A 40,596-nucleotide genomic window follows, 5' to 3' on the forward strand; every position below is an offset into this window, starting at 1 on the left:
TCGGCGGCTTCCTCCGCGGCGGCCACCCGCGGGCCGGCGGCGATCCGTTGCTGGGAGAGGTCGGCGACCTGCTGGGTCAACACGGCGTGGCGGGCCACCCGCTCGTCGACCTCGGCGACCGCGGCCGCGCACTCGGCGACCGTGGCCTCGGCGTCGGCCAGCCGGACGATCGCGGCGGCCCACTCGCCCGTGGGACGTCCGGTCGGGGTGAAGTAACGCCCGTATTCGGCATCGATGCGTTCGATGAGCAACGGCTCGGTGCCGCACAGCCCTCCGCTGTCGCCGGCGGCGACATCGAGCGCGCGGGACAGTGCGTCACACCCGGACAGATCCACCGCGGCGGTCGACGCCGCCTGCAGCACCCGCTGGGCGTGCCACAGGTCGCTGTCCACCGTCTCGGCCAGCATCGCCCGGACCCGCTCGTGGGCTTCGTCACCGGTGAGCTGTTCGCGGCACGGCCGGATGACCGTCAGCTCGGTCTCGCACTTCTTGTGAAAACGCTTGCGGTAGACGAAACGGTAAGGGCCGCAGCTGATTTCGGCGGACACCTCGGAGCCCACATCGCTGTGGGTGGGCTTGACCTGTTTGACTTCCTTCTTCGTCGAGCGGTCCCGGGCCTCCAACAGCAGGTCCAGGGCTTCGATCATCGACGACTTGCCGATCTCGTTGGCGCCACACACCACCACGACGCCGTGATCGGGGAATTCGATGTCCCGGTGCGAAATCCCCCGGTAGTTGGTCAGGATCAGCCGGTGCAGCTTCACGCCGCGCCCCGATCGGTGAGGCGCAGCAGCAGCGCCAGGGCCGCCTGCGCGTCCGCGGCGGTGGCGGAGTCCTCCTCGCGCGCCGTCGCCACCAGCTCTTCGACCGCTGCGGCGGCGAAACCTCCGATGCCCAGATCGCTGAACTCGCCGTCGGCCGGGATCACGGCAAGGTGGGTGTGGCTGTCCCACGTGCGCAGGTGGGCGAATAGCCGTGCGTATTTGTCCAGGCAGGCGTCCAGCGCGGCGCGGTCGGTGACCGTCAGCGAACCGGTCAGCGCCAGGCGCACCACGGTCCGGTCCTTCTCGGTCATCAGGTCCAGGTTCATGTCGAGATCGGCGATGTCACGGCTGGAGTCGACCTGTCGGCGCAAGGTGACGAACCGCCAGCTTCCGACGTGCCGCGGCGCCACGGACACCGTCCGCTTCGGGTCGGCCTCGTCGACGTCGACGATCAGGACATGGCCTGGGTCGGCTTCCACGTCGTCGAAGTTGGTGACCTCCGGGGAGCCGGAATACCAGACCCGGCCGCTGTCGCCGACCCGGGTGAGCGAGTGCTTGTCCCCCAGCGCCACGTAATGCACCGCGCCGCGCGACAGCGCCTCGTCAACCTCGGCGAGCCGGATCAGCGAGGGCTTGTCCCGATCGGGATCCAGGACGTCCACCCCGCCGTGCGCCACCAGGATCCGGGTGCCCGCGGCAGCGGGCAGGTCGTCGAGGACGTCGGCGACCAGGTCGGTGGTCGGGACCTTCGACCGCCACGGCGCGGCGACGATTTCCAGCCCGGGACGCACCTGGTGCACGCCGGCCCGGTCAAGCACCACCACGTTGTCGGGCCGCTCGGCGGTGAACAGCGCGCTGGTGTACACCGACGAGGCGTCGAGGGGATCGTGGTTGCCGGGCAGCAGGTAAACCGGAATCCCGATGGCGCGCATGGCTTCCAGGGACTGTCCGATCACCTTCGGGGGAAGCTGATTGTGTTCGAAGACGTCGCCCGACACCACGACGAACTCGGCACCCACCTCGGCCGCCAGGGCGCCCAGACCGGAAACCGCGTCGCGGCGGGCGGCCGAATAGCGCGGCTGGGCGTCACCGGCGAGGAAGTGCCGGGTCATGCCCAACTGCCAGTCGGCGGTGTGCAGGAATCGCATGCCGGCGACCCCCTTTCGAAGTGCGTGTTTACCTGGGCATCGAGAGTTTAGGTCTGCGCACCGACAAGACGCGGGACCTCGATCGGCAGGTCTTGGTCCGAGAAATCCGGCGAGATCGTCTGGGCCTGTGCTGCGCGTCGAGCCGGAGCGGTCGCAAATTCTAAATTAATTGCGCGAGTGTGAATCTATGGCGATTTCTCGGCCGATTTGTGTCGGTGGGCCTCGCTAGTTTGGCGGTGTGACTGATCAGCAGGATGTCGAGGCGGTGTTCGACGCGCTCGATGCGGCCTGGGATCGGGTGTGCGCGCTGAACGTCGACGCGCTGCACCCGCGGCAACAGCTGGCGGTGTTGGCGCGCTGCGAAAAGCAGCGCCGGCGCATCCCGGCCGTCGAGCATCCCGTGATCAATTCCCTGGCCCGCCAAGCCCCCTCGCCCGAACTCGGCGGCACGGTGGTCCACGCCATCGCCGAGGCGGCCCTGATCAGCCGCGCCGAAGCCGCCCGCCCCCTCAAGGAGGCACGCGACCTGGGACCGCGCCACGGCCTGACCGGCGAACCCATCCCACCCGCCCTGGCGGCCACCGCCGCCGCCCAACGCGACGGCACCCTGGGTGCGGGTCAGGTGGCGGTGATCCGCACGTTCTACCACCAGCTGCCCGGCTGGATCGACATGCCCACCCGCGAGCGGGCCGAAGCGCGGTTGGTCACAGAAGGCAGCCGGTTTCGCCCCGAACAACTCGCCGGGCTGGCACACACCCTGGCCGACTGCCTCAACCCCGACGGCACCTACACCGACGAGGACCGGGCGCGGGCACGCGGCCTGACCCTGGGCAACCAGCAACCCGATGGCATGTCGGCGCTGCGCGGCTGGCTGACCCCCGAAGCCCGCGCCACCCTGGAAGCCGTGCTGGCCAAACTCGCCGCCCCCGGCATGTGCAACCCCGACGACGACACCCCGTGTGTGGACGGTAGTCCCACCCAACAGGCCATCGAACGCGATCCGCGCAGCACCGCCCAACGCAACCACGACGGACTCAACGCCGCACTGCGCGCCGTGTTGGCCTCCGGGAACCTGGGTCAGCACAACGGATTACCGGCCTCCATCATCGTCACCACCACACTGGCCGACCTCGAAGCCGCCGCCGGGCGCGGCCTGACCGGCGGCGGCACCCTCCTCCCGATGTCGGATGTCATCCGCCTGGCCCGCCACGCCCACCACTACCTCGCGATCTTCGACAAAGCCAAGGCCCTGGCGCTCTATCACACCAAACGACTCGCCTCACCAGCTCAGCGAATCGTGTTATACGCCAAAGACCGCGGCTGCAGCGCCCCCGGCTGCACCGTGGGCGGCTACTACTGCGAAGTCCACCACGTCACCGACTACAGCACCTGCCACACCACCGACGGCAACGACCTCACCTTCGCCTGCGGCCCGCACCACCGCCTGCTACGCCCCGGCGGCTGGATGACCCGCAAAAACACCAGAGGCGACACCCAATGGATCCCACCCCCACACCTCGACACCGGCCAACCCCGCACCAACACCTTCCACCACCCCGAAAAGCTGCTGGGTGATGACGAGGATGTGCCGCCGCACTGATTAATCTGAGTGCTCGTGACTGACCAGCACACCCTGCTGTTGATGCGGCACGCGAAGTCCGATTACCCGCCGGGCGTCGACGACCACGACCGGCCGCTGGCGCCCCGCGGCATCCGCCAAGCCGGGCTGGCCGGCGACTGGCTGCGCGCAAACGCACCCGCCATCGACGGCGTGCTGTGCTCCACGGCGACGCGCACCCGCGAGACGCTGCTCAACACCGGCATCGATGCGCCGGTGCGATTCAGCGAGCGCCTCTACGCGAGCACTCCCGGCGCGCTGATCGACGAGATCAACACGGTGGACGACGTCGTCGGCACGCTACTGGTCATCGGGCACGAGCCGACGATGTCGGCCCTGGCGCTGGGACTCGGCGGCGCCGGACGTACGAATACCGCTGCCGCCGAACGGATTTCGGCCAAGTTTCCGACGTCGGCGATCGCGGTGCTCACCGTGCCGGGCGCGTGGAACGAGGTCGAACTCGGCGTGGCAACGCTGATCGACTTCGAAGTGCCGCGCTGAGGCTCGATTGCCCGGCTCCTCCGCACCCGGCTGCGCCGGCCGCATCGTCGCCGCGCTGAGGCTTGATTGCCCGGCTCCTCTGCACCCGGCTGCGCCGCCCGCATCGTCGCCGCGCTGAGGTTCGATCAGGAGTTGGTGGCCAGCGTCAGCTCCATCAGCTTGATGGCCTGACCGCACGCATCGATGCCCGGCGCCTGCGGGTTGACCCACCATCCGACCACACCGGCGGCGTCGCTGGCCACGCCGCACGCGCCGTTCGCGTCGTCGGGCCGCATCACGATCGAGTCGATCCCGGCGATCGACCGCGTCTCGATCTTGTACTTCAAGAATTCCGCGACCTTGCGCTCGTTGGACAGGCTGCCCTGCTCGAACCAGAACCGGGTGATGTCGATCAGCCCGGCCGGATTGGCCGCCTGCCAGCGGCAGATCGCACCGACGAAGGTGCTCTGAATGTCGAGCGGGTCGGCGCCCACCGTCTTGGCCAGGATGTCGCTGGTCAAGACCTCACATTCCTTGAGCAGGTTCGGATACTGCTGCTGAGAGTTGTTGTTGCGGGGCACATTGCCGCCCGCCTTGACCGCGTTGCCCCCGATCGAGCGGGAACACCCCGTCAACACCAACAGCGCGGCGATCACCACGATCGCGGCGGCAACCGCGGTCCTGCCGGCCCGGGAACGCGTCGAGGCCATCATTTCGAATTCGCAATCGATTGACGAGCGAGTTCCTTCGCTATATCGCACGGCGGCGGAAACGGCTTCTGACTGAAACTGATTGACCACTCGATGAAGTCGTCCTGAAACTGAATGCCCACCTCGCACAGCGAGTCACCCAGGTTGGGCTCGTTGCCGATGGCGATGAAACCGCCATGTCCGTTGATGTTGATGTCATCGACACTGGCCCGCGAGAGCTCCTCGGTCTTGCGTTCGCGACCGATGGGGCTGCCGCGATACCAGGAGAAGGAGAAGTGCGGCCCCAGGATGCCGCCACCGGCGAGCCACTGGCACCCCACTGAATTGCGGGCGGTGTTGATCAGCCCGGTGACCTTGGTGAGCTCCGCTACGGTCTGGTCGCTGATGCCGCCGCACTGCGGGAACATCGCACCGTGGTTGCCCTGGCCGTTCTGCGGCGTCGACGACACGGTGGCGCCCGGTTTGTTGCCGCCGGAATCGGAGCAGCCCGCAGCCGCGGGGATCAGGATCGTCACTGCTGACGCCACGAGAGCCAGCGCCCTCGTGCTACGCCGCACCGCTACCCTGCTTCCGCTCCGCCCGCTGCTGGTCCACACGATGCACTGTAGCGGCAGCCCAGCGGGTCAACCACCGACGCGCCTGAGCAGGTATTTCGGGGCCGCAAACAAGTGGGTGCGGACCTGGACCGTCCGGCGGTTGGCGGGGACGGCCGCGCAGACGGTGTGCGACAGTTACCCCATGCTCCTGGCACTGCTGCGCCAGTACATCCAGCCGTACCGGCGGCTGGTGGCGGTGCTGATGGTGCTGCAGCTGATCGGCAACCTCGCGTCGCTGTACCTGCCGACCGTCAACGCCGCCATCATCGACGAGGGCGTGGCCAAGGGCCATACCACCACGATCGTCCGGCTCGGCGTAGTGATGCTGGGTGTCACCGCGGTGCAGGTGCTGTGCTCGGTCGGGGCGATCTATGTCGGCTCGCGCACCGGGATGGGCTTCGGCCGCGATCTGCGCGCCGCGATGTTCGAGCACGTCACCACCTTCTCCGAGCGCGAGACCGCCCGATTCGGGGCGCCGACGCTGCTGACCCGCAGCACCAACGACGTGCGGCAAATCCAGTACCTGGTCCAGATAAGCGGCACCGTGCTGGTGACCGCCCCGATCATGTGCCTCGGCGGAATCTTCATGGCCATCCGCCAGGAGGCCGCGCTGACGTGGCTGCTGCTGGTCAGCGTGCCGATCATGGCGGTGGCCAACTACTGGGTGATGTCGCACATGCTGCCCCTGTTCCGCCGGATGCAGGGCCTGATCGACGGCATCAACCGGGTGCTGCGCGACCAGCTGGCCGGCGTCCGGGTGGTCCGCGCGTTCGCGCGAGAAGGTTTCGAACGTGACCGCTTCGCCCGCGCCAACACCGCGTTGTCGAACACTGCACTGACCGCCGGCAACTGGCAAGCGTTGATGCTGCCGGTGACCACGCTGACCATCAACGTGTCCAGCGTCGCGCTGATCTGGTTCGGCGGGTTGCGCATCGACCGCGGCCAGATGCAGGTCGGTTCGCTGACCGCCTTCCTGGCCTACTTCACCCAGATTCTGATGGCGGTGTTGATGGCGACCATGACGCTGGTGGTGTTGCCGCGCGCCTCGGTGTGCGCCGAGCGGATCACCGAGGTGCTCGCCACCCGGCCGGCGGTGACCGACCCGGTGAACCCGCGATCCCCGCGCGGCGCCATCACCGGGGTCGTGCACCTGCACGGCGCGACCTTCACCTATCCGGGCGCCGATCGCCCTGTGTTGCAAGATGTTTCGCTGACCGCGTTGCCCGGAACCACCACCGCCATCGTCGGCAGCACCGGTTCGGGCAAGTCGACGCTGGTCTCGCTGATCTGCCGGCTCTACGACGTGACCGGCGGCGGCGTCTCGGTCGACGGCATCGATGTCCGCGAATACCAGACCGAGCGGCTGTGGTCGGCGATCGGGCTGGTTCCCCAGCGCGGCTACCTGTTTACCGGGACGGTTGCGGACAACCTGCGCTACGGCGCCGCCCCGCATCAGGCCCCTACCGAAGACCAGATGTGGGAGGCGTTGCGGGTGGCCGCCGCCGACGATTTCGTGCGGGCCCACGATGACGGGCTGCAGATGCGGGTGGCCCAGGGCGGCATCAACTTCTCCGGCGGACAACGGCAGCGACTCGCCATCGCCCGGGCGGTCATCCGCCGCCCGGCCATCTTTTTGTTCGACGACTCCTTCGCCGCGCTCGATGCGCGCACCGACGCGCGGGTCCGCGCCTCGCTACGAGAGGCCTCCGGTGACGCGACCGTCATCGTTGTCACACAACGCATTTCGATCGCGTCCACGGCCGACCAGGTGATCGTGATCGACAACGGGAATCTGGTGGGCGCGGGCACCCACGAATCGCTGCTCGCCGATTGCGCCACCTACGCCGAATTCGCCGACTCGCAGTCGGTCGGCGCCGTGCGATCCGGACGATCCGGGGGCACACGGTGACCGCCGCGGCCACCCGGGCCGCCAACCGGACGATCCCCGCAACCCGGTCGCGCGACTTCTGGGGTTCGGCCGCCCGCCTAGTGAAACGGCTTGCGCCGCAACGACGGCTGTGCATCGCGGTGATCACCTTGGGTATCACCGGCACGGCGATCGGGGTGATCGTCCCGCGAATCCTGGGGCACGCCACCGACTTGCTGTTCAACGGCGTCATCGGGCGCCAGCTGCCCGCCGGGATGACCAAGGCCCAGGCCGTCGCCGCCGCACGCGGCCGAGGCGCCGACACCTTTGCCGACTTGCTGTCCGGGATGAACGTGGTCCCGGGTCACGGCGTCGACTTCGGCGCGGTCGCACGAACGCTGACGCTGGCATTGGCCCTCTATCTCGTTTCGGCGCTGCTGATTTGGATGCAGGCGCGGCTGCTCAACGTCACCGTGCAGCGCACCATGGTGGGTTTACGTTCCGATGTCGAGGACAAAATCCACCGGCTGCCGTTGTCCTACTTCGACGGACGTCAGCGCGGCGAGTTGCTGAGCCGGGTCACCAACGACGTCGACAACATCCAATCGTCGCTGGCGATGACGATCAGCCAGCTGTTGACATCGGTCCTGACCGTGGTGGCGGTGCTGGCGATGATGCTTTCCATCTCGCCGCTGTTGGTGGTGATCACCGTGCTGACGGTGCCGCTGTCGCTGTTGGCGACGCGGGCGATCGCGCGACGCTCCCACCGCCTGTTCGTCGCGCAGTGGACCAGCATCGGACGCCTGAACGCCCACATCGAGGAGACCTACAGCGGTTTCACGGTGGTCACGACGTTCGGCCACCAGGCGGCGGCGCGCGAGCAGTTCCGCGCCCTCAACGACGACGTCTACCGGGCCAGTTTCGGGGCTCAATTCTTCTCCGGGCTGGTGGCACCGGCGACGACGTTCATCGGCAACCTCGGCTACGTCGCCGTCGCGGTGGTGGGCGGCCTGCAGGTGGCCACCGGCCACATCACCCTGGGCAACATCCAGGCGTTCATTCAATATGTGCGGCAGTTCAACTCGCCACTGAGCCAGCTCGCCGGCATGTACAACACACTGCAATCCGGGGTGGCCAGCGCCGAGCGGATTTTCGTGCTGCTCGACGAGCCCGAGGAGGCGCCGGATCCTGTGCCGGCCCTGCGGGCCGGCACGCCCCCGCGGCCCGGTGGACGCGTCGAGTTCGCCCATGTGAGCTTCGCCTACCGCCCGGGCACCCCGGTGATCGAGGACCTGTCCATGGTGGCCGAACCGGGCAGCACGGTGGCGATCGTCGGGCCGACGGGAGCGGGCAAAACCACGCTGGTGAACCTGCTGATGCGGTTCTATGACGTCGACGCGGGACACATCCTGCTCGACGGGGTCGACATCAGCACGCTGGACCGCCGGTCGCTGCGGTCGCGGATCGGCATGGTGCTGCAGGACACCTGGCTGTTCGACGGGACGATCGCGGAGAACATCGCCTATGGACGCCCCGACGCCGGTGAGGACGAGGTGCTCGACGCCGCCAAGGCCGCCTACGTCGACCGGTTCGTCCAGACGCTGCCGGCGGGCTACCAGACCCGGATCAGCGGTGACGGAGGCAACATCAGCGCCGGCGAGAAGCAGCTCATCACCATCGCGCGCGCGTTTCTTGCCCGCCCACAACTGTTGATCCTGGACGAGGCGACCAGCTCGGTCGACACCCGCACCGAGGCCCTCATCCAGCACGCGATGCGTGAATTGCGCCGCGATCGCACGAGTTTCATTATCGCGCACCGACTTTCGACGATCCGCGACGCCGACCGCATCGTGGTGGTCGAGGCCGGGCGGATCGTCGAACAGGGCAATCACACCGAACTACTCGCCCGGCGCGGCACGTATTACGAGATGACACAGGCATAAGCGCCTGGCGGGCGCATTGATAAGCGGCCGCGATCGCTACCAAGAAGTTATTGAGAAGACACCAAGGAACAAACGCGACGCTGGGATCGTCCTACTCAGTAACGCACCTGAAAGGGGTGGCAGCAATGTTCTCCCGCCGCATCACACAGATGGCCACCACCGCAATCGGCACCGCCGCCATCGGACTCGCCGCCGTCGGCTTCGCCGGCACCGCCGCAGCGAGCTCCGTGCAGACCGCCGACGCGGCGTTCCTGGGCCAGATGCAAAGCCTCGGCGTCACTTTCCCGTCCACCCAAGCCGCCGTGCAGACGGGCCACCAGGTCTGCACCGAACTGGCCGCCGGCCAGACGCCGACCGCGGTCACCGTCGACATCTTCCGGCACACCAGTCTGACCCCGCCGCAGGCGGCCCACGTGGTCTTGGCGGCCACCCAGGCCTATTGCCCGCAATTCTCCGGTCAGCCCGCCTAAGCGAATAACGAGCCACGATGGGGGATTTCGATCATCGAAATCCCCCATCGGCCGTGGGAGCCGACGGCCCCGCACGGCTCCAAGGATTCGTAGAGAACTCCACCAGGCGCACGTTCGAAGCTCTTCTCAACACCCGCCCAGCCCCGACCCGCGCGGCGAAAGACGAGAAGAGGCACCATGACGACCCCCAACATCGCCAAGACCCTGTCCCTCGGGGTGGCCGCCGGCGCGGTCGCGCTCGGTGTGGCGGCCCCGGCCGGAGCCGCAGCGTCCCAACTCACCTACGGCGACCCGACCGCCGCCGCGCAATTCTGGCGCCAGCAGCAGTACGACGACTGCGTGCTGATGTCGAGTGCCGACGTCATCGGCGAGATCACCGGCGTAGCGCCCTCGGAGCACGACATCATCGCCACGGCCCAATCGACGCCCAGCATCGCGCATCCCGGCTCGATCTACACTAAGCCCGCCGCCACCAGCAACCCGGAATCCGGAATGGGCGCCAACACGGCGGACATCCCCGAGTTGCTCGCCCAGTACAAGATCGGCGCCGTCCTCAGCGACAAGGACGACGCCGCGCAGACCGGCACCCCGGTCGGAATGGCCGCTCTCGAGCGGGCGCTCGGCGGCGGCCACAAGGTGATCGTCAGCCTCAACGCCGAGCTCATCTGGCACCAGCCCGTCGAAGACAAAGGCAAGGACGGCCGCCCGGAGTCCAACCACGCCGTGGTGGTGACCGGCGTCGACACCGTCGCAGGCAACGTCCACCTCAACGACAGCGGCACACCCGAAGGGCGCAACGAGCAAATCCCGATCAAGCTGTTCGTCGAGTCGTGGGACACCAGCAACGAGTTGATGGTCGTCACGATCTAGTCCGCGCCGGCGATTCGATTCACGCGGCGCGCACACGCACCGGAGTGCGCCGCGCTGCTCGATATCAGGCTACGGTGCAATTCAATTCGTGCGACGCACCCACTATCGCCCTGGGTGCGAACACATTTCAGCCCCCCGGGTGCGGTGCCGCGGCGGGGCGATGGTTGGGACGACATGCCGTCCGAGCTCGACGGTTTGTGGTGATTCGTAACGAATCCGCCCGCTTGGCGTCACAATCACAATGGTGAACTCAGGGCATCCGACGCCGCGGACGCGGAAAGGCTGGTGGGCGGGATGGCGGACAAGCGCCTCGAATTCGGTCTGCTCGGACCGTTGGAGATGAGCGTCGACGGCACCCTGGTGCCACTGGGCACACCCAAACAGCGGGCGGTGCTGGCCATGCTGCTGATGAACCGCAACAACCCGGTCGGCGTCGACCGGCTCATCACCGCCCTGTGGGACGAGTCGCCACCGCCGGGGGCGCGGGCCAGCATCCACTCCTACGTGTCCAACCTGCGAAAGTTGCTGACCGGTGCCGGCGCCGACCCACGCACGGTGCTGGTCGCGGCACCGCCGGGTTACCGGCTCAACGTCGCCAACGACCGTTGCGATCTGGGCCGGTTCATCGCCGAAAAGGCCGCCGGCGTGCAGGCGGCCGCCGCAGGCCGATTCGAGCAGGCCAGTCAGCACCTGTCGGCTGCCCTGGCCGAATGGCGCGGCCCGGTGCTCGAGGACCTGGACGGATTTCGCTTCGTCGACGCCTTCACCACGTCGCTGGTCGAGGAGAAGATCCTCGCTCACACCGCGCAGGCCGAGGCCGAAATCGCCTGCGGACGCGCCTTTACCGTGATCACCGAACTGGAAGCCCTGACGGCCGAGCATCCGTACCGCGAGCAACTGTGGGCCCAATTGATGACCGCCTACTACCTCGCCGACCGCCAATCCGACGCGTTGGCGGCCTATCGGCGCGTGCAGAAATCGCTTGCCGATGACCTCGGGATCGACCCCGGCCAGAACCTGCGCGCCCTCAACGACCAAATCCTGCGCCAGGAGCCGCTGGATGTGAAGAAGAACGCCATGACGACCGCGGCGGTCGCGATCACCGTGCTCGAGCACTACCCGACCGACGACAAGGTGGCCGCCTATCTGCACGAGGTGTCCGGACGCAGTTATCCGCTGCGAGGATCGACAACGATTGGGCGGCTTGGCGACAACGACATCGTGCTCGACTCCCCCAAGGTCAGCCGCCACCATGCCGTCATCGTCGACACCGGAAACGGCTACATCATCGACGACCTGCGGTCCTCGAACGGCGTGCACGTGCGAGAGCAACGGATCCGTTCCGCAGCCAAGCTGGAGGACGGCGACCGCGTGCGGATTTGCGACCACGAATTCACCTTCCAGGTCGCCGCCGACCAGGAAGGCGAGGCCTGAGACCACGGCGAGCCGACCGCGCCGACACGCGCGGCGATTGTTCCCGTTATCGTGCGGTGGGACGCCTGCGCGCTTACCGTCATGATTGCTCAGTCACGGGTTGCGATCGTGTGTCTGCCCGCAAAGCCTCGAAAGAGACCGGCAGGCTAGGGGTTGGGTTGGAAGGATGAGGAATGAGTGACGAGCAGTCCTCACGGGCGGGGTCGATGTTTGGCCCCTACCACCTAAAGCGGCTGCTGGGCCGCGGTGGGATGGGTGAGGTCTACGAGGCCGAACATACCGTCAAAGAGTGGACGGTCGCGGTCAAACTCCTGTCCGAAAGCTTCAGCCGGGACCCGGTGTTTCGCGAGCGGTTGAAACGCGAAGCCCGCACCGCCGGTCGTTTGCAGGAACCGCACGTGGTGCCGGTGCACGACTACGGCGAAATCGACGGCCAGATGTTCCTCGAGATGCGTTTGGTCGAGGGCACGGACCTGGACAGCGTGCTGAAACGTTTTGGCCCGCTGACTCCACCGCGCGCCGTCGCCATCATCACCCAGATCGCGTCGGCGCTCGATGCCGCGCACGCTGCCGGGGTGATGCACCGCGACATCAAACCGCAGAACATTCTCATCACCCGTGACGACTTCGCCTACCTGGTCGACTTCGGCATCGCCAGCGCCACCACCGACGAGAAGCTGACACAGCTCGGCACCGCGGTCGGCACCTGGAAATACATGGCGCCAGAACGGTTTTCGGACGCGGAAGTCACCTATCGCGCCGATATCTACGCGTTGGCCTGCGTGCTGTTCGAGTGCTTGACCGGGACCCCGCCCTACCGCGCCGACAGCGCCGGGGTGCTGGTCTCCGCTCACATGATGGACCCCATTCCCGCGCCCAGCGCGCAGCGCCCGGGCGTCCCGAAGGCCTTCGACGCGGTGATCGCCCGCGGCATGGCCAAAAAGCCGGAGGATCGCTACGCCAGCGCGGGTGATCTGGCCCTGGCCGCCAAAGAAGCGCTGAGTAACCCCGACCAGGACCGCGCCGCCACGATCTTGCGCCGCAGCCAGGAAGCCGCACTGCCCGCCGCCGACTACCCCGGCGCCAGAGCCCACGCCGCCGCGGCGCCCCCGCAGCCGTTCGGGCCGACGTTCAACACCCCGCCGCCGTCGCCGTTCGACCCGCCGTCGGCCCCCAGTTCCGGTCCGATACCGGCGCACGGCGGTCAGGCGTGGACCCCCGCCAGCGGGCCGATCCCGGCGGCCGGTCAGCCGTATTATCAAGGCGCCAATGCCAACTGGGGCGCGCCGCCCCAGTTCACCAGTTCGACGCCCTGGGGTCAGCCCCCGCCCAAATCGCACCGCTCGATCTGGCCGATCATCGCGGCCGTCGCCGTGGTGCTTGTCGTGATCGCGACCGGGGTCGGCATCTGGCTTGTCGTTCGCCCCAAGCCGGAACCACCGCAGGCCGCCCCGCTGGGCCCCGAACGCCTCAGCGGCCTGCTGCTCGGCCCGGCCGACATCAACGGTGTGATGGGCTCGTCGTCGATGCAGCCGGGCAAACCCATCACGTCGACGGACAGCTCCTCGGTGACGGTGTCCGCGCCCGATTGCCAGGGGGCGCTGTACACCACGCAGGACCCGGTCTATGCGGGCACCGGCTACTCGGCGGTCAGTGGCCTGGTGTCCTCGGAGGCGGGCGACAACTACGACCACTGGGTCAACCAGGCCGTGGTGCTGTTTCCCTCCGCCGACAAGGCCAAGGGTTTCGTGCAGACCTCCGCGGACAAGTGGAAAGGCTGCGCCGGCAAGACGGTGACCGTCACCAACAAGAGCAAGACCTATCGGTGGACGTTCGCGCAGCTTCAGGGCAGTCCACCGAAGATCACGCTGATGGACACCCAGGAGGGCGCCGACGGCTGGGAGTGCCAGCGCGCGCTCAGCGTGGCCAACAACGTGGTCGTCGACATCAACGCTTGCGGGTACCACATCAGCGATCAGGGCGCCCAGATCGCCGACAAGATCGTCGCCAAGATCGACAGCGAGAAGCCCGAGGGCTGAGGCGCGCTACGGCTTGTCAGGACTGCAGATCGGGGCCCTGCGCGCGTAGGTCGTCGACGGCCGACATGGCGCCGCGTAGTTTGGCCAGCCACTCTTCGGCGTGCTCACCGACCAGCTTGACCGACCAGGCGAGAGCGTCGGCGCGGGATCGGGCGACGCCGGCGTCGACCAGTGTGTCGAGCACCTGACGTTCGGGTTGCTTCAGCCGCGTCATGACCGGTACGGCGATGTGGGTGAACAGGATTCGCTCGGTGCCGGCCGTGGAGGCGACCTCGACGCCCCAGGAGACCTTGCGGCCGTAGCGATCCTGCGCTTCGTCGGCGATGCGCATGCGCTCCGAGCGGGTGTCCTCGCGGAACCGCGACGCGCGCCCGGCCGCGCGAGCCTCGCTCGCTTCGCCTTCCGCACTGTTCGGGTCCGGGAGCTTGCCGATGACGGTGATCTCTTCGCGGTCGACGACCACCGTGGGGTCCCCGTCGAACCAGCTTTCCGGCAGACGCCCGGCGAACCACTCCGCGGCGTCGCTGGCGTCGGGTTGCTGGGCTTGCTGCCAGCCGCCGGGGCGGCCGTACCGCCTTTGTGTGTGATGGGCTTTCATGATTACATGATTACACCGTTACATGTGTTAGGGAACTGCCGTTCACCGGCAGCGAAACGACCGACCGGCGCGGCCGTCGCAAGCGGCGGTTCTCCAGCACACGAACCGCCTCGGAAAACCGTTGATCCGGGCTGTTGGTCGGCGTATTTTGGTTAGCGAAGCAGGCCCGGGAAGCGACCAATTCGAAGCGCTGGAACACGGGGTAGGAATCCGGCCGCGTAGGACACGCATAAGACGTCGTCAAACGCCCCCTAGAGTCGCACCGGGCCTGCCCATGCGTCGGGCACCGCTCTGGCCCGGGCAGCGCGAACCCGTCAGTCGCCGTCGCCGCGCCGCACGCGGAAGAGCTTCACCTCGTTCTTGATGCCCTTGAGGCGCCGGGCGCCGGCGAATGAACCGGAGAACTCGCCGCTGTCGCCGATCAAGTCCCAGACCGAATCCGCGACCAGGACCGTGCCCGGGCGCGCCACGTTGGTGACGCGGCTCGCCACGTTGACCGGGCTGCCGAACCAGTCGCCGGCCCGGCTGACCGCCATGCCGGAGGCCACCCCGGCCCGCAGCCGGGGGAAGTCGTTGTCGGTGTCGACGGCCTCGACGAGCTTGACGATGACGTCGAGCAGCGGTAGCGGATCAGGGCAGACGAACATGACCGCGTCACCGATGGTCTTGATGAACCGCACCGGCGGCACTGTCATGTCCCGGGCGAGGATGGCCAGCCGGTTCGCCAGATGTCCCAGTTCCTCGGGCGACACCGCCTCACCGATCCGGGTGAAGCCGACCAGATCCGCGAAGGCAACGGTGATCTGGCGCGCCCCGGGCAGCGGCTCACCGGCGGCCCGCTCCGCGGCGTTGATCGCCTCGGTTTCCATCATGTGGCGCAGCTGCATGAACAACATGTGCTCGATCATCGGGCCGAGCATGGGCGCGATCTCCCCCACCAAAGCCTTTGACGCCTTGGCGATTTCGAGCTCGCTGTTACCCGGCCGCATGATCGCCGAGAGCGCCGTGTAGCGCATGACTTCGGCGGCCCGCGACAGACCTTCGGCCAGCACCTGAACCACGAGAACCACCTGTTCGGGATCCAGGCCCAGCTCGACGAATCGCTGGGAGAAGGCAGCGGCTTCGCCGTCGGCACGCATGTGAACGACCGCGTCGGGATCGTCCACGCGAACCAGGCCGATGGCACGCTGCACGCGCTGCAACAGCCCCAGGTCGATGCCGTGGGTCTCGCTGATCTCCCGGGTCGACACGTAGGTGCCGTCATCGCCGATCAGATGGCGGGTGGCCAGCAGCAGGGGCGGGTTGGTGGTCCGGATCTCCTCGGTGGTGATGCCCTGCTCGAGCAGCCACCGCACCAATTCGGCGCGCTCGGTGCGCGCGGTTCCCTCGAGCCCCTCGAGCAAATCGTCGATGTTCTGGTCGGCCCCGTCCTGCACGTTCGTCAACCTACAATGCCGGCCAGCCATGATGTGCGGTGATGAACACACCGCTGCTGCGGCTAGGCGCCCATCACGACACCGGCGGTCGCCGCAGGGCCCACGGACGGGCCGCTTCGATCTGCGCCGACAGCGACAGCAGCGTCGCCTCGTCATACGGCCTGCCGACGAGTTGGACCGACAACGGCAGCCGGTCGCCGTCGAGGTCCCACGGCACCACCGCTGCGGGCTGCCCGGTCAGGTTCCAAACCTGTTGGTAGGGAACGTATCGACCGACTCTCAGCAGCGTCGACACCGCGCCGCGGCGTTGATAGGCGCCGATGCGCGACGGGCCCGTCGCCGTACCGGGCGTGACGACGACGTCGACGTCGGCGAAGATCGCCTGGATCCGCGAGACCACGCCATCCTCGTTGGCCCGGATCGCCTCCATCCGCCGGTCCGAAAAGAACGAACCCATGCGGGCGATGTTGCGGGTGCGCGCCTCCAGACGTTCGGGATGGGCCAGCGCGTCCGCGTCGTCGCAGATACCGCGCAGATATCGGGGCAGATAGTTGGCGAACATCGCCGAGGCCGGATACTCGGGATCGGCCCTGATGACGTCATGGCCGAGATCGCGCAGCAGCGCACCGGCCTGCTCGACCGCCGTCAGCTCCGCCTTGCCCACCCGGACCGGCAACGGGGTTGGCACCTTGGTGCTCAACGCAATTCGCAACCGGCCGGGGCTGCGACCCGCCGCCGTCACGAACTCCCCTTCGGGACCGGGCACCGTCGACGTCGCATCCAGGAACACCGCCGCGTCCAGCACCGAGCGCGTGATCGGGCCGTTGACGCTCAGCCCGTACCAGGCATCGTCGTGCGGTTCCAACGACACCCGGTCGCGCTGCGGCTTCAAGCCGAACAGCCCGCACCACGTCGCCGGGATGCGAATCGAGCCGCCCCCGTCGGATCCCAAGGCAAGCGACGCCAACCCGGCGGCGACCGCGGCGGCGCTTCCCCCGCTGCTGCCGCCCGGGGTGCGGGTGGGGTTCCACGGATTGCGGGTGGCTCCGAAGGTCATCGACTCGGTGTAGGGCAGCATCATCAGCTCGGGCACATTGGTCTTGCCGATGATCACCGCACCCGCGGCGCGCAACCGGCGCACCACCTCCGCATCGGAGGTGACGGCGGGCCGGTGTCCGCCGCTGCCGAACGTCGTCACCTGTCCGGCGACGTCGACGTCGTCTTTGATCGCGACCGGCACGCCGAGCAACGGCAGCCGCTCGCCCGCGTCCAGGCGCTCCTGCGCCGCGGCCGCCTCGTAACGAGCTTGATCGGCGAGCACCACGCGGTAGCACCGCAGCTGGCTGTCCAGCCGCGCTATCCGCTCCAGGTAGACCTCGAGCAACTCCGGCGCGGTCAGTTCACCGTTGGCCAGCATGCGCGCTTGTGCCGCCGCGCCGGCGAAGGCGAGATCGTTCACCGCGGCAGCGTATCCCGCGATTGGAGGCACGCCCCGGATGGTCTCGGCGTGGCCATGGCGAAGCAGCCAGTACCGTGGGCGACATGTCCTGCGTGTTCTGTGCGATCGTCGCCGGCGAAGCCCCGGCCATCCGGATCTACGAAGACGACGACTACCTGGCCATCCTCGACATCCGCCCATTCACCCGCGGCCACACGCTCGTGCTGCCCAAGCGGCACAGCGTCGATCTCACCGACACCGCGCCGGAGACCCTGGCCGGGATGGTCACCCTGGGTCAACGCATCGCCCGGGCCGCGCGGACCACCGAACTCGCCGACGCCACCAACATCGCCGTCAACGACGGCCGCGCCGCTTTCCAGACGGTGTTCCACATCCACCTGCACGTTCTGCCCCGTCGCAACGGCGACAAGCTGTCGGTGGCCAAGGGAATGCTGCTGCGCCGCGACCCCGACCGGGACGCCACCGGCCAGATTCTGCGCAACGCGCTGGCCCGCATCGATGCAAGTCAGCCCGATTGAGCCCACCGGCGACCGCCGCACCCCGCCCCAACCTGGCAAAAGCCCCACTTGGCGAACATCAGCAGCGGTTTAATGCCCAGTAACCCGTGGTGAAGTTGTTCATTCTTCGCCACACAGCAGGGGATCGGCTGGAGCGGTGATGCAACGCTGGGCGGTAAGTCCGTGGCGGCGGTCGGGGGTGCCCCCGCGCGCCGGCTGGATGCTCGCCGCCGCATTCGGCGTCGCCGAATTGCTGCTGTTGCTGTCCTCGGTGCGGGGCTGGCACGGCCCCTACGGGACTCGGCCGGTCAACCAGTTCGTCATCGCGGTATGTCTGGTGGTCGCCGCGGCATTGGCCGGTCGCGCGGCCCGACGCACGTCCGGACGGCAGCGTTACGGGTGGCTGGCACTGGTAACGGCCCTGCTCGGCTGGGCGGTGGGCGAGACCATCTGGGCGGTCTACGACGTGCGACCGGAGGTCGAACACGCCGCCCACCCGGCGGCCTCCGAGATCGTGCTGCTGCTGTGGCCGGTCGGCGCCATGGTGTCGCTGATGCTGCTGTCCCAGCTGTCCCGCAACAGCCCCCGGCGGCTGCTGCTCGACGGACTCATCGTGGCCACCTCGCTGTTCGTCATCTCCTGGGTGTTCGTCGTCGAAGCGCAGCTGCAGGAGCGGACGGGCACCCGGCTGGCGACGCTGGCGGAGATCTTCAACGACATCGTCTTGCTGACGACGGCGATCCTGATGCTGTCGCGGGCGCGCCCCGGCGACCGGCCGAGCCGGAGCCTGGTCGCCGCCGGCGTCGCGACGATCAGCGTCGCCGACATGATGCTGGTCTTCTACACCGGCATCGGCAGCTACCACACCGGCGACGTCGGTGACGTGATGCGGGTGGCCGGGCTGGCGATGCTGGCGCTGGCCGCGGCGGCCGGCGTGCACGAGCGCCCCACGCCGGCATCGCCGGACGAGATCGAGTTCCGCACCCGCCTGTGGCTGCCCTACCTGCCGCTGATCCTGGCGGCAACCGTGGGCTGGGGACACGCGGCGGGCAACGCGATGCACGAACCGATGCTGGCCGCGCTCGGCATCCTGGTGGCCGCCGTCTTGGCGCGCCAGTTCGTCGTCCTCGTCGAAAACCAGAATCTGCTGTCGGAGGTTGCGCGGGAGGCCTTCCGCGACAACCTGACCGGCCTGGCCAACCGGGCGCTTTTCCTGCACCGGCTGGACCAGGCCGTCGCGCGGCGACGCCCCGACGGCACGCCGATTGCGGTGTTGTGTCTGGACCTCGACAACTTCAAGGCGGTCAACGACGCCCTGGGCCATCCGGCCGGGGACGAACTCCTGGTCCGGGTCGCCGGCCGGCTCACCGCGGCGCTGGGCGAACAGGGCACCATCGCCCGGCTCGGCGGCGACGAATTCGCGGCGGTCATCGAAGCCTCCGTCGAGGAATCGCAGGCGGCCGCGCATCGCATTCTCGACGCCTTCACCGGCGCCATCCTGATCGAGGGCATTCCGATCACCGTGCGGCCGAGCATCGGATTCACGGTGGCCACCGGCGCGACGAACTGCACGGTCGATCAGCTGCTGCGGCACGCGGACTTGGCCATGTACGCCGCCAAACGCGAAGGCGGCCAATGCATTCGCAGCTTCATGCCCGACCTGCCGCTGCCGTATGCGTTTCCGCCGGCGCCGGGTTCGACCAGACCCTCGGCGGCGGCCCGCGCCCTTGGCGGTGACGGCCAGACACCGCCGGAGCCCCGAATTACCTCCGAGGTCGCGACCGCCACAGCGGCCGAGCCCGAGGATGCGCCCGACGCCGTCCGCTGGCCGCCACGCGACGTCCGGACCGCCCTGGTGCTGCTGGCGATCGGGGTGGTCGCCTTCGCGGTGTCCAACGCTGTCCGCCCCAATGCCGGACACGGCATCCTCTCCGCAGCCGCCCTGTACACGGCGCTGACCGTGGTGGCGGCCGGACTGATCGCCCTTCGCGCGTGCCGGGTTCCGGCCGACCGGTTGGCCTGGGCGTTGATCGCCGCCGGCATGGCGTGCTCGGCCGTGGGCGACGTCGTCTATGCCCTGTGGGTGCCCAGCGGCCGATCCCCGTCGGTGGCCGATCCGGAGTATCTCGCGTACTACCCCTTCGTCTACGCCGGGCTGCTCTTGCTCATGCGGGCACGGCTCAAACGGCTGCCGATCCCGGTTCAGCTCGACTCGCTCATCTGCGCCCTGACGCTGGCGGCCGTGGCCGCGGCGCTGACGGCGGGTCCGATCCGGGCGGCCGCGGTGCGGGCACCGGCGACGGTGTGGGTGGGCATCGCCTATCCGTGGAGCGATCTGGTGCTGCTGGCCCTGGCCGCCGGCATGTTGCCGATCCTGGGCTGGCGCAACGAGATTCGCTGGGCGCTGCTGGTGGCCGGATTGGTCCTGTTTGCGTTCGCGGACGCAGCGTATCTGTTCGAGACGTCGGCCGGCCTATATCGGACCGGATCCCTGCTGGATGCGTGCTGGGCCGCGTCGTCGTTACTGATCGCCATGGCGAGTTGGGCCAGATCGTCGTCGATCACGCCGCCATCGCGAGGGCGGATCGCGCCCTACGCCACTCCGGTGGCATCGGCCGTTGTCGCCTTGGCCGTGATCGTCCTGGCCCACCATTCGCGGCTCGCGGCGACGCTGGCGGCGCTGAGCCTGGTCGTGGCGGCCGGGCGGTTCGCGCTGACCTTCCGGGACGCCAGCCTGCTGGAGACCAACGACAAACTCGCCATGACCGACGAGCTGACGGCGCTGCCCAACCGGCGCTCACTGGCGACGGCCCTGACCGGGTTGCCCGTTTCGCCGCCACCGGAAAGCCCGTCGATGCCGACCCGGGCGCATGCGCGCCGGGCGCTGTTGTTGTTGAGCCTGAGCGATTTTCACGAGATCACCGACTCCATCGGCAGACAGTTCGGCGACGAGCTGCTGTGTCACATCGCAAACCGGTTGACCGGCTGCGTCCGCCGCGACGATCTGCTGGCACGGGTGGGCGAAGACCAATTCGCCGTGCTGCTGTCGGATGGGGCCAACCTCACCGCGGCCAGCGCGTCGGCGGGTCGCCTGCTCGAAGCCCTCAGCGAGCCAATCGCTTTGGACCCGATCACCGTGCAAGTGGACGCCCGCATCGCCATCGCGCTGTGCCCGGACCACTGCGACTCCCCCGAGGAGCTGCTGAGCCGCGCCGAAATCACCATGGCCCACGCCAAATCCGCCCGCAGCAAGATCGCGGTCTACGACTCCTCGTTCGAGGCGTATCGCGACAATGACCCCAGCCTGATCGAAGAATTACGCACGGCGTTGTTCGATACCGACGAGCTGCAATTGCACTACCAACCCAAGATCGACGGCCGCGACGGCAGCGTCCACAGCGTCGAGGCGGTGCTGCGCTGGCAGCACCCCACCCGAGGGACGCTGCTGCCCGAGGAGTTTCTGAACGTCGCCGAACGCGCCGGGCTGATGCGCAAGATCTCCAACCGCACGCTGAGCATGGCTCTCGCGCAGGTCCGCTCCTGGCGCGAGCAGGGCATGCCGCTCACCGTCGCGGTGAACCTGTCGACGACCAACCTGCTGGACATCGAACTCGTCGGCACCGTCGAGCGGCTGCTCGCCAATTACGACCTGCCCGCCGAGGCGCTGATCCTCGAGATCACCGAGAGCGCACTGGTGGACTCGGTGCGTTCCCGCAACACCGTCGCCGCGCTGCAGAGCCTGGGAATCCGGATCTCGCTCGACGATTACGGTACCGGTTGGTCGTCTTTGGCTCGGCTGCAAGAGGTTTCGGTCGACGAGCTGAAGCTCGACCGGATTTTCGTGGCGCGGTTGGCCCACGACGCGCGGTCGGTGGCCATCGTGCGCTCGACGGTGGCGCTGGCGTCCAATCTGGGCGCCGACCTGGTGGCCGAGGGGGTCGAGAATGAGGCCACCCTGAACGCCCTGCGCCGGTATGGCTGCACCATCACCCAGGGCTTCGTGCACACCCCGCCGTTGCCGCCGGATGACCTGCGAGACTGGATCGCCAACCACGCACCCAACCCGCACCCGACCCAGTCCAACGGGTGAGCGTCACCGCCCGCGGTGTCAGAACAGCTCTTTGGCCAGCAGTTCCAGCGTCGCGACCCGCGCCGGCGCGGTGCCGGGATCGGTGCCGCGGCGCGCCGATGCCACCGGATTGACCATGACTTCGTCGACGCCGAACCGGTCGGCCAGTGCCCGGATCTGCTCAGCGGCCTCCGCCGGCGCCCCCAGGACGGCGCGCTGCAGCCCGCTCTCCACGATCCGCTGCTGCTGGCCGGTCAACTGGGCGACCGCGGCCTCCTCGACCAGCGGCACCGGCCCGAGCGGCTGCCCGGTCCGCAACCGGGCCATCATCTGCAGGTTGGGTAACATCAAAGCCGTTGCCTCTTCGTGAGTTTCGGCCACGGCGGCGTTCACCGTCAGGAAGGTCAGCGGCTCGGCGGTCAGCTCGCTGGGCTTGAATCGCGAACGGTAGACCTCGAGCGCCTCCTCGGTTCCATTGCCGGAGAAGTGATGCGCGAACACATACGGCAACCCCTTGGCGGCGGCCAGATGCGCCGAGTACATCGACGAACCCAGCAGCCACAGCCGCGGTTCGCCCGCCGCGGCCGGGGTGGCCTTGAGGGTGTAATCACCCGAGCGCAGCGGGACCCGCACGCCGCGAGCGCTCATCAGCGCCGCCACGTCGTCGAGGTACTCCGGGAAGTTCTCGATGTCACGATCGTCCCGACCGCCGCGCAGCGCATACGACGTCACCGGATCGGAGCCGGGTGCGCGGCCGATGCCGAGGTCGATGCGCCCCGGGGCGGCGGCCTCCAGCAGCGCGAACTGCTCGGCCACGGCCAGCGGCGCGTGGTTGGGCAGCATCACGCCACCCGAGCCGAGCCGAAGCTGCGCGGTCTGCGCGGCCAGGTAGGCGAGCACCACCGGTGGGCTGGTGGCACCCACCGACGGCATGTTGTGGTGCTCCGCGACCCAGTAGCGGGTGAAGCCCAGCCGATCCGCGGCCTGGGCCAGTTGCACGGTGGCCGCCAGCGCGTCGCCAGTGGTCTGGTCGGTGCGCACCGGGATGAGATCAAGGACGGAAAGACGCACGTTGGCGTCAACGCGCGCGGGCCGGCAAACGTTCCCGCTCGGCTCAGTACTCCTTGAGGCTGATCGAGGCGACGATGCGGTCGAACACCTCCTGGGGTATCGGCGCGCCGCCCGGAATGTTGTCAACGACCAGCCATTGGTTGCGCTTGACGTAGTCGCTGAACTCGCGGTGGTAGTTGGCGAAGCCCGCCGCATGATCGAGCGTCTCGCCCTCGGTCGCCGCCTTGAGTTCGCCGGCCAGGATGTAGGCGCCCAGCAGCGCGACGCTGGTGCCCTGGCCCGACAGGGGCGAGCAGCAGTATCCGGCGTCGCCGACCAGCGCCACCCGGCCCCGCGCCCAGCGATCCATCTTGATCTGCGACATCTCGTCGAAGTAGAAGTCCGGCGCGCCGCGCATGTGCTCCAGCAGTTGCGGGCGGACCCAGCCGTCGTCGGCCATCCGCCGCGCAAGCTCGGCGAATTGGGCCTCGGTGTCGCGATAGTCGATCCGCAGATCGGCGTCCATGAAGCCCAACATGGCCCGCGCCTCGGCGTTGTTACGCGCGCTGTAGACCCCCGCCATGGTGGAGTCGCCGTAGTGCCATATCTGCCAGTAGTCCAGGTCCAGAAAATTGGGCACGGTGAAGATCGCCGCGTGTGTGCCCAGCCTCTCGATGAAGTCGTCTTCGGGCCCGAAGACCAACCGCCGCACGTTGGAGTGCAATCCGTCGGCGCCGATGACGAGGTCGAAACTGCGCGGCGCGGCGCGCTCGAAGGTCACGCGGACCGCCGTCCCGTCGTCGTCCAGGGCGGTGATGGTGTCGTCGAAGAGGTATTCGGCCGTCCATTGGCTTGCGCCGTACAGCAATTCGACCAAATCGTCGCGCAACAGCTCGATGTTGGGGCTATCGATGGGCCCACCGGTAGGTGTCGATTCGGTGTCCCGGGACAATTCGTTGCCGTCACGGTCGACGACCGACGACCCCCGGATTTGCGTCTTGCGCTTCTGGGCGGCGCCCAGCAGCCCCATCCTGTCGAGCACCGTCAGCGCCGGCCCCCGCACGTCGATCGCCTGACCGCCCGGCCGCGGCCCCCGATGGCGCTCCACCACGGTGACTGAAAAGCCATGCTGCCCAAGCCAAAACGCGGCCGCAGCACCCGCCACGCTGGCACCGGATACCAGAACGTCAGTCACTTGATTCCTGCCAGTTCCTTAGCGTCACCGAAGACGTCGTCGAGCATTGCTGGTGTCAACCTACCGGTGAACATGTTTTGCTGGCTCGGGTGGTAGCAGCCGAGCAGGCGTACACCGGGCGCCAGATCAGCGACGACGCCGTGGCCGAACCGGGGCTTTCGCCCGGTCGTGGCGCCCGGCAGCCGCAGCGCGATCTGCCAGCCGAATCCGCCCAGGGCCACCACCACGCGAACATCCGCGGAGACCAACCGCCATTCGGCCTGCAGCCAGGGCCAGCAGGTGTCGCGCTCCTGCGGCGTCGGCGCGTTGGCGGGAGGCGCGCACCGCACCGGCGCGACGATGCGAATGTTCTTGGTCCGCAAGCCATCCGCGGCGTCGACGCTGGTCGGTTGGTTCACCAGCCCGGCCCGGTACAGCGCCGCGTACAACTGGTCGCCCGAGCGGTCGCCGGTGAACATCCGTCCCGTCCGGTTGGCGCCGTGGGCGGCGGGCGCCAATCCGACGATCAGCAACCGGGGCCGCGCCGACCCCCAGCTGGGCACCGGCCTCCCCCAATACGGTTGGTCGGCAAAGGCCCGACGCTTGACGACGGCGACGTCCTCGCGCCAGTCGACCAGGCGCGGGCAGGCCCGGCAGACGCTGACCAGAGCGTCGATTTCGGGAATCGAGCCGGCGCGCTCGGCGAGTTCGGCGACCGCGGCGGCGTCGGCCGCCACCGGGGTCTGCGGGGTGGCCGGATCACCCGGCCATCCGGTGCCGGCACCGACCGGTGAGCCGAACGACTGGCCGGTACGTGGGTGGGCGAGCACATCAACATCCTGCATGAGCGGAAAAAATCGGTCGCCGCGAACAGGGCTTTGGCATACATTCGGCGGCGATATTCCAATGAAAAGCGGCGGCCCAGCGTTCCTGATCCTGTTCGCCACGTTGATGGCGACCGCGGGTAGCGGCATCTCGATCGTCGCCTTCCCGTGGCTGGCGCTGCAGCACCACAACAGCGCGCGCGACGCGTCGGCCGTCGCCCTGGCCATGACGTTGCCGCTGGTGTTGTCCACCCTCGTCGCCGGCGCGGCGGTCGACTACTTCGGGCGCCGCCGAGTCTCGCTCATCTCCGATGCGCTGTCCGGGACCGCGGTGACCGCGGTGCCGCTGATCGCGTGGTGGCTCGGATCGCACGCGCTCAACCTGGCGGTGCTGGCCGTCTTGGCCTTCTTCGCGGCCGGGTTCGATCCGGCGGGGACGACGGCGCGCGAGTCGATGCTGCCCGAGGCGGCCGGCCGCGCGGGCTGGTCGCTGGCCCGCACCAACAGTGTCTACGAGGCCGTTTTGAATCTGGGGTTCATCGTGGGTCCGGGCATCGGCGGACTGATGATCGCCACGGTCGGCGGCATCAACACGATGTGGGTGACGGCGGGGTTGTTCGGGCTGTCCATCCTGACCATCGGGTCGCTGCGGCTCGCGGGCACCGGCAAGCCCGCGCGCGAGACCCGGCCCGACGGGTGGCTGTCCGGCATCGCCGAGGGACTGCGCTTCGTGTGGCACATGCGGGTGCTGCGCACCCTCGGCTTGATCGACCTGGCCGTCACCGCGCTGTACCTGCCGATGGAAAGCGTGCTGTTCCCGAAGTATTTCTCCGACCAGCACCAACCCGCGCAACTGGGGTGGGCGTTAATGGCGATCGGGTTCGGCGGCGTGGCGGGAGCGCTGGGCTACGCCGCGCTCTCGAATCACGTGGGCCGACGCACGGCCGTGCTGACGGCGACGCTCACCTTCGGTGCGGCGACCGTCGGGGTGGCTTTGCTGCCGCCGCTGCCGGTGATCCTGGTGCTGTGCGCGATCACCGGCGTGGTCTACGGGCCGATCCAGCCGATCTACAACTACATGATGCAGACCCGGGCGCCGCACCGGCTGCGCGGCCGGGTGGTCGGGGTGATGACCGGGTTGACCTATGCGGCGGGCCCGGTGGGGTTGCTGGTGGCCGGTCCGCTGACCGACGCGGCCGGTCTGCAGGTCACGTTCCTGGTGCTGGCGGTGCCGATCCTGCTGATCGGCGTCACCGCCTGCCGGTTGCCGTCGCTGCGGGAACTGGACCGCGCGCCGGAGTTCGCCGAGGGCCCCGGCCTGTGACACGGGCTTAGGATCGGGCCGTGAGCTCTGACGCCCTGGCCAGCCTGATCTCCGATCTACCCGACGGGATGGTGGTCACCGACCCGACCGTCACCGAGGGTTATCGCCAGGACCGTGCCTTCGACCCGTCGGCCGGCAAGCCGCTGGCCGTAGTGCGGCCGCGGCGCACCGAAGACGTGCAGACCGTGCTGCGCTGGGCCACCGCCCACCGGGTGCCCGTCGTGACGCGCGGTGCCGGCAGCGGCCTGTCCGGCGGGGCGACCGCGCTGGACGACGGCATCGTGTTGTCCACCGAGAAGATGCGCGACATCACCGTCGACCCGGTGACCCGCACCGCCGTATGCCAGCCGGGACTGTTCAACGCCGAGGTGAAGAAGGCCGTCGCCGAGCACGGCCTGTGGTATCCGCCCGATCCGTCGTCGTTCGAGATCTGCAGCATCGGCGGCAACATCGCCACCAACGCCGGCGGGCTGTGCTGCGTGAAGTACGGCGTCACTACCGACTACGTGCTGGGCATGCAGGTGGTGCTGGCCGACGGGACGGCCGTGCGGCTGGGCGGACCACGGTTGAAGGACGTCGCGGGCCTGTCGCTGACCAAGCTGTTCGTCGGCAGCGAGGGCACCCTAGGCGTCGTCACGGAGGTGACGCTGCGGCTGGTGCCCAAGCAGAACGCGTCCAGCATCGTGGTGGCCAGCTTCGCCACCGTCGAGGACGCGGTCGAGGCGGTGCTCGGCGTCACCGCGCGGCTTCGTCCCTCGATGCTGGAGTTCATGGACTCGGTGGCGATCAACGCCGTCGAGGACACCCTGCGCATGGATCTCGACCGCGGGGCGGCCGCCATGCTGGTGGCCGGATCCGACGAGCGCGGCCGCGCCGGCAGCGAGGACGCCGAGATCATGGCCGAGGTATTCGCGGAACACGCTGCGACGGAAGTGTTTTCGACCGACGATCCCGACGAGGGCGAGGCGTTCGTGGTCGCCCGGCGGTTCTGCATCCCGGCCGTCGAGGCCAAGGGGTCGCTCCTGCTCGAGGACGTCGGCGTGCCGCTGCCGGCGCTGGGCCGGCTGGTGACGGGCATCGAACGCGTCGCGTCGGAGCGCGACCTGATGATCTCGGTGATCGCGCATGCGGGTGACGGCAATACCCACCCGCTGATCGTCTACGACCCCGCCGACGCCGACATGACGGAACGCGCGCACCTGGCGTTCGGCGAGATCATGGATCTGGCCGTCGGCCTGGGCGGCACCATCACCGGCGAGCACGGCGTCGGCCGGTTGAAGCGGCCCTGGCTGGCCGGCTATCTGGGGCCCGACGTGATGGAGTTGAACCAACGCATCAAGAAGGCGCTGGATCCGCAGGGCATTTTGAACCCGGGCGCGGCAATCTGAGCCTGCTATCCCGGCACGACGATTAACTTGCCTCGCTTCGCGGTTCCGTTTTCCTCCAGTTCGGTCAGCGCTGGGATTGCTTGCGACAGCGGCACCGCTTGGGCGATCGGTAGCCGGAGATGGCCCTCGGCGGCGATGCGCGTGAGCCCCTCGAGATCAGCGATGTCTTCTTTGCCGATCACGACGTGGAATGGGCCGGGCAGGGCGCTTCTGACCATGTTTGCCGGACTGGGCATGACGCTCAGGATTCGCCCCTTGGGGGCCAGGATCGCTCGGGCCTTCTTGATCGGCAGTTTGCCGGCGCTGTCCAGGACGACGTCGAATCGCCGGCGCAGCGCGGTGGGGTCAAAGTCGAAGTCCACGATGGGATCGACACCGAGGTCCCGTGCCTCGGCCTCCGAGCCGGGACGACAGCTGCCCGCCACGGTCGCCCCGTTGGCGGACGCGAGTTGCACGGCTGAGCGGCCGACTGCGCCAAGGCAGGCATGCACGAATACCGACTCGCCCGGCTGCAGCCTCGCGATCTTGAAAAGGGCTTGATACGCGGTCCCCGCGGCGATGGGAAGGGCCGCCGCCGCCTCGAACGACAGTTCCGCGGGTTTCTTCGCGACGCTGATTTGGTCGGCCACGACGACGTCGGCGAACGCGCCCGCCTCTTTGATCGACGCGGCGCCGAGGACTTCGTCACCCACGCGAAGGCGGGTGACGTTCTTGCCGACGGCCTCGACGATGCCAGCGAAGTCATGGCCCAGTCCACGTGGGAAGCGACGGCCGGTGACCATCTTCATTTTGCCGTTGCGTAGTCCGATATCCATCGGGTTGACGGCGGCTGCGCGGACCCGGACGAGAACGTCGTCGGGGCCCAGTTGCCTGGGCTCGAAGTCTTCGAGCCGCATGACCTCTGGTCCTCCGTAGCGGTGATACTGAATTCGCTTCAGTGTGGGCACGTGAGATCTCCGATCCGTGTGTGGTGTGTTAACGGTGAAGGGGCTGTGCGAGAACGGATTCGAGGAACGCCAGCGTTGTCTCGTGCAGGGGCGGTGCGTCGAAGTGGGGCGACCCGTGGTCGCCGCCGGCGATCTCGACCAGGTCTGCCCGAACACCCGCCGCTGACAGTGCTCGATGAAGGCGCCGAGCCTGCTCGATTCCGACGCGACGATCCCGGTCGCCGTGGACGATCAGGAACGGCGGCGCGCCCGGGTGCGCCAGATGGCACAAATTTCCGCGCTCCACCACCTCGGGCCGGTCGGCGGGCACGAACCCGAAAAACCTCGCGAGTGTGCTGTCTGGACCGTTCATCCGTTCGACGGCGTCGGGGCGTGCGTCGTCATCGTGTTTGAGAAAATCGGTGGGTCCGTAGTGCTCCACGACGGCGGTCAATGCGCAGGACACCTCCGCGTACGGTTCGATGCTGCCAACGAGGTCGCTGTTGTCGCCGGCGAGTGCGACCGCACTGATGAGGTAAGCACCCGCGCTGGAACCCAAGCCCACCATCCGGTCGGCATCCAAGCCGTACTGGTCGGCATTGGCCCGCACCCAGCGCACAGCGGCGGCGACATCGTGAATGGCGGCGGGAAAGACGGCCTCACCGCTGAGCCGGTACTGGACGGAGACCACAGCCAGCCCCGCCTCGAGCAGGAACCTCCACGGCCCCATCTGTTTGATGCCGGTGAAGAACCCTCCCGGATGGGCGTAAACCACAACGGGAACGGGTGTTCGCACCGGTCGGTGCGGGATGTGCAGATCCAGGGTGAGTTGGCGGAATCCGATGACGGTGGCATACGGGCGATCCAGATGGCTCGCCACCCCTGGGAAGACTTCCACCGGCGCCAGGTTGGCGAATTCGGGCCGGATCATGCTCGCGACCATCTCGATAGGGATATCGACTGACATACCGGGAATGCGCAAGGGATGGATCCTTTCGAAAGGTGCCGCAGCGGAATGGTTTTACGTTTCAGCGCCTTGCGGCGTCGTCTCGACGAGAGCGCGGCCGAACAACCAGCCGAACGTGTTGACCGCCCACGAACGCGGGAGCAGGTGTTTGATCAGCAGATCCGCGGCGTTGTTGGTGGCGCCGGGGATGACGCGGGCCCGCCGCGCCAGGTTGTTCAATGCCACCTCGGCAACCCGTGACGCCGCCATCCTTGGGCCGCCGATCTTCTCGAAGTCGAGGCCCACGGAGCGTTCGGTGATCTCGGTTTTCGTCATCCCGGGGGATACGACCAGGACGTCGACGCCGTCCTTTTTCAGTTCGTAGTGCAACGCCTGGCCGAGCGAGGACACGTAAGCCTTCACCGCGGCATAGTTGGCCGCGTAGGGTGCGGGGCTGGCCTCGAGGGTGGACGCTACCAAAACGATGGCTCCGCGGCCCCGTCGCGCGAAGTCACGTCCGAAGTGGTGCGCCATCTGCAGTGGCACCACCGCGTCGAGGGTGAGGACTTCGAGTTCATAGGCGAGGGAACTGTTCACCAGCGGCCCGGAAGATGCGATTCCAGCGTTCGCCACTACGATCCCGACGTCGAGATTGGCTATTTGACGGGACAATTCGTCCACTGCACCGTCGGCGAGCAAGTCCAGGGCGACCACGAGGTTGTCGGTTCCGTGGGCGAGGGAAAGCTCGGTGGCCAAACTCTCCAGACGGTCTTTGCGGCGTGCCACCAGGACCACGTTCACGCCTGCGGCGCTGAGATGCCGTGCGAATTGCTCTCCGATGCCCGAGGACGCCCCGGTGACGACCGCGTACTGGCCGTACTCTGCGCGAAGATCCTTCATTGCGTTCCCGTCTACACGCTGGGTGCTCATTTGAGTCGTCGAGAATGCCAACGTCATGGCACCTAGTGTCATCACACTAGCATGGTGATGTCACTTGGTGCCATAGGGGCGCGGTGCGCACTTTAGAATGCGGACATGAGTCGCTGGGAACCCAACGCCGCTGAGCGGTTGGGAGTGGCTGCGGTGGAATTGTTCGCTGACCGCGGATATGAAAATGTCACGGTCGCCGACATCGCCGAGCGCGCGGGGTTGACCAAGCGAACGTTTTTTCGTCACTTCGCCGACAAGCGCGAGATCCTGTTTCGCGGTCAGGACACCTACCGCGAGATGTTCGCCGCCGCTATCGCCCAGGCACCCGCCGAGGCCGGGCCCATGGAGGCAGTCGGCGCAGCGCTGCTCGCGTTCACCGCCGGCTTCGCAGACGACCGCCGAGAATTCCTCGCCACCCGTCAGGCCGTCATCGAAGCTAATCCTGATCTGAAAGAGCGGGATCTGCTCAAGACAGCCGCTCTGACCGCGGCGATGGCCGATGCCCTTGTCGCGCGCGGGGTAAATCCACCGACCGCAAAGCTGGCCGCCAATGTCGGCGCACTCGCCTTCGCGGACGCGCTCGGATGCTGGCTGCAACCCGGGAATCGGAAATCCATGGCCGAGCTCGCCGCGCACGCGTTGCGAAACTTCGACACCGCGATCGAAACGCTGCGCTGAAGCGCATCCGATTGCATCGCCGGCAAGGGACTTGACTACGAAGCCCTACCTGAAAAACGTCAAGGCGACGACCGACCTGAGTCGTGTCGCCGGACGTCACCGTCGCCAGCGGAGGGCGTGCGTCGAACGCCTCTTTGGTTGAGAATGCCAACTCATTTGAGAACCTACCGGCGCCCGCCGGTGGGCACTCACGCGCGGCGTGGTTGACATATCGCCACAACTGTCGTACGAATGAGACATGGCTGTCGTTATGTCTCATGAAGCGCCGGTCGCTTTCCGGCTGGCCACCGCCGACACCTGGCCCAACCCGTGGCCGATGTACCGCGCGTTGCGCGACCACGACCCCGTGCACCACGTCGTTCCGGCCAACCACCCCGAGCACGACTATTACGTGCTTTCCCGGCACGCCGATGTGTGGGCCGCGGCTCGCGACCACGAGGCGTTCTCCTCCGCCAAGGGTCTGACCGTCAACTATGACGACCTGGAACTGATTGGGCTGCAAGACAATCCGCCGTTCGTGATGCAGGATCCGCCGGCACACACCGAGTTCCGCAAGCTGGTGTCGCGGGGCTTTACCCCGCGGCAGGTCGAGGCCGTGGAGCCCAAGGTCCGCGAATTCGTCATCGAGCGCATCGAGGGGTTGCGCTCGGCCGGCGGCGGCGACATCGTCGCGGAGCTGTTCAAGCCGCTGCCGTCGATGGTGGTCGCCCACTATCTCGGTGTGCCCGAAGAGGATTGGGCCCAGTTCGACGGCTGGACCCAGGCCATCGTCGCGGCCAACACCGCCGAAGGCGGCGTTGCCGGCGCCCTGGAAACCGTCGGCGATGCGGTCGGGTCGATGATGGCCTACTTCACCGGGTTGATCGAACGACGCCGGACCGAACCCGAGGACGACACCATCTCGCATTTGGTTTCTGCCGGGGTCGGTGCCGACGGTGACATCACCGGCACCCTGTCCATCCTGGCGTTCACGTTCACCATGGTCACCGGCGGCAACGACACCGTCACCGGCATGCTCGGCGGCTCGATGCCGCTGCTGCACGAACGACCCGACCAGCGTCAGCTGCTGGTGGACGACCCCGGCCGCATTCCCGATGCCGTCGAGGAATTGCTGCGAATGACCTCACCGGTGCAGGGCCTCGCCCGCACGGCCACCCGGGACGTGACCGTCGGCGAGACCACCATTCCGGCCGGGCGCAGGGTGCTGCTGCTCTACGGCTCGGCCAACCGCGACGAACGTCAATACGGTTCGGACGCAGGCGAACTCGACGTCACCCGCTGCCCCCGCAACATCCTGACGTTCAGCCACGGCGCACACCATTGTCTGGGCGCCGCCGCCGCGCGGATGCAATCGCGCGTCGCGCTGACCGAACTCCTGACCCGATGCCCGGAATTCGGGGTGGACGAATCCGGCATCGTGTGGGCAGGCGGCAGCTACGTGCGGCGCCCACTGTCGGTGCCGATCCGGACGACGTCCTGATGGCAGGCAACGACTGGCTGGGTACGCACCGGACCGAGGCGGCCGCCGACCGGATCCTCGACGCCGCCGAGCGGCTCTACACCCAGCGCGACTCCGACTCGATCGGCATGAACGAAATCGCCCGCGCTGCAGGCTGTTCGCGCGCGACGCTGTACCGGTATTTCGAGAACCGCGAGGCGCTGCGTACCGCCTACGTCCACCGCGAAACCCACCGGCTGGGCCGCGAGATCATCGCGCGCACCGGCGACATCGAAGACCCGCGCGAACGGCTGGTCGCGAGCATCCTCGTCACGCTGGCGATGGTTCGCGAGAGCCCGGCGCTGGCATCCTGGTTCGCCACCACCCGCCCGCCGGTGGGTGGCGAACTGGCCGGACAGTCCGACGTCATCGCGGCGTTGGCGGTGGCGTTCCTGCACTCGCTGGGACCCGACGATCCCGCCGTCACCGAACGCCGCGGCCGCTGGATGGTGCGGGTGATCGTTTCGCTGCTAACCCACCCGGGCCGCGACGAAGCCGAGGAGCGGGCGATGATCGAGGAATTCGTCGTCCCGATCGTGACGCCGGTGTCCGCCCGCGACTAGCTGACTTGGTCACTCCCGGACGCGGGTGAACCGGTGCAGCAGCCACGCCAGCGGGATCGTCACGACCAGCGTCGCGACGTACAGGTACAGCATCGGGCCGGTGTAGACGCGCGCGCCGACGATGTAGTCCATCGCGAATTCCATGGTGATCAGGTGGATCAGGAAGATCTCGTAGGAGATCTCCCCCAGCCACACCATCGGGCGGCTGGCCAGTAGCCGCGAATACCAACCATGGTCGTCGCCCAGGGCCAGCGGCACCACCGCGAGCGCGGCGATGACGGCGTAGAAGCACGTCTTGAACAACGCCTCGCTCAGTGTTGCCGGGGAGGTCGTGGGCGCGCCGGCGATGGGCGTGGACACGATGAAATAGCAGATGACCGCCAGCGGTATGGCAACGAAGCCGTAGCCGCGCACCCCCATCTCCTGCAGCACGGTCAGCATCATGCCGGCGAGGAACCACGCCAGATAGGTGGGCAGCCACAGCCGGGCGCCGTCGGGGAACCAGTGGTCGGTGTGCACCAACACCAGCCAGGCCGGACTGAGCAACGCCAAACCCGCGAGGGCGCCGAGCACCAACTTCGGCTGCCATTGGCGCCGGCAGATCACCACCAGCAGCAGGTAGGCCAGCAGCGGCAGGATGACGTAGAACGATCCCTCCACCGCCAGGCTCCACATCTGGGTCAGCCCCTGGTGCAGGTACTTGCCCAGGTAGCCGTTGCAGTAGATCTGCGTCAGCGTCAGGTTGCGCGCCAGGCCCAGCCAGCTGTGGCCGGGGTTGGGCCCGGCATTGCGGAAGTGGTAGAGGACGTAGGCGAACAACACCGTGACGACGTAGGCGGGCATGATGCGCCGAACCCGGTGCCACGCATAGCGACTCAGCGACGGCGGACGACCGCCTTTCGCCGCCGCCTTCACCCACGGGCGGAACAGCAGGTAGCCGGAGAGCACGAAGAAGATCGGCACGCCGATCTCCATCCGGGAACCGACCAGGCCCCAATAGCCGTGCGTGTATTTGCCGGTGGTGTAGGCCGCGTGGGTGCCGACGACGAGGAGCGCGGCGACCGCGCGGATCCCGGTCAGCGAGGCGACCCGGTCGACGCGAGAGGTCTGCTCGAGGCCGCCCTGGGCGTCTTGTTCTTCGGACAGCGTCATCCGCCGTGTTTCCTGCGCGGCTTCCCACCGTCTCGGCTGCGGGGCTTGGCGGACGACCGCTCCGGTTGCAAGTTGATCAGCACCCCCGAGATGCGGGTGTGCTCAAGGCGTTTGAAAATCGACTTGGGCAACTTGGCCGGCAATTCCACCAGGGAGAAATCCGGCCCGATCGCGATGTGGCCGAAATCGCTGCGATGCAGCCCACCCTCGTTGGCGATGGCGCCGACGATCGCACCCGGGCCGATCTTGTGCCGCTTACCCACCGCGATGCGATAGGTGGCGAAGGGCTTTGCGTTCCTTGGCCTTTCGGGGCGGTCGCGACGTTCGGTGCGCCACTCGCGCCGCTCCGGCGGCGGTTCGGGCGTCATCAGGAATTCCTCGCCGTCGCGGGATTGCAGCGCCAGCGCGGCGGCGATGTCGGCCATCGGGGTGTCGTGCTCGCGCTCGTAGTCTTCAACCAGCTTGCGGAACAGGTCGATCCCGGGAGAACCGAGTGCGGTGGTGATGGAGTCGGCGAACTTGGCCACCCGCTGGGCGTTGACGTCCTCGACGGTGGGCAATTCGGCTTCGGTGAGCGTTTGGCGCGTGGCCTTTTCGATCGCCTTGAGCAGGTGACGCTCGCGCGGGGAGACGAACAGCAGCGCAGTTCCCGAGCGGCCCGCCCGACCGGTGCGCCCGATCCGGTGCACATAAGACTCGGTGTCATGCGGGATGTCGTAGTTGAGCACGTGCGATATCCGCTCCACGTCCAGCCCGCGAGCGGCCACATCGGTGGCGACCAGGATGTCGATGCTGCCGTCCTTCAGGGCGGCGACGGTCCGCTCGCGTTGGCCCTGCGGGATGTCCCCGTTGATGGCTGCGGCGGAAAAGCCTCGGGCCCGCAGCCTCTCGGCGACTTCCTCGGTGGCCTGTTTGGTCCGGACGAAGACGATCATCGCCTCGAACGGCTCGACTTCCAGCACCCGCGTCAGCGCGTCCATCTTGCGCGGGCCGGCGACCTGGATGTAGCGCTGCGAAATGTTCTCGGCGGTAGCGGATTTCGCTTTGGTGCTGACCTCGAGCGGATCGTGCAAGTACTTGGTGGTGATCTTGCGGATCGCCGGCGGCATGGTCGCGGAGAACAGCGCCACCTGCTTGTACTCCGGGGTTTCGGACAGGATGCGATCGACTTCTTCGGCGAAGCCCATGGTGAGCATCTCGTCGGCCTCGTCGAGCACCAGGTAGTCGACGTGGGACAGGTCCAGGGTGCCGCGCTCGAGGTGGTCGATCACCCGGCCCGGTGTGCCGACCACCACGTGGGCGCCGCGGCGGAGCCCGGCCAGCTGCACGCCGTAGGAGGAGCCGCCGTAGATCGGCAGCACGTTGATCTTGGGCAGGTGGGCCCCGTATCGGCTGAACGCCTCGGCCACCTGCAGGGCGAGTTCGCGGGTCGGGGCGAGCACCAGCGCCTGGGTGGCGGTGCTCGTCACGTCGATCTTGGACAGGATCGGGATCGCAAACGCGGCCGTCTTGCCGGTGCCGGTCTGGGCTAGCCCGACGACGTCGGAGCCGGCCATCAGCGCCGGGATGGTCGCGGCCTGTATGCCGGTGGGCGATTCGTAGCCGACGTCGGCGATCGCCCGCAGGACCGAGGGATTGATCTGCAGGTCGGCAAACGTCGGTGAGGCAGCTTCAGTCGAGCTGTCCGGGAGGGTCATCGTCCAAGGAGTCTAGTGGTGATCGCGAGCTCAGCGACGCTGAGCGCTGCGGGTCACCACCCGAGGGCCCCGCGGTGATCGCGAGCTCAGCGACGCTGAGCGCTGCGGGTCACCACGGTTGGACCGGCCGCGTGATCATCGGCACACCCGGCCATGCCTGCCACGACCCCGCACCCGATGACGGTACGGTGCCCAGATGTGTGGTCGTTGCCCTGTCGTACCGAGCCACTGACCGGCTCGGCCGCTATCGCTCTCATCGCCTTCACTCTGGCCGGCTGCGGGTCGGGGGACTCCACCGTCGCCAAGACGCCGCCGGCCAGGACGTCGGAGACCGCGTCGATCACGGCTCCGGCCACCCCGTCGGCGGCCGCCCAGCCCGGCAACGCCCCACCGGCCGACCCCTGCGCGGTCAACCTCGCCTCGCCCACCATCGCGAAGGTGGTGTCTGAGCTGCCCCGCGACCCGCGCAGCCAGCAGCCCTGGAACCCCGAACCGCTGGCCGGCAACTACAACCAGTGCGCGCAGCTCTCGGCGGTCATCATCAAGGCCAACACCAACGCGGTCAGCCCGACGACCCGTGCGGTGCTGTTTCACCTTGGCCAGTTCATTCCCCAGGGCGTGCCCGACACTTACGGATTCAACGGCGTCGACCCCGCGCAAACCACGGGCGACACCGTGGCGCTGACCTACCCCAGCGGGATCAACGGCTTGAACACCAATGTGAAATTCCACTGGAACGGCAACGCCGTCGAGCTGATCGGCAATACGCCCGCCCACTGATCTCCGGGCACGCCCGCCCGGCGCGACCGTCATGTCGGGGCGCTGGCCTACTGTGGCTCGAGTGTTGGTCTCCGGCGACAGCATCGTTTACAGCGCATCGGATCTGGCCGCCGCGGCCCGCTGCGAGTACGCGCTGCTGAGGGATTTCGACGCGAAGCTGGGCCGCGGCCCCGCGGTCACCGTCGAGGACGAACTGCTCGCGCGGACGGCCGCCCTCGGTAGCGAACACGAGCGGCGCGAATTGGCTTCGCTGCGCGAGCGGTTCGGGCAGGACGTCGCGATCATCGGCCGCCCCGCGTACACGCCCGCCGGCCTGGCCGCGGCCGCGAACGCCACCCGCCGCGCCGTCGCCGACCGTGCGCCGGTGATCTATCAAGCCGCCATGTTCGACGGCCGCTTCGTCGGCTTCGCCGATTTCCTGGTCCGCGACGGGCAGCGGTATCGCGTCGTGGACACCAAACTGGCCCGCTCGGCCAAGGTCACCGCGCTGTTGCAGGTTGCCGCCTACGCCGACGCGTTGGCCGCCTCGGGCGTCCCGGTCGCGCCGGAGGCCGAACTACGGCTGGGCGACGGGACCGCGGTGCGGCACCGGATCTGCGACCTGATCCCGGTCTACCGCTCCCAGCGCGCCCGGCTGCAGCGCCTCCTCGACGACCACCACGCCGGCGGCGCGGCGGTGCGCTGGGATGACGGGGGCGTGGCCGCTTGCTTTCACTGTCCGCTATGCCTCGAACAGCTGCGGGCGGCCGACGACGTGTTACTGGTCGCTGGCCTGCGAGTGAGCCAGCGCGACAAACTCTTTGACGCGGGCATCAGCACGGTCGCCGAGCTGGCCGAGCATCGCGGGCCGGTGCCCGACCTGGCGGCCGGCGTGCTGGACAAACTGACCGTCCAGGCGAAACTACAAGTCCGCCAACGGGAAACCGGTGCTCCCCAGGTCGAGGTCATCGACCCGCAGCCCCTGGCCCTGCTGCCCGAGCCCGACCCGGGAGACCTGTTCTTCGATTTCGAGGGTGACCCGCTGTGGACCACCGATGGTCGCGAATGGGGGCTGGAATATCTGTTCGGTGTGCTCGAAGCCGGGCCGACGGGCAAGTTCCGCCCGCTGTGGGCGCACGACCGGGCCGACGAACGCAAGGCGCTGATCGACTTCTTGGCGCTGGTGGCCAAACGCCGCAAGCGCCGACCCAACATGCACATCTACCACTACGCGCCCTACGAGAAAACCGCCTTGTTGCGGCTCGCCGGGCGCTACGGAGTGGGCGAGGACGAAGTCGACGAACTGCTGCGCAGCGGGACGCTGGTCGACCTTTACCCGTTGGTGCGCAGGAGCATTCGCGTGGGCGCCGAGTCGTTCAGCCTCAAGGCGCTCGAGCCGCTCTACATGGGCGCCCAACTGCGCGCGGGTGACGTGACCACCGCCACCGGTTCGATCACCTCCTACGCCCGGTACTGCGAACTGCGGGAGGACGGGCGTGGCGACGAGGCGGCATCCGTGCTCAAGGAGATCGAGGACTACAACCACTACGACTGCCGGTCGACGCAGGAACTGCGGAACTGGCTGATCTTGCGCGCCTACGAATCCGGCGTCGTACCCCTCGGCGCCCAGCCGGTGGCCGACGGCAACACCGTCGACGACCGCGACCGGCTGGCGGCGACGCTGTCCGCGTTCAGCGGAGCGGCCGGCATCGACGACCGGACCCCGCAGCAGACCGCGGTGGCGCTGCTGGGCGCGGCGCGCGGCTATCATCGGCGCGAGGACAAACCCTTCTGGTGGGCGCATTTCGACCGGCTGAACTTTCCGATCGAGGAGTGGTCGGACAACACCGACGTGTTCGTCGTCGACCACGCGTCGGTCGCCCTCGACTGGCATACGCCGCCGCGGGCGCGCAAACCGCAGCGGCGGCTGCGGCTGCGCGGTGAGCTGGCGCGCGGGGATTTGAAGAGCGACGTCTTCGCGCTCTATCACCCGCCGGCGCCGCCCGGCATGAGCGACAGCCCGGACCGGCGGGCGGCCGGGCGGGCCTCGGTCGTCGAGGCCGACGATGTGGCGGTGCCCACCGAAGTGGTGGTCCTCGAGCGAGTTGGCAGCGACGGCAACATCTTTCATCAGCTGCCGTTCGCGCTGACTCCCGGCCCGCCGATCCCGACGACGGCCCTGCGCGAGTCGATCGAGGCCACCGCCACCGCGGTGGCCGACCGATTACCGCACCTACCCGACAGCGCCATCGTCGACGTGCTGTTGCGCCGTGCGCCACGCACCCGGGGCGGCACTGCCCTCCCGCGCCGCGGCGACGCCGTCGCCGACATCACCGCGGCACTACTCGATCTGGACTCGTCGTACCTGGCGGTGCACGGGCCGCCCGGTACCGGCAAGACCCACACCGCCGCCCGCGTGATCCACCACCTGGCCACCCAACGCGGCTGGCGCATCGGCGTCGTCGCGCAATCGCACGCCACCGTGGAGAACGTGCTGGACTGCGTGATCGACGCCGGCCTGGATCCGCACCGGATCGCGAAGAAGCGCTACGACCACCGGGCCCCGCGCTGGCGGGAGATCGACGGCGCCGCGTACGCCGCGTTTCTCGCCGATACGCCGGGGTGTGTGATCGGCGGGACCGCTTGGGATTTCGCCAACGCCAATCGGATACCGCCGGGGAGCCTGGATCTGCTGGTCATCGACGAGGCCGGACAATTCTGTCTGGCGAACACCATCGCCGTGGCACCCGCCGCCGCCAACCTGCTGCTGCTCGGCGACCCTGCGCAGTTGCCGCAAGTCAGCCAGGGCACGCACCCGGAGCCGGTGGACAGCTCCGCGCTGGAGTGGTTGGTCGACGGTCAGCGCACCCTGCCCGACGAACGCGGTTACTTCCTGAACCTCTCCTACCGCATGCATCCGGCCGTCTGCGCCGCCGTGTCGGCGCTGTCCTACGAGGACAGACTGCACTCCCACGACTGCACCGCCGCCCGCCACCTCGACGCATACCAACCGGGCGTGCAGTTGCTTTCGGTTGAGCACCAAGGAAATTCGACCGAAAGCCCCGAGGAGGCCGACGCGATCGTCGCCGAGATCGACCGCATGCTCGGCGGGTCATGGACCGACGAACACGGCACCCGGGCGTTGACGGCCGCCGACGTGCTGGTGCTGGCACCCTACAACGCCCAGGTGGCGCTGCTGCGCCGCCGGCTGGCCGCCGCTGGGCTCGACGGGGTGCGGGTGGGGACGGTCGACAAGTTCCAGGGCGGGCAGGCGCCCGTCGTCTACATCTCGATGACCGTGTCGTCGATGGACGCGGTGCCGCGCGGAATCTCGTTCCTGCTCAACAGGAATCGGCTCAACGTCGCGGTGAGCCGGGCCCAGTTTGCGGCCGTGATCGTGCGCTCGCCGTCGCTGACCGAGTATCTGCCGGCCACCCCCGCGGGCCTGATCGACCTGGGCGCCTTCCTGGCGCTCACGCAGCCGGGCCGGCAGTACAGCTAGCCGGTCGAGGAGTGCCGGCCCGAGCCGGTGGGGTCGTCGTCCGGATTCGAGCGGTGATGGTGACCGCGCGGCGATTCAGCGTCGGGGAAATACCGTCCCGCCGAACCGCTATGGGGCCGGCGCGGGGGCCGGGTGAGCCGCTCGCCCGGCGGGAGGGGCTTGGGCGAGCGCCGCACCGCCACCTGGC

32 protein-coding genes are annotated in these 40,596 nt (G+C 68.2%); 17 read left to right on the forward strand and 15 right to left on the reverse strand.

What is annotated here, in order from left to right; all coding sequences use genetic code 11:
* Together DQP58_RS13185 and DQP58_RS13190 are read right to left on the reverse strand one after the other, a co-directional pair.
* Positions 1-764 (reverse strand): AAA family ATPase (locus DQP58_RS13185; RefSeq protein WP_114149355.1); only part of this gene is annotated, 764 nt, incomplete at its 3' end.
* Complete coding sequence (locus DQP58_RS13190; protein ID WP_112708812.1) at positions 761-1,912, reverse strand: metallophosphoesterase family protein; 1,152 nt, start codon at positions 1,910-1,912, stop codon at positions 761-763. The genes DQP58_RS13190 and DQP58_RS13185, both read right to left, overlap by 4 nt.
* A 238-nt stretch (positions 1,913-2,150) precedes the next feature.
* Here DQP58_RS13190 and DQP58_RS13195 point away from each other — a divergent pair, with 238 nt between their 5' ends.
* Positions 2,151-3,512, forward strand: coding sequence for an HNH endonuclease signature motif containing protein (locus tag DQP58_RS13195; protein ID WP_112708813.1), 1,362 nt, complete (start codon positions 2,151-2,153; stop codon positions 3,510-3,512).
* Between the two features lie 15 nt (positions 3,513-3,527).
* Positions 3,528-4,031 carry a SixA phosphatase family protein gene (locus DQP58_RS13200; RefSeq protein WP_112708814.1) on the forward strand — a complete coding sequence of 168 codons (504 nt, stop codon included), beginning with the start codon at positions 3,528-3,530 and terminating at the stop codon, positions 4,029-4,031.
* Positions 4,032-4,156: 125 nt separating this feature from the next.
* Here the strand turns inward: DQP58_RS13200 and DQP58_RS13205 are convergent, their stop codons facing one another.
* Entirely contained in the window at positions 4,157-4,720 is a 564-nt protein-coding gene (locus tag DQP58_RS13205; RefSeq protein ID WP_112708815.1) for a DUF3558 domain-containing protein, read from the reverse strand.
* Entirely contained in the window at positions 4,720-5,277 is a 558-nt protein-coding gene (locus DQP58_RS13210) for a DUF3558 domain-containing protein (RefSeq protein ID WP_112708816.1), read from the reverse strand. The genes DQP58_RS13205 and DQP58_RS13210 overlap by 1 nt, the downstream gene beginning before the upstream one ends.
* A 181-nt stretch (positions 5,278-5,458) precedes the next feature.
* Between DQP58_RS13210 and DQP58_RS13215 the strand changes: the two genes are divergently transcribed.
* The 6 genes from DQP58_RS13215 (at position 5,459) to DQP58_RS13240 (ending at position 13,939) form a co-directional block, all read left to right on the forward strand.
* Positions 5,459-7,225 carry an ABC transporter ATP-binding protein gene (locus tag DQP58_RS13215; protein ID WP_112708842.1) on the forward strand — a complete coding sequence of 589 codons (1,767 nt, stop codon included), beginning with the start codon at positions 5,459-5,461 and terminating at the stop codon, positions 7,223-7,225.
* Entirely contained in the window at positions 7,222-9,126 is a 1,905-nt protein-coding gene (locus DQP58_RS13220) for an ABC transporter ATP-binding protein (RefSeq protein ID WP_112708817.1), read from the forward strand. The genes DQP58_RS13215 and DQP58_RS13220 overlap by 4 nt, the downstream gene beginning before the upstream one ends.
* Positions 9,127-9,251: 125 nt before the next feature.
* Entirely contained in the window at positions 9,252-9,596 is a 345-nt protein-coding gene (locus DQP58_RS13225; RefSeq protein WP_112708818.1) for a DUF732 domain-containing protein, read from the forward strand.
* A 177-nt stretch (positions 9,597-9,773) separates the two neighbouring features.
* Positions 9,774-10,466, forward strand: coding sequence for a hypothetical protein (locus DQP58_RS13230; protein ID WP_112708819.1), 693 nt, complete (start codon positions 9,774-9,776; stop codon positions 10,464-10,466).
* Between the two features lie 294 nt (positions 10,467-10,760).
* Positions 10,761-11,900: a BTAD domain-containing putative transcriptional regulator gene (locus DQP58_RS13235; protein ID WP_112708820.1), complete on the forward strand. Its 1,140-nt coding sequence runs from the start codon at positions 10,761-10,763 to the stop codon at positions 11,898-11,900.
* A 173-nt stretch (positions 11,901-12,073) separates the two neighbouring features.
* Positions 12,074-13,939 carry a serine/threonine-protein kinase PknH/PknJ gene (locus DQP58_RS13240; RefSeq protein WP_112708821.1) on the forward strand — a complete coding sequence of 622 codons (1,866 nt, stop codon included), beginning with the start codon at positions 12,074-12,076 and terminating at the stop codon, positions 13,937-13,939.
* Positions 13,940-13,955: 16 nt separating this feature from the next.
* Here the strand turns inward: DQP58_RS13240 and DQP58_RS13245 are convergent, their stop codons facing one another.
* The 3 genes from DQP58_RS13245 to DQP58_RS13255 all read right to left on the reverse strand — a co-directional run bounded on the left by DQP58_RS13245 (position 13,956) and on the right by DQP58_RS13255 (position 17,432).
* Positions 13,956-14,537: a hypothetical protein gene (locus DQP58_RS13245; RefSeq protein WP_112708822.1), complete on the reverse strand. Its 582-nt coding sequence runs from the start codon at positions 14,535-14,537 to the stop codon at positions 13,956-13,958.
* A gap of 314 nt (positions 14,538-14,851) precedes the next feature.
* A complete protein-coding gene (locus tag DQP58_RS13250; RefSeq protein ID WP_112708823.1) occupies positions 14,852-16,003 on the reverse strand; it encodes an adenylate/guanylate cyclase domain-containing protein in 1,152 nt (383 codons plus the stop codon).
* A 43-nt stretch (positions 16,004-16,046) separates the two neighbouring features.
* Positions 16,047-17,432, reverse strand: coding sequence for an amidase (locus DQP58_RS13255; RefSeq protein ID WP_112708824.1), 1,386 nt, complete (start codon positions 17,430-17,432; stop codon positions 16,047-16,049).
* A gap of 83 nt (positions 17,433-17,515) precedes the next feature.
* On the opposite strand from DQP58_RS13255, the gene DQP58_RS13260 reads away from it, so the two are divergent.
* Positions 17,516-17,950: an HIT family protein gene (locus DQP58_RS13260; RefSeq protein WP_112708825.1), complete on the forward strand. Its 435-nt coding sequence runs from the start codon at positions 17,516-17,518 to the stop codon at positions 17,948-17,950.
* A gap of 199 nt (positions 17,951-18,149) precedes the next feature.
* Positions 18,150-22,019, forward strand: coding sequence for a bifunctional diguanylate cyclase/phosphodiesterase (locus tag DQP58_RS13265; RefSeq protein ID WP_240629806.1), 3,870 nt, complete (start codon positions 18,150-18,152; stop codon positions 22,017-22,019).
* A gap of 18 nt (positions 22,020-22,037) precedes the next feature.
* Here DQP58_RS13265 and DQP58_RS13270 read toward each other — a convergent pair whose 3' ends face one another.
* From DQP58_RS13270 to DQP58_RS13280, 3 genes are read right to left on the reverse strand one after another with little or no spacing between them, the layout of a single operon-like run.
* Positions 22,038-23,069 carry an LLM class flavin-dependent oxidoreductase gene (locus tag DQP58_RS13270; RefSeq protein WP_112708827.1) on the reverse strand — a complete coding sequence of 344 codons (1,032 nt, stop codon included), beginning with the start codon at positions 23,067-23,069 and terminating at the stop codon, positions 22,038-22,040.
* 43 nt (positions 23,070-23,112) lie between these two features.
* Positions 23,113-24,243: an FAD-binding protein gene (locus tag DQP58_RS13275; protein ID WP_112708828.1), complete on the reverse strand. Its 1,131-nt coding sequence runs from the start codon at positions 24,241-24,243 to the stop codon at positions 23,113-23,115.
* Positions 24,240-25,067, reverse strand: a complete 828-nt coding sequence (locus tag DQP58_RS13280) for a uracil-DNA glycosylase (RefSeq protein WP_112708829.1) — start codon at positions 25,065-25,067, stop codon at positions 24,240-24,242. Before DQP58_RS13280 ends, DQP58_RS13275 begins: the two co-directional genes overlap by 4 nt.
* 61 nt (positions 25,068-25,128) lie before the next feature.
* On the opposite strand from DQP58_RS13280, the gene DQP58_RS13285 reads away from it, so the two are divergent.
* Together DQP58_RS13285 and DQP58_RS13290 are read left to right on the forward strand one after the other, a co-directional pair.
* Complete coding sequence (locus tag DQP58_RS13285) at positions 25,129-26,370, forward strand: MFS transporter (protein WP_112708830.1); 1,242 nt, start codon at positions 25,129-25,131, stop codon at positions 26,368-26,370.
* A gap of 20 nt (positions 26,371-26,390) precedes the next feature.
* Positions 26,391-27,758 carry an FAD-binding oxidoreductase gene (locus DQP58_RS13290; protein ID WP_112708831.1) on the forward strand — a complete coding sequence of 456 codons (1,368 nt, stop codon included), beginning with the start codon at positions 26,391-26,393 and terminating at the stop codon, positions 27,756-27,758.
* A gap of 5 nt (positions 27,759-27,763) precedes the next feature.
* On the opposite strand, the gene DQP58_RS13295 is transcribed toward DQP58_RS13290, so the two are convergent.
* From DQP58_RS13295 to DQP58_RS13305, 3 genes are all read right to left on the reverse strand, one after another.
* Positions 27,764-28,654 (reverse strand): NADP-dependent oxidoreductase, encoded by an 891-nt coding sequence (locus DQP58_RS13295; RefSeq protein ID WP_240629803.1) that lies wholly within the window; start codon positions 28,652-28,654, stop codon positions 27,764-27,766.
* Between the two features lie 79 nt (positions 28,655-28,733).
* Positions 28,734-29,666, reverse strand: a complete 933-nt coding sequence (locus DQP58_RS13300; protein WP_133259369.1) for an alpha/beta hydrolase — start codon at positions 29,664-29,666, stop codon at positions 28,734-28,736.
* A gap of 39 nt (positions 29,667-29,705) precedes the next feature.
* Positions 29,706-30,587 carry an SDR family NAD(P)-dependent oxidoreductase gene (locus DQP58_RS13305; protein WP_205869418.1) on the reverse strand — a complete coding sequence of 294 codons (882 nt, stop codon included), beginning with the start codon at positions 30,585-30,587 and terminating at the stop codon, positions 29,706-29,708.
* A 78-nt stretch (positions 30,588-30,665) separates the two neighbouring features.
* Between DQP58_RS13305 and DQP58_RS13310 the strand changes: the two genes are divergently transcribed.
* The 3 genes from DQP58_RS13310 to DQP58_RS13320 all read left to right on the forward strand — a co-directional run bounded on the left by DQP58_RS13310 (position 30,666) and on the right by DQP58_RS13320 (position 33,299).
* Positions 30,666-31,238 (forward strand): TetR/AcrR family transcriptional regulator, encoded by a 573-nt coding sequence (locus DQP58_RS13310; protein ID WP_112708835.1) that lies wholly within the window; start codon positions 30,666-30,668, stop codon positions 31,236-31,238.
* 238 nt (positions 31,239-31,476) lie between these two features.
* Positions 31,477-32,718 carry a cytochrome P450 gene (locus tag DQP58_RS13315; protein WP_165827861.1) on the forward strand — a complete coding sequence of 414 codons (1,242 nt, stop codon included), beginning with the start codon at positions 31,477-31,479 and terminating at the stop codon, positions 32,716-32,718.
* The gene (locus tag DQP58_RS13320; RefSeq protein WP_112708837.1) at positions 32,718-33,299 is read left to right on the forward strand and encodes a TetR/AcrR family transcriptional regulator; all 582 of its coding nucleotides are present in this window, start codon (positions 32,718-32,720) and stop codon (positions 33,297-33,299) included. Before DQP58_RS13315 ends, DQP58_RS13320 begins: the two co-directional genes overlap by 1 nt.
* A gap of 9 nt (positions 33,300-33,308) precedes the next feature.
* Here the strand turns inward: DQP58_RS13320 and DQP58_RS13325 are convergent, their stop codons facing one another.
* Entirely contained in the window at positions 33,309-34,451 is a 1,143-nt protein-coding gene (locus DQP58_RS13325; protein ID WP_112708838.1) for an acyltransferase family protein, read from the reverse strand.
* Positions 34,448-36,148 (reverse strand): DEAD/DEAH box helicase, encoded by a 1,701-nt coding sequence (locus DQP58_RS13330; protein ID WP_112708839.1) that lies wholly within the window; start codon positions 36,146-36,148, stop codon positions 34,448-34,450. The genes DQP58_RS13325 and DQP58_RS13330 overlap by 4 nt, the downstream gene beginning before the upstream one ends.
* A 177-nt stretch (positions 36,149-36,325) precedes the next feature.
* On the opposite strand from DQP58_RS13330, the gene DQP58_RS13335 reads away from it, so the two are divergent.
* Together DQP58_RS13335 and DQP58_RS13340 are read left to right on the forward strand one after the other, a co-directional pair.
* Positions 36,326-36,928: an LppP/LprE family lipoprotein gene (locus tag DQP58_RS13335; protein ID WP_112708840.1), complete on the forward strand. Its 603-nt coding sequence runs from the start codon at positions 36,326-36,328 to the stop codon at positions 36,926-36,928.
* A 61-nt stretch (positions 36,929-36,989) separates the two neighbouring features.
* Positions 36,990-40,409, forward strand: coding sequence for a TM0106 family RecB-like putative nuclease (locus DQP58_RS13340; RefSeq protein ID WP_112708841.1), 3,420 nt, complete (start codon positions 36,990-36,992; stop codon positions 40,407-40,409).
* The last annotated feature ends 187 nt before the right edge of the window (positions 40,410-40,596 follow it).

Source organism: Mycobacterium colombiense (assembly GCF_003284975.1).
Taxonomy (GTDB): Bacteria; Actinomycetota; Actinomycetes; order Mycobacteriales; family Mycobacteriaceae; genus Mycobacterium; species Mycobacterium europaeum_A.

What these genes read in the sequence shown, in the direction of transcription:
- DQP58_RS13190 (WP_112708812.1), bottom strand. Translation starts at nt 1,912, where the DNA reads ATGCGATTCCTGCACACCGCCGACTGGCAGTTGGGCATGACCCGGCAC.
- DQP58_RS13205 (WP_112708815.1), bottom strand. Translation starts at nt 4,720, where the DNA reads ATGGCCTCGACGCGTTCCCGGGCCGGCAGGACCGCGGTTGCCGCCGCG.
- DQP58_RS13215 (WP_112708842.1), top strand. Translation starts at nt 5,459, where the DNA reads ATGCTCCTGGCACTGCTGCGCCAGTACATCCAGCCGTACCGGCGGCTG.
- DQP58_RS13225 (WP_112708818.1), top strand. Translation starts at nt 9,252, where the DNA reads ATGTTCTCCCGCCGCATCACACAGATGGCCACCACCGCAATCGGCACC.
- DQP58_RS13230 (WP_112708819.1), top strand. Translation starts at nt 9,774, where the DNA reads ATGACGACCCCCAACATCGCCAAGACCCTGTCCCTCGGGGTGGCCGCC.
- DQP58_RS13235 (WP_112708820.1), top strand. Translation starts at nt 10,761, where the DNA reads ATGGCGGACAAGCGCCTCGAATTCGGTCTGCTCGGACCGTTGGAGATG.
- DQP58_RS13240 (WP_112708821.1), top strand. Translation starts at nt 12,074, where the DNA reads ATGAGTGACGAGCAGTCCTCACGGGCGGGGTCGATGTTTGGCCCCTAC.
- DQP58_RS13245 (WP_112708822.1), bottom strand. Translation starts at nt 14,537, where the DNA reads ATGAAAGCCCATCACACACAAAGGCGGTACGGCCGCCCCGGCGGCTGG.
- DQP58_RS13250 (WP_112708823.1), bottom strand. Translation starts at nt 16,003, where the DNA reads ATGGCTGGCCGGCATTGTAGGTTGACGAACGTGCAGGACGGGGCCGAC.
- DQP58_RS13260 (WP_112708825.1), top strand. Translation starts at nt 17,516, where the DNA reads ATGTCCTGCGTGTTCTGTGCGATCGTCGCCGGCGAAGCCCCGGCCATC.
- DQP58_RS13265 (WP_240629806.1), top strand. Translation starts at nt 18,150, where the DNA reads ATGCTCGCCGCCGCATTCGGCGTCGCCGAATTGCTGCTGTTGCTGTCC.
- DQP58_RS13280 (WP_112708829.1), bottom strand. Translation starts at nt 25,067, where the DNA reads ATGCAGGATGTTGATGTGCTCGCCCACCCACGTACCGGCCAGTCGTTC.
- DQP58_RS13285 (WP_112708830.1), top strand. Translation starts at nt 25,129, where the DNA reads ATGAAAAGCGGCGGCCCAGCGTTCCTGATCCTGTTCGCCACGTTGATG.
- DQP58_RS13295 (WP_240629803.1), bottom strand. Translation starts at nt 28,654, where the DNA reads ATGCGGCTCGAAGACTTCGAGCCCAGGCAACTGGGCCCCGACGACGTT.
- DQP58_RS13305 (WP_205869418.1), bottom strand. Translation starts at nt 30,587, where the DNA reads ATGACGTTGGCATTCTCGACGACTCAAATGAGCACCCAGCGTGTAGAC.
- DQP58_RS13310 (WP_112708835.1), top strand. Translation starts at nt 30,666, where the DNA reads ATGAGTCGCTGGGAACCCAACGCCGCTGAGCGGTTGGGAGTGGCTGCG.
- DQP58_RS13315 (WP_165827861.1), top strand. Translation starts at nt 31,477, where the DNA reads ATGGCTGTCGTTATGTCTCATGAAGCGCCGGTCGCTTTCCGGCTGGCC.
- DQP58_RS13320 (WP_112708837.1), top strand. Translation starts at nt 32,718, where the DNA reads ATGGCAGGCAACGACTGGCTGGGTACGCACCGGACCGAGGCGGCCGCC.
- DQP58_RS13325 (WP_112708838.1), bottom strand. Translation starts at nt 34,451, where the DNA reads ATGACGCTGTCCGAAGAACAAGACGCCCAGGGCGGCCTCGAGCAGACC.
- DQP58_RS13330 (WP_112708839.1), bottom strand. Translation starts at nt 36,148, where the DNA reads ATGACCCTCCCGGACAGCTCGACTGAAGCTGCCTCACCGACGTTTGCC.
- DQP58_RS13335 (WP_112708840.1), top strand. Translation starts at nt 36,326, where the DNA reads ATGACGGTACGGTGCCCAGATGTGTGGTCGTTGCCCTGTCGTACCGAG.